Origin of the sequence: Vibrio sp. STUT-A11 (assembly GCF_026000435.1) — a bacterium.
Taxonomy (GTDB): Bacteria; Pseudomonadota; Gammaproteobacteria; order Enterobacterales; family Vibrionaceae; genus Vibrio.
The window spans coordinates 2,766,222-2,823,892 of the sequence record NZ_AP026763.1; the positions used below are offsets into that span (position 1 = coordinate 2,766,222).

The following is a 57,671-nucleotide window of genomic DNA, read 5'->3' on the forward strand; positions in this document are numbered from 1 at the left end:
TTCTCTGGAAGAAATCGAAGAAATTCGTGAGCACTGCCCTGAAACTGAACTCGAAGTATTCGTGCACGGCGCGCTATGTATGGCTTACTCTGGCCGTTGTCTACTGTCTGGTTACATCAACAAACGTGACCCGAACCAAGGCACTTGCACTAACGCATGTCGTTGGGAGTACAAAGTTGAAGAAGGCAAAGAAAACGACACTGGCGATATCGTTGAGAAATTTGATCCGTCTGAAGCACAGCCTGTCGAAGTTCAGGATGAACGCCCTGAAACCACAATCGGTCGTGGTAAACCAACTGACGAAGTGGTTCTACTATCTGAAGCTCACCGCCCGGAAGAAAAAATGGCCGCTTACGAAGATGAGCACGGCACGTACATTATGAACTCGAAAGACCTTCGTGCGATCCAGCATGTTGAGCGTCTGACTAAGATGGGTGTCCACTCACTTAAAATTGAAGGCCGTACTAAATCTTTCTACTACTGTGCTCGTACCGCTCAGGTTTACCGTAAAGCTATTGATGATGCTGTCGCAGGCAAACCATTCGATGAAAGCCTAATGAGCACGCTAGAAAGCCTGGCTCACCGCGGCTACACAGAAGGCTTCCTTCGCCGTCATACTCATGACACATACCAAAACTACGAATACGGCTACTCAGTGTCTGATGCTCAGCAGTTCGTTGGTGAGTTTACAGGTAAGCGTCGTGGCGACATGGCTGAAGTAGAAGTGAAGAACAAATTCCTGGTAGGTGACAGCCTTGAGCTCATGACGCCAAAAGGTAACGTTGTTTTCACTCTGGAAGCAATGGAAAACCGTAAGTCACAATCAATTGAAGACGCAAAAGGTAACGGCCACTTCGTATTTATCCCAGTACCAGAAGATATGGACTTAGAATACGGCCTGTTAATGCGTAACCTAAACTCTGGTCAGGATACCCGTAACCCAACTGGTAAGTAATCATGGCATTACTCATTACCGATAAATGCATTAACTGCGACATGTGTGATCCTGAATGCCCTAACGGCGCGATCAGCATGGGAGACAGTATTTTCGAAATCGACCCGGATCTGTGCACTGAGTGCAGGGGTCATTATGATAAGCCGACCTGTCAGTCAGTTTGTCCGATCACAAAGTGCATTATCACCGATCCAAATCATGTTGAAACGGAAGAGCAGTTACTAGAGAAGTTCGTGATTATCCAAGGATTGGCATAAATAGATAAGGTTCAACTTTGCACGTAAAGTTGAACCTTTATTTTAGCCTGATTTTTCGATGGGATAGATATTACAAAATAACTCTTTTTCAAAATGATACTCTAGCCTCTCTCGCCAGTTTTCCGCTTGAGATACAGGAACCAAATAGAAATTCTCCCGGCTTGTATCAGTAACGAAAGCCATTCCGTATTGCATCAGCTCGTAATGCACATCATTAACAAACCCCGGATCAAGACGCTGGCGTCCTGTCAGATGATTTAAATCTTCTCGAGTCAAGAAGACTCCCTTGGTCTCACTGCTAAATCTGTGTCTTAACCACTCTGCAAACTCTTTTGCACAAATCATAGTCATGGTTTTATCCTTGATTAACTCTATTGGCAAGTAACATCACTAAACCTGCCTCAATACAATTGTCCGCGTTGTATTTTTTTTTACCAATCAACGGACATATTGAACAGAAATCAGAGTATCGCGACAAAAGAACTTAAAAAAACAGAGGCACTAACCCAAAAAACCGTAACCCTTTGTTTATTTGAGATTCCTATAACATGTCATCCAAACTAATTAGGTTAATTTTTGTATTCGTATTATTCACTGTAGACAAAAGTATGATGTTTCTCCAGTTTCATAACGGAGATTCGGCAAACGCTATAAGAAGTTCAATAGTCTTTTAATTGATACGAATAAGTGGCTGACATTGCGATGGAATCACTTTCACCTTTTTTGGTTTCGCCTTCACCTTTTTAGCCGATTGTTTTGTAGGCACCGCCGCTTTAGGTTTCCAGCTCGCTAACTCATAGCCACAACCATCTCCAGCTGGTGGAGGCGCTTGATCAATGCAATTTCGACTGGAATCCGGGCAAGATAATCTGACGTGAAAATGATAGTGGTGTCCCCACCAAGGGCGAACTTTACGCAGCCAAGAGCGGTCTTTACCTTCTTCTTGCGAACATAACTGCTCTTTAATGACTGGGTGTACAAAGATACGAGCAACACCTTCACTCCGAGCAGCATAACGAATAAGTTCAAAGTGTCGCTCGTCCCAGCGATGATCGAGTATTGAATAGCCTTTAAGGTCCACCACACTCATCGGCTTAGGGAGTTGTAATTCATTGTAAGAAAGCGGTTGGTCAGCTAAACGAAGCCATATATCAATATCTAAACCAGTCTGATGGCTAGAGTGACCAGAAGAAAAGCGACCTCCTCGAGGTAACGATAAATCACCGATCAACAAATTGGTACTTAACTCTTTATTTGCTTTCAAGGCGAGGCTTTTAATAAATGAGATCGTGTTGGGATGACCGTAATAGCGGTTCGTTCTACTCCGCAGGACTTGGTACCCGGTTCCTTCGAGAGGTAACGGATAAGCCCCATCTAAACAGCCATTCGCATAGCTACCAATGGAAGAAGAGGAATTGTGAGTGGGAGTCGAAACTTGCTCCCACGGAGTTGCAAAAATAGAAGCTGAGAAAAGCAAACCAATGTGGAGAAAAATACTCAGCCTCATGATGATAGTCCTTAGTAGTGCTCACCATTATCATAGTAGGCTTTAGCGGAGAGTGAAGAAAATATCACTGCAACATCTATATCTTCTCCAACAATACCACGAACTTGCTGAGTAATGGTTTTAGCAACGTTATCTTGAACCTTCTGACCACGGTCAAACCAAATCACTTCCACAAAAGGGTATGCTGCACTCACCTCTCCCTCACTAAAAAAAGTCGTATAAATATACTCAAAAGTGAAGTCCTCACGCGGACATTCCATCAGAGGTTGTAGTTCATCAGTGAGAGGTTTTGATAGAGCCTGAACCGTTTGAGGCTCTACAGCACGAAATCGAAAATGAGGCATAAACGTACTTTCCATTATTAGAATTAAGCCGTGATCATAACAAGAAGTCCGTTTTTTATCACCCGGCACACACTATCGTCTCATTCAAGCTCCAAATAGAGCAAGGAATAGAATAAGTTTAGAACTATTTATTTAAAGGGGAAATGAAACCACCAAGTGGAATAGACAGAAGAGAAAAGTAAAAAAAGACCAAAGATAGAGAGTAAACAGCTCGTTTAGTCCCCTCTCCAACTTCACTGGATTTGGTATTGGCGAATCAGCTGCTCTGCCAATTGGAGCGACTCTACCCCCCCAAACTACAGACGTAAAAAAGCCCCGTTCTTTCGAACGAGGCTTCTTAATAATGGCAGGGGTGGACCGGGCTGGCGATCCAGAGACTCGATGGGACTTGCCTCCAAGCTCCCAACACGCGCTGATCTTTTGGTATTAGCGGAATACGCTGCTCTGCCAATTAGAGCGACTCTACAATCTCCAAACTACAGATGCAAAAAAGCCCCGTTCTTTCGAACGAGGCTTCTTAATAATGGCAGGGGTGGACCGGGCTGGCGATCCAGAGACTCGATGGGACTTGCCTCCAAGCTCCCAACACGCGCTGATCTTTTGGTAGTAGCGGAATCCGCTGCTTTGCCAATTAGAGCGACTCTACAATCTCCAAACTACAGATGCAAAAAAGCCCCGTTCTTTCGAACGAGGCTTCTTAATAATGGCAGGGGTGGAGAGATTCGAACTCCCAACACGCGGATTTGGAATCCGCTGCTCTGCCAATTGGAGCTACACCCCTGCAGTTCGTGTTTAATGAGACGACTCTCTAATAAGTGGCGGAATGGCCGGGCTTGCGTTCAAGCGGGACTCATTCGACCGAAGGTCGAAACCTTCAAATTAAGTGGCGGAGTGGACGGGACTCGAACCCGCGACCCCCGGCGTGACAGGCCGGTATTCTAACCAACTGAACTACCACTCCGCAGTAGTATCATCCGCATAAGCAGATGTCCGCTTTTGTCTTCACTTTTCAAAAAAGTGAAAATAAAACTAAAGCCTGGCGATGTCCTACTCTCACATGGGGAAACCCCACACTACCATCGGCGCTATTTCGTTTCACTTCTGAGTTCGGAATGGAAATCAGGTGGGTCCAAAACGCTATGGTCGCCAAGCAAATTCTTACTCTCTATTTCTAGAGAAAACTTGGAAAGCTGTTGTTAATTCTCGTTTTTACACATTCAATGTTCTTTCATTGAGTCCATCAAAACCCCTTGGGTGTTGTATGGTTAAGCCTCACGGGCAATTAGTACAGGTTAGCTCAACGCCTCACAACGCTTACACACCCTGCCTATCAACGTCGTAGTCTACGACAACCCTTTAGGATACTTAAAGTATCAGGGAGAACTCATCTCAAGGCTCGCTTCCCGCTTAGATGCTTTCAGCGGTTATCGATCCCGAACTTAGCTACCGGGCAATGCGTCTGGCGACACAACCCGAACACCAGAGGTTCGTCCACTCCGGTCCTCTCGTACTAGGAGCAGCCCCTTTCAATTCTCCAACGCCCACGGCAGATAGGGACCGAACTGTCTCACGACGTTCTAAACCCAGCTCGCGTACCACTTTAAATGGCGAACAGCCATACCCTTGGGACCGACTTCAGCCCCAGGATGTGATGAGCCGACATCGAGGTGCCAAACACCGCCGTCGATATGAACTCTTGGGCGGTATCAGCCTGTTATCCCCGGAGTACCTTTTATCCGTTGAGCGATGGCCCTTCCATTCAGAACCACCGGATCACTATGACCTGCTTTCGCACCTGCTCGAATTGTCATTCTCGCAGTCAAGCGGGCTTATGCCATTGCACTAACCTCACGATGTCCAACCGTGATTAGCCCACCTTCGTGCTCCTCCGTTACGCTTTGGGAGGAGACCGCCCCAGTCAAACTACCCACCAGGCACTGTCCTCATCCCCGATGAGGGGACCAAGTTAGAACATCAACACTACAAGGGTGGTATTTCAAGGTCGGCTCCACCAACACTGGCGTGCTGGTTTCAAAGCCTCCCACCTATCCTACACATGTAGGGTCAATGTTCAGTGCCAAGCTGTAGTAAAGGTTCACGGGGTCTTTCCGTCTAGCCGCGGGTACACTGCATCTTCACAGCGATTTCAATTTCACTGAGTCTCGGGTGGAGACAGCGTGGCCATCATTACGCCATTCGTGCAGGTCGGAACTTACCCGACAAGGAATTTCGCTACCTTAGGACCGTTATAGTTACGGCCGCCGTTTACCGGGGCTTCGATCAAGAGCTTCGACCGAAGTCTAACCCCATCAATTAACCTTCCGGCACCGGGCAGGCGTCACACCGTATACGTCATCTTACGATTTTGCACAGTGCTGTGTTTTTAATAAACAGTTGCAGCCACCTGGTATCTGCGACTCTCAATAGCTCCATCCGCAAGGGACTTCACCGTCGAGAGCGTACCTTCTCCCGAAGTTACGGTACCATTTTGCCTAGTTCCTTCACCCGAGTTCTCTCAAGCGCCTTGGTATTCTCTACCCGACCACCTGTGTCGGTTTGGGGTACGATTCCTTACAATCTGAAGCTTAGAGGCTTTTCCTGGAAGCATGGCATCAATGACTTCACATCCGTAGATGCTCGACGTCGTGTCTCAGCCTTAAAGAGAGCCGGATTTACCTAACTCTCAAGCCTACGCACTTGAACCTGGACAACCGTCGCCAGGCCCACCTAGCCTTCTCCGTCCCCCCATCGCAATTGTAAGAAGTACGGGAATATTAACCCGTTTCCCATCGACTACGCCTTTCGGCCTCGCCTTAGGGGTCGACTTACCCTGCCCCGATTAACGTTGGACAGGAACCCTTGGTCTTCCGGCGAGGAGGTTTTTCACCCCCTTTATCGTTACTCATGTCAGCATTCGCACTTCTGATACGTCCAGCATGCGTTACCACACACCTTCAACCGCTTACAGAACGCTCCCCTACCCAATATACAAAAGTATATTGCCGCAGCTTCGGTTTACTACTTAGCCCCGTTACATCTTCCGCGCAGGCCGACTCGACCAGTGAGCTATTACGCTTTCTTTAAATGATGGCTGCTTCTAAGCCAACATCCTGGCTGTCTGAGCCTTCCCACATCGTTTCCCACTTAGTAGTAATTTGGGACCTTAGCTGGCGGTCTGGGTTGTTTCCCTCTCCACGACGGACGTTAGCACCCGCCGTGTGTCTCCCGGATAGTACTTACTGGTATTCGGAGTTTGCAAAGGGTTGGTAAGTCGGGATGACCCCCTAGCCTTAACAGTGCTCTACCCCCAGTAGTATTCGTCCGAGGCGCTACCTAAATAGCTTTCGGGGAGAACCAGCTATCTCCAGGTTTGATTGGCCTTTCACCCCTAGCCACAAGTCATCCGCTAATTTTTCAACATTAGTCGGTTCGGTCCTCCAATTGATGTTACTCAATCTTCAACCTGCCCATGGCTAGATCACCTGGTTTCGGGTCTATATCCAGAGACTGAACGCCCAGTTAAGACTCGGTTTCCCTACGGCTCCCCTAGATGGTTAACCTTGCCACTGAATATAAGTCGCTGACCCATTATACAAAAGGTACGCAGTCACACCACGAAGGTGCTCCTACTGCTTGTACGTACACGGTTTCAGGTTCTATTTCACTCCCCTCACAGGGGTTCTTTTCGCCTTTCCCTCACGGTACTGGTTCACTATCGGTCAGTCAGTAGTATTTAGCCTTGGAGGATGGTCCCCCCATATTCAGACAGGATATCACGTGTCCCGCCCTACTCGATTTCACTGAACACACATCGTCAACTACGGGACTATCACCCTGTATCGTCGGCCTTTCCAGACCGTTCGTCTAACGTGTGTAAAGCTTAAGGGCTAGTCCAATTTCGCTCGCCGCTACTTTCGGAATCTCGGTTGATTTCTTTTCCTCGGGGTACTTAGATGTTTCAGTTCCCCCGGTTCGCCTCCTGCTGCTATGTATTCACAACAGGATACTTACTTATGTAAGTGGGTTTCCCCATTCGGAAATCCCAGACTCAAGTGGCTTTTACTGCCTAATCTGGGCTTATCGCAAGTTAATACGTCCTTCATCGCCTCTGACTGCCAAGGCATCCACCGTGTACGCTTAGTCACTTAACCATACAACCCGAAGGAGTTTCGAATTGCATTTTGTCTTCACTTTAAAAAGTGAAATCAAACGGTCAAACAACCAAAGTTGCTGTCTCATTATTTGAATGAGCGAGACAGCTTTCGATTTTGCCGGACTCAAATTCCAAGAACACTTGAATGTGTTTTTAGTTGTATTCATTAATGAATACTTTGAGAACTTTACAATCAAAACCTTATTCACAAAGGAATAAAGTTTGATTTGTCAGCTTTCCAAATTGTTAAAGAGCTAATCACTTCAAAAGAAGTAACCATTTTTAAAAGCACTCATCGAATGCGCTTAAAGATGGTATCCCGTAGGGGAGTCGAACCCCTGTTACCGCCGTGAAAGGGCGGTGTCCTAGGCCTCTAGACGAACGGGACACAGAAAGTCAGTGGTGGAGCTAATCGGGATCGAACCGATGACCTCTTCGCTGCCAGCGAAGCGCTCTCCCAGCTGAGCTATAGCCCCACATAAAATTGCTTTGCATTTTATGCAGAACCAATTTTTTGCTCTGAATTAAAACCATATCAATCTGTGTGGACACTCATCGTGACTCATTTGTTTCCGCTTTAAAAAGCAGAAGCAAACTATCCATTCGTATAAGGAGGTGATCCAGCGCCAGGTTCCCCTAGCGCTACCTTGTTACGACTTCACCCCAGTCATGAACCACAAAGTGGTAAGCGTCCCCCCGAAGGTTAAACTACCTACTTCTTTTGCAGCCCACTCCCATGGTGTGACGGGCGGTGTGTACAAGGCCCGGGAACGTATTCACCGTGGCATTCTGATCCACGATTACTAGCGATTCCGACTTCATGGAGTCGAGTTGCAGACTCCAATCCGGACTACGACGCACTTTTTGGGATTCGCTCACTTTCGCAAGTTGGCCGCCCTCTGTATGCGCCATTGTAGCACGTGTGTAGCCCTACTCGTAAGGGCCATGATGACTTGACGTCGTCCCCACCTTCCTCCGGTTTATCACCGGCAGTCTCCCTGGAGTTCCCGACATTACTCGCTGGCAAACAAGGATAAGGGTTGCGCTCGTTGCGGGACTTAACCCAACATTTCACAACACGAGCTGACGACAGCCATGCAGCACCTGTCTCAGAGTTCCCGAAGGCACCAATCCATCTCTGGAAAGTTCTCTGGATGTCAAGAGTAGGTAAGGTTCTTCGCGTTGCATCGAATTAAACCACATGCTCCACCGCTTGTGCGGGCCCCCGTCAATTCATTTGAGTTTTAATCTTGCGACCGTACTCCCCAGGCGGTCTACTTAACGCGTTAGCTCCGAAAGCCACGGCTCAAGGCCACAACCTCCAAGTAGACATCGTTTACGGCGTGGACTACCAGGGTATCTAATCCTGTTTGCTCCCCACGCTTTCGCATCTGAGTGTCAGTATCTGTCCAGGGGGCCGCCTTCGCCACCGGTATTCCTTCAGATCTCTACGCATTTCACCGCTACACCTGAAATTCTACCCCCCTCTACAGTACTCTAGTCTGCCAGTTTCAAATGCTATTCCGAGGTTGAGCCCCGGGCTTTCACATCTGACTTAACAAACCACCTGCATGCGCTTTACGCCCAGTAATTCCGATTAACGCTCGCACCCTCCGTATTACCGCGGCTGCTGGCACGGAGTTAGCCGGTGCTTCTTCTGTCGCTAACGTCAAATAATGCATCTATTAAACACACTACCTTCCTCACGACTGAAAGTGCTTTACAACCCGAAGGCCTTCTTCACACACGCGGCATGGCTGCATCAGGCTTGCGCCCATTGTGCAATATTCCCCACTGCTGCCTCCCGTAGGAGTCTGGACCGTGTCTCAGTTCCAGTGTGGCTGATCATCCTCTCAGACCAGCTAGGGATCGTCGCCTTGGTGAGCCCTTACCTCACCAACTAGCTAATCCCACCTAGGCATATCCTGACGCGAGAGGCCCGAAGGTCCCCCTCTTTGGCCCGTAGGCATCATGCGGTATTAGCCATCGTTTCCAATGGTTATCCCCCACATCAGGGCAATTTCCTAGGCATTACTCACCCGTCCGCCGCTCGACGCCGTTAACGTTCCCCGAAGGTTCAGTTAACTCGTTTCCGCTCGACTTGCATGTGTTAGGCCTGCCGCCAGCGTTCAATCTGAGCCATGATCAAACTCTTCAATTTAAAGTTTTGATTCCCTAAATAAATAGGGTGAGGCTCAATGAATACTGAACATTACATAACGTAATGTTTGAATTGACTGTGCTGAGTCTTTCGACTCAATGGTCACTTCGTATCATTGAAACCTAATTTGAAGCCTAAGCTTCTAATTGGATTATCATCAACGAGTGCCCACACAGATTGATAGGTTCTTATTTTTAAAGAGCGTTTCGACTGAGGCTTGCTCAAATCGGACGGCCATTTTAGCGAGATAACTTCTGGTGTCAAACACTTTTTTCAGTTATTTCTCTGTGAGTTACTTTTTAACTCAACCGTCTTGTTGTCCTGCATCGCTTTGCTAGACAACGGAGGCGAATTATAGGGAGAAAAATTGACTTGGCAAGGGGAATTCAGCCTAAAAAAGGCATTTTTAGACTGAACGTTTAAATAAACATCAATTTGAGGATTCTATAACCGAATAATGGGCTTATGACTCTAATTTCGCCACACGTTGATTGAGATCGGCAATGGATTTTCTTACTTCTTCGACTAAATAGCCGTATTGAGCATCATGCTCTTGCTGATAAACAATACGCCCATTTACAAAGCTGACTTTAACAGACGCAGGTTCACCACACATGATTGGTGCCATTAATGAAGAATGACACCCTGACAAGCGAGGCTGATTGAGGTCATAAAGAACGAGGTCAGCCGCGTAGCCTTCTTTTATTTCCCCCACATCTGTAAGACCTAAGATATCAGCCCCACCTTTAGTACCCCATTTAAGGACTTGTTCCAACGTTGTTGCATCAGGTCCATTTTGCGCTCTGTGGATTAGCCAAGTCAGGTTGAGCTCTTGCAGCATCGACCCCGACTCAGCAGACGCGGAGCCATCCACTCCCAGAGAAATAGGCATGCCCGCTTTGGCCATATCAATGACTGGTGCAATCCCACTCCCCAAACGACAGTTAGATGTTGGACAATGAGCGATACCCGTTTTCGTTTCTGCTAATAGCTGGATATCTTTCTCACTTGCTTGAACCAAATGGGCAAACCATACATCTTCCCCCAGCCAGTCACAGCTCTGCGCAAACTCGACCGCACTCATCCCGTACTTAGCGATTGTTTGCTCATTATCAAAGTCCACCTCTAAAAGGTGGGAGTGCATTCTTAGCTTTTGGCTTCTCGCATATTCTGCCGTCAGCTTGAGGTCACTCGGTGTTGCAGAATGCGCGATGGTGGTTGGCGCAACGACCAACTTGCGCATCGCAGCTCCGCCTTCCTGATGGTAACGACTACGAGTATGCTCTAAACGTGAGATCATCAGCTCTGCAGACTCAGGAATAACTCCCGCTTTGGCTAATCCTTTGTGTGTACCTTTAATGGTTGCCCCTCCCCGACATAAAACCAAACGAATACCCATTTCGTCGGCAGCCTGCCAAAGCACATCTTCCATCTCTTGGCTTGAGTTCGCATGATAGAGATAGTGATGGTCAGCACATGTCGTCGCGCCAGAACGAAGTAGTTCATAGAATCCTAACTTGGCGGCGGAATACATGATCTCCGGTGTAATTTGAGGCCAATAGCGATATGGAACGCTCGCTAGCCAATCACCTAAGCCATGATTCATGCCTGCTGGGATCCCCTTCAATATTGACTGCGCGATATGGTGATGCGTATTAACCATTCCCGGGTAAACAACACAATTTGTCGCATCGACCAGTTTTTCGCTTTCATTGGGAAGCAAGTTCTGTCCGAGCTCAGTAATGACACCGTTTTGAATTCGGATATCTCGTACATCCTGTTTAGGCGAAAAAACACTGTTGGCATTTTTAATTAAGTAGTTCACGTCAATTTCCTTTTTAATGAACGATCGGTATCTAATTCAGATGACCAGAGTGGATCTACCTTTGAGCAATGTCCCAGAGATACAACTCTTAACCGCTTCTACTCAATTAATAAAGAGGGCAGGAGTACTCACTCCCACCACACTCTGTATACAATGCAATAACTGCACCATACCTCAGATTATTTAACCTTCGGTACTCGGCCTCGATACAGTGCACCAAAATATTTTTTTTGAGGCTAAAATGCACATAAATGGTGCGTAAAGAGTTGTATTTCACCCTTTATTTGTCACTTATTGTATACAACGCTGAATCTGGCACTTATCTTCCAACCGCAAGGTTAACCGTTCGTTACTCATAGGTTGCATCTTATTATCCATCTCTTTATCACTGTATGGCACATTGTTTGCTAAATGTTAATTGAAAGCGTGAGTAGAAGCGGTTAGATACTTCAACATAAAGTATCGGGACATTGCTCATAGTTAGCCTAAAGTACCCTGCCAGCAATAAGGCGGTGCCTTTAGAAAAGTGAAAAGGAAGACACGGAGTAACTATGAAAACTATTTCTAAATTGAACAAACTTGCCCTTTCGTTATCTTTGCTATGCGCTTCAGGAAGTAGCCTGGCAGCAGATAAGGTCACTTTCCAGCTTGACTGGTTACCTGGTGGCGACAAAGCCCCTGTGTTTGTTGGAGTGCAACAAGGCTTCTTTGCAGAAGAAGATCTGGATGTCACCATTCTTGGTGGTAAAGGTTCTACCGACGCCATTACCAAAGTAGCGACTGGCACAGCAGATATTGGTTATGCTGACATTGTTGCTCTGATGGTCGCAAAAGCGAATGATAACGTGCCTGTAAAAGCGGTCTACTCACTCTTCAATAAAGCACCTTATGCATTCTATACACTTGATGATTCAGGTGTTGGATCAGTTAAAGACGTGGTAGGAAAAACCATCGTTACTTCTCCGTTTACCTCTGCGAACGTTTTCCTACCAATCATGCTTAAGAAAAATGGCATCGATGAAAACAGTGTAAAGGTCCTCAAAGCCGATCCTGGCGCATTAAATCCGATGCTGATCACTGGGCAGTCTGATGTGATGATTTCCTGGATGACAGACCGCGTTAAAAACTCAGAGCAAGCCGAACAAGCGGGTAAAAAACTGACTGTTCTGCCTTGGTATGATGCTGGTCTAGAGTTCTATTCAGCTTCGGTCATCGCCAGCGACAAGTTCATGTCAGAACATCCAGACGTGGTTAAACGATTTGTTAAAGCTTACGCAAAGGCAGTGGAATACACTTGGGCGAATCCAGAACAAAGCGGCGCTGACGTCAATAAAATGGTCCCCGATGTCGATCCCGTCCAAGCAGCCGATACGATAAAATCCATTCGTGGCCTGGTTATGAACGAGGTCTCCGATAAAGACGGATTGGGCGTTTTTACTCCGGCTCGTCTGAGTGAAACATGGAAGTGGACAGCGGAAGCTCAAGGCATCGATCTTGGTAAGTTAGACCCTGAAAACGCAGTTGCTCGTCAATTTTTTCAAGAGGTGAACTAATGCAACCATTTGTTTCGTTCAAGAACATAGGGCATACCTATCACTCTGACAAACATTCGGTTACGGTTCTCAACGATGTCAACTTCAATGTAAATAAACATGAATTTGTTGCCATCGTTGGTCCTTCAGGTTGCGGCAAGTCTACCTTGCTGCGCCTACTGTCAGGTCTGATACTGCCAACCCAGGGGGAGATTTCTGTTTTTGGTCAGCCGGTGACGGAACCAAGAGAAGATATCGGTATTGTGTTTCAAAAACCAACGCTATTGCCCTGGAAAAACATTCTCGACAACGTGCTGTTTCCACTTAAGCACAAGTTCAACTATGTCAGTCAAAAAGAAAAACAGCATGCCGAAGTACTTTTAGACATGGTTGGTCTGGCTGGCTTTGAAAACAGCATGCCAAACCAGCTTTCAGGGGGGATGCAGCAACGAGTCGGGATTGCCAGAGCTTTGCTACTTAATCCGGATATTTTGATCATGGATGAGCCGTTCTCCGCCCTTGATGCATTAACCCGCGAAGAGATGGGCTTTGAGTTGCAAAAAATTTGGATGGAGAAACCGAAAACCGTTTTATTCATTACTCACTCGATCTCCGAAGCGGTGTTACTCGCAGATAAAGTATTAGTCATGGGCCCACGACCAAGTACGGTGTTAGAGGAAATCAACATTGACTTACCTCGCCCACGCGACATTCACACACTGCAAGATCCAACGTTTGGCGCTTACACCAACAAAATCCGCGAATACTTTTATCGTTCAGAGAAAAAGAATGAGACGGACAGAAAGGATAAAGACAACGTTGCACCAATACGCAGAACGGTTGCTTAATCGAATTTATCTAAAGGAATAGATATGAAACGGTATTTGTCACAATGGTCACAAAACTGGCTTCCGCTCGTCGCGATATTAGCCCTCATTCCGATTTGGGAAGCGACTTGCCGAATCTTCTCGGTACCAACATTTATACTCCCTGCACCGTCAGATATTGCATTGGCTTTTAGCCAAGTACCGATGGAAAGGTGGCTAGAAAACTTATGGGCCACACTACGCATCGCCCTGCTTGGTTTTGGAATTTCATTTTTAGTGAGTATTCCTCTGGCCATCATGATGGTGAACTCTAAATTTCTCACTAAAGCGCTCTTTCCAATATTAGTTGTTATCCAGTCAACACCGGTTGTTGCGATTGCTCCACTGTTGATTGTTATTTTGGGAACCGGTGATGCGCCGCGTCTCACCATTACCTGCCTGATCACCTTCTTCCCGCTTGTGGTATCGGCGACAACCGGCATGCTGGCAACCCCGCCAGAGCTGATTGAGTTGTCTCGCTCATTAAGCGTAAAAAACAGCAAAACAATTTGGCAAATTCGCCTTCCTTACGCCATTCCTCATATCTTCAGTGGTGTAAAGGTCGCTATTACCTTAGCCGTGATCGGCTCTGTGATTGCTGAATTCGTCGCAGCAGAAAAAGGCTTGGGCTACTTGGTTCAATTCTCTACGTCGTATTTCAAAATCCCGCAAGCTTTTGCCGCACTGGTGTTCTTGTCTCTGGTGAGTATGTTGCTGTTTAAGACGGTTAGCTGGGTGCAACGAGCTTGCTTCTCATGGAGCCTGACCGAAGAAGAAAAGCAAAGATAGAAAACCATAATTAGCAACGCAACGGCTTTCACAATAACCGGGCGAGGAAGCAAATCAGCGTTTAATAAGAAATGGATCAAGGTGAACTTTTCCACTCCTTTGTGCGGAGGAGTTCATCGAGATTAACATGACTAGGAGTAGAAGCGGTCTGTAATAGCGAGCCATTGAGGCTCTCAAGCTATTGCTGGACATTGCTCCAATAACAAGCACGTATTTAATTGTTAATTGGAGAAAAATAATGACTCAATCATACCTATTGGATGAACTTAACTTTGAAACGACTATTGGCGGGCAAGGTTTAGAATCACATGACACCGCGATCCCGCTGATCAACTTACACGATTTTGAAAACCGTCGTGAAGCGATCACGGAACAGCTCTGGGAAGCAGCCACTCAAGTCGGCTTTTTCCAGCTTGTCGATCACGGCATCAGCTTAGCAGACATTGAAAAGTCCTTTAAGCTCAGTGAACAATTCTTTGCCTTGCCGATGGAAACAAAGCAACAGTTCCCTTTGAAAGAAGGCTTAAATGCTGGCTGGGAGTTCAAACAACAAGTTCGTCCATCCACTGGCACAGCGGATCAAAAAGAGTCATATCAAATTACGTTGCCTCATATGAATGATTTGTGGCCGAGCAATGCTCAAGTGGAAGAGTTTGAATCGCATCTGTTGTCATTCGAGCACCAGGCATGGCAACTCGGTATGAATATTCTTTCCTGCTTCGCCGATAAGTTGGGTTTTGAGCGGGACTTTTTTACTAAAGCACACCAAAAAGAGTCAGAAAACTATTTGAGCACCTTACGTATGTTGCATTACCTGCCGATGAAAGAAGTGCCAGAGACGGGCACATTCTGGCGTGCTGGCGCACATACGGATTTCGATTGTTTAACCATGGTGTTCCAGCAGGAGAATCAAGGCGGCTTGCAAGCTGCTGCCGGGAAAGACGCCAAAGATAATTTGGTGTGGAGTACGGTTGAACCAAAAGCAGGTGTCATCACTTGTAACATTGGAGACATGCTGATGCGCTGGAGTGATGACTTGTTGAAATCAACCCTACACCGCGTGCGTATGCCAACAGCAGAAGAGAACCAAGACTCTCGTTATAGTATGGCGTTTTTCTGCCAGGCGAACCGAGACCAAATCATCCAAGGCCCACGAAAGGTTTATGAACCGATTACGGCTGAGGACTACTTGAAGATGCGTATTAACGCGAACTTTGCTTAAAGAATTCGGCCATTGGAAAGATAGTTCGAGCCCTGTCACTCCAATACTCCGAAGACGAAAAAGCCATGCATCTGCATGGCTTTTATTTGGTTCTATTGGTGACGAGTCACTATTGGCTAGCGACGATATTGCCGTCGTCAACACCCAGTACAATCGGTTTTCCTGGTAAGAACTGACCAGAAAGAATCGACTTGGCTAATGGGTTTTCAACATTTTGTTGAATTGCACGTTTCAATGGACGCGCACCATATACAGGGTCAAAGCCAACTTGAGCAATCAACTCTAACGCCTCGTCGCCGACTTCTAGTTCATAGTCTTTCTCAGCCAGACGTTTATGCAGACGTTCCAACTGAATAGAAGCAATTGACTTAATGTGCTCTTTACCAAGTGGATGGAATACCACGGTTTCATCAACACGGTTCAAGAACTCAGGACGGAAGTGTTTGCTGACCACCTCCATGACTTCATTCTTAATGCCTTGATAATCCAGTATTGCGAAGTTTTCCTGAATTCTCGAAGAGCCTAAGTTTGAGGTCATGATCACCACCGTATTACGGAAATCAACCGTACGACCCTGGCCATCAGTCAGACGCCCGTCATCCAACACTTGAAGCAGAATGTTGAACACATCTGGGTGCGCTTTTTCTACCTCATCCAATAGAATTACCGAATAAGGTTTGCGACGAACCGCTTCAGTCAGATAACCACCCTCTTCATAGCCAACGTAACCCGGAGGCGCACCAACCAGTCTCGCTACAGAGTGTTTCTCCATAAACTCAGACATATCAATACGCACCATTGCGTCTTCGCTATCAAACATAAAGTTTGCCAGTGTCTTACACAACTCAGTTTTACCGACACCAGTCGGGCCTAAGAACAAGAATGAGCCAATTGGTCGGTTTGGATCCGACAACCCGGCACGGCTACGGCGAATCGCATTCGCAACCACTTCAACCGCTTCCACCTGGCCAATCACACGCTTGTGTAACACCTCTTCCATGCGAAGCAGTTTTTCTTTCTCTGCTTCGAGCATCTTCGAGACCGGAATGCCCGTTTGTTTGGACAGCACTTCCGCGATTTCGTTATCAGTAACTTTGTTACGCAACAACGTCATCTCTTGCATTTCTGCTTGCGCAGCCAAGTCCAGTTGTTTTTCCAGCTCAGGAATACGGCCATATTGCAACTCTGACATACGGTTTAGATCACCCGCACGGCGAGCAAACTCCATATCCATCCGTGCTTGCTCAAGCTCGGATTTAATGTGTTGCGTACCCGATAGTGCGGCTTTTTCTGTATTCCATACCTCTTCTAACTCAGCATATTCGCGCTCTTTCTCAGTCAACTCTTCATTTAAAGTCGTCAGGCGCTTTTCACTCGCTTCATCATGCTCATTACTTAACGCTTGCTGCTCAATCTTTAACTGAATGATTTTACGCTCAAGCTTATCCAACGATTCAGGTTTCGAGTCGATTTGCAGACGAATACTTGATGCCGCTTCGTCGATCAAGTCGATCGCTTTATCAGGTAATTGACGATCGGAAATATATCGATGTGACAAACTTGCTGCCGCAACGATAGCCGGATCAGTAATTTCTACATGGTGATGCAGCTCATAACGCTCTTTCAAACCACGTAAAATGGCGACCGTATCTTCAACGGTTGGCTCATCCACCAGCACTTTTTGGAAACGACGCTCTAATGCCGCGTCTTTCTCAATGTACTTTCGGTATTCGTCCAATGTTGTCGCACCAACACAGTGAAGTTCACCACGAGCCAATGCTGGTTTCAGCATGTTACCCGCATCCATAGAACCTTCACCTTTACCAGCGCCCACCATGGTATGTAGCTCATCAATAAACAGAATGATGTTGCCTTCTTCTTTAGCTAACTCATTCAATACTGATTTCAAGCGCTCTTCGAACTCACCTCGGTACTTAGCACCCGCAACCAACGCTCCCATATCCAAGGCAAGCACGCGACGACCACGCAAACCTTCTGGCACTTCATTATTAATAATACGCTGTGCCAAACCTTCAACGATCGCTGTTTTACCCACACCAGGTTCACCAATGATAACCGGGTTATTTTTAGTACGGCGTTGCAGAACTTGAATCGTACGGCGGATTTCATCATCGCGGCCAATCACTGGATCCAACTTACCCTGCTCTGCTCTTTCGGTAAGGTCTATGGTGAACTTTTCCAAAGCCTGACGAAGTTCTTCGGCATTCGGATCATCGACCTTTTGACCACCTCTGATCTTTTCGATCGCCTGGCTTACTTTCTGCTCGGTTAAACCGACTTCTTTCAATAATTGACCAAGCGGACCTTTGTCCTCAATGGCGGCTAGGAGGAAGATTTCAGACGAAATATAAGAGTCCTGGCGTTTTTGCGCGACTTTGTCACAAAGATTGAACAGAGTACCCATCGCACCCGAAAGCTGCACATCTCCACCAATACCGCTGACTTTTGGTAATCGATCAAGGATTTCGCTCAACTTAGAGCGCAAATGTGTCACGTCCACATCCAACATTGTCAGCAACGGACGAATTGGACTGCCATTTTGATCAAGCAAAGCCACCATCAGGTGAACTGGCTCTATATATTGATGATCGCGCCCCAACGCTAATGATTGAGCATCAGAGATAGCGATTTGAAACTTACTTGTGAATCTATCAAGACGCATATCGACCTTCCTAACCTCATATAAGAGAATACTAATAACAGTAGAAAGATGGATACTAGAAAGGGGAATTTCAAGGGAGGATGTAAATAAATATAAACAGTGATGCAAACTCAAGGAATGCATCACCCATTTCAATGACTGGTTAAAACCTAATCTTCCAGCCAGATAAATGTCGCTTGGCGCCCGGTCACCCCATCACGACGATAGGAATAAAAGTCCTGCTGGTTTTGGTAGGTACATAAACCCGAATCAAACACTTGCGTGACTCCAGCTTTGTTTAGACGCTGAGTGGCAAGCTTTGACATATCGGCAAACCACTTACCTTGAATGTCTCGCGGAATAAACGCTTGCTGGGCCTTAGGGTCGAAATCAACAAAAGCTTGCAGAACATCTTCACCGACTTCAAAGGCTTCTGGACCGATAGCAGGTCCAAGCCATGCCATCACATCACCAGAAAACATCTCTAAAGCATTCTCGACAATGCCATTGGCTAAACCTCGCCAACCAGCATGGACTGCCGCAACTTGTGTACCTTGGCTATTGGTTAAAATCACTGGCAAACAATCTGCGGTCATCGCAGAACATACGACATAGCCAGAATTGGTGAACACGCCATCCGCATCAAGCACTTTAGACGTCGGTTCTGAAACCTGAGTGACAACGGTAGAGTGAGTCTGATTCAACCAAACCGGCGCACTTGGCATTTCAGTCTGCTTCATCAACCAGTCACGGTTTTGTTCTACTAATGACAAATCGTCCCCAACGTGAGCACCTAGATTAAGCCCTTGATAGGCTCCCGTCGAAACGCCTCCCACTCGCGTGGAAGCAAACGCTTTGACATTTTTAGGTGCTGGCCAGTTAGGAACAATGATCTTCATATTAGAATTCGTCCGGTAAACCGTGCTCGATGGTATCTTTACGCAGTGCTTCGGTCATTGCCACCATGTCATCTGGCACTGGAGCATGGAACTCCAACTCTTCACCAGTGATAGGGTGTTCGAAACGCAGCATCACAGCATGAAGCGCTTGACGATCAAAACCACGGATCATATCGGTCAGCTCTTGCGATGCTCCAGTAGGAATACGTGCGCGACCACCGTAAGCCGTATCGCCCAACAATGGATGCTGCAGGTAAGACATATGCACACGAATCTGGTGAGTACGGCCCGTTTCCAGGCGCAGGCGAATACGCGTGTGCTCACGGAAGTGTTCCGCAACACGGTAGTGCGTAACCGCCGGTTTGCCCATTGGAGCTACTGCCATTAATGTACGCTTGGTCGAGTGACGGCCAATCGGTTGATCGACTTTGCCACCCGCGGTCATACGGCCAATAGCAATCGCCTCGTATTCACGAGTGATATTACGCTTTTGCAGTGCACGAACTAAACGCGTCTGCGCTGGTACCGTTTTCGCTACCACCATCAAACCCGTCGTGTCTTTATCAAGACGGTGAACAATACCTGCACGAGGTACCTCGGCAATATCCGGGTAATGATGTAGCAATGCATTGAGCACTGTACCATCTGGTGTACCCGCACCTGGGTGTACCACAAAATCACGAGGCTTATTGATTACGATGATGTCATCATCTTCGTAGACGATATCTAATGGGATATCTTGCGCTTCCCAGCGTTCTTCATCTTCCAGCTCGGCTTGCAATGTTATTTCCTCACCACCCATAACTCTGGTGCGAGGTTTGGTGACAACTTCACCATTCACTTGAACTTTCCCGTCTAGAAGCCACTCTTTCAGGCGAGAGCGAGAGAAGTCCGCGAATAATTCTGCGATAGCTTGGTCTAAACGCTGACCTAATTGGCTATCTTTTACGGTATTTGTTAATACTATCTGCTGAGCCATATCGAACTTTTTTAAAAACTGTGAGACTAATGCTCACGACTGTGAAAAAATAGACTATTACGTCATTGTATCTGTTACTGGAAAGAAAGTAACGGCAGCTTAAGAAATATTTAGATTCAAGGAACAGACTCCTGATATGAAACGTCAGACTTTAACAGGCCTTTTAGCGGTATCCCTTCTGTTTGGATGTGCAAGCAAAGAAGAAATCGTTCCTGATGTGCCACCTTCGGAACTGTATGCAGACGCGCAAACCTCGCTTCAAACCGGCAATTGGCTAACCGCCATTGAGAAGCTAGAAGCATTAGATTCACGTTACCCATTTGGTGCCTACTCAGAACAGGTACAACTTGATCTTATTTATGCGTACTACAAAAACGACGACCTAGCGCTTGGCTTGGCAACCATCTCTCGTTTTATGCGCCTAAATCCAACTCATGAAAAAATGGACTGGGTACTGTACATGCGCGGCCTAACTCACATGGCGCAAGATCGTAACTTCATGCACGATCTGTTTAATATTGATCGTAGCGACCGTGATCCAGAGCCCGTTAAACAAGCATTTGATGACTTCAAAAAGCTGCTGCAACGTTATCCAAACAGCCACTATGCTGAAGATTCGCAAAAACGTATGATCGCACTGAAAAACCGTTTGGCCAACTATGATCTGGCAACCGCTGATTTCTACCTACGCCGTGAAGCGTGGATTGCAGCGATCAACCGCAGCCAAGAACTGCAAAAGACCTTCCCAGATACAGAAGCAGCACGTAAATCGCTTGAAATACAGCTAGAAGCGTACAAGCAGCTTGGTCTTGAAGACTCTATCGCCAGAACGGAAGAGTTGATAAAACTTAACCCAATCAACTAAAGCCAACTTCCCTCCAATTACTCGCCACAGTTTCAACAACTGTGGCGTTTTTCTATCCTAAGCCACTCTGACACATCCGACGTCTCACTTGATGGTTTTTTGAGCACAATATATGCTTAAAGCTCCCCCACCATTAACCTGGACGTGAACGTGAGACTACTTAAGCTGTGGGTAATATCGCTGATTCTATTGTCAGCGTCCGTTTGCGCATTGCAAATTTCACCGTTAAAGCAACCGCCATATACTGGCGACTTAGACGTTATTAAAGAGAAAAACTTACTACGCGTACTTGTCTCTGCAGATTTGGGGTTTTACCACATAGAAGGTGGCACGCCTAAAGGAATTGGCGCAGAGCTTCTGGCTCATTTTGAGAAAGATTTACGCAGAATCAAGCCGAAAATAAACGTACAAATTATTCCTCTGGCTCGTGACCAACTGATTCCCGCGCTAAACAAGGGGTCTGGCGATTTAATCGTCGCAAACCTGACGATGACTGATAAGCGCAAAGAAAAAGTCGACTTTAGCTCTCCGATACTCTCGGGAATTCAAGAGTGGGTAGTGACAAACAAAAAAACACCCGCCATTACAAAACCGGAGCAACTGAGTGGAAAAGAGATATGGGTTCGAGCTAGCTCCAGTTATTTTGAAAGTATTCAATCTCTTAATAAAACTTTAAACAAGAAAGGATTACCCCCCGTCATTGTCCACTTCGTTGAAGAAACCCTCCAAGACTACGAACTGGTTGGCATGCTGAATAATGGCTATGTCAAAGCCATCGTGTTAGATAGCCACAAAGCAAGCCTGTGGCTCAAGGTAATGGATGACATTCGGGTACACAAAAAGGTTCCACTGCGTAAAAGTGGCAAAATCGGCTGGGCAATGCGTAAAGACAGCCCGCAACTCAAAGCAGTCGTTAATAAGTTCATCAAAAAATCACGCTCAGGCACCCTGCTTGGAAACGTCATCTACGGCAAGTACATTGACAATACCAATTGGCTGAATAAAGCACTCAACCCAAAAAAGATTGCTCAATTGGAAAAGCTATCAGCATTATTTTCGCGCTACGGAGAGAAATACGACTTTGACTATCTACTGATAGCAGCACTCGCTTATAAAGAATCGGGCTTTAATAATAATTTAGTTGGTAGCCAAGGCGCAGTCGGCATCATGCAGGTCCTGCCTAGCACGGCACGAGATCCGAATATCAACATCAAAAATGTGCGGCAACTGGAAAACAACATTCATGCGGGCGTGAAATACATGGCGTTTTTACGTCGGCAGTACTTTAACGATAAAGCCATTAGTGCTGAAAACAAAATCTACTTCACCTTGGCCGCCTATAACGCGGGGCCAGGAAATGTCGATAGAATTCGTAAGCTCGCCGCCAGACAAGGGTATAACCCAAATGTCTGGTTCAACAATGTTGAAGTCGTAATGAGAAAAAATATCAGAGCAACTGTTGGTTATGTGACCACGATTAATCGTTACTACGTCATATACAAACAATTAGAGAAGTTGGACCATGCAAAATCATTAGAGAATGTTTTGTTAGTTCCGGACGATCCGGTTTTCATGACTCCATTACTAAGGATTAGTCAAACACCAGAAAGCAAAAAGCCGCTTGTTAACTAAGCGGCTTTTCAAAACTCTCTTTGATTACATACTCTAGCGTGATTTTAATCACGTATTTTGTTCAGTTAATTTTTGACCAAACTAAATTATGGGCTGTACAACGCCCCTAAAAACGAAGTGGTTTTCAGCTGAGTACTCTATCCAATCTAATGATTTGCTAACCGATAACAAGCTATTTAACGATAAATATCGATACTTCTTGAGTGAGATCACATTCATTTTTCCTTTTAAAAAACTCAAATAAAATAGTGATATATATCACATTTATTTATCCATAAAGCAGTAATCTGAACTTAACCCATGAGGGATGCAACAGAGGAAAAACACTTATGACAATGAATATCACTGGCAAAAACATCGAAATCACCTCTGCAATCCGAGCTCATATTGAGAGCAAGTTTAAAAAGCTGGAGAAATGGCAAGTCGACCTAATTGGATGCCAAGCAACTTTCAGTGAGGAACCAAACAAACAGAAAAAATTCGAAGCGGTTATCAAGGTACCAAAAGGCCAACTTATCGCCTCAGCTACTCACGAAGATCTTTACGCAGCTATCAATGAAGTGGAGCAAAAACTAGAACGACAACTGAATAAGCTGACCCACAAACCTGAAGCTCGTCGTGCTAGCAAGCCAGAGCTTGTGGAAGAAGAAGAGTAAACAGACCAGATTGAGGAAGTAGCGCCGAAAGGCGCTATTTTTTTGCTTGACGCTCCACGCCTGCTTGCTTATTGTGTTTAAACACCCACATATTGCGCACTAATTATGCATTTAACCCCTCTGTTTATTTTTGACTTCTTTTTCCTCCCGTAGATGGAGGGGCGAACTCGTTTGTGAAAGAAAAGTCAAAAACAAACAGAAAGCCTCCCAAACCGGGAGGCTTTTTTATAAGGAAAGAATTGATGACTGACCAACCTATCTCTCTGGAAGATATTCGTGTACGTTTAAATGAACTTGATGACGAGCTACTGAGCTTGTTGTCAGAACGCCGCAGACTCAGCATTGAAGTAGCCAAGAGCAAAGTACAAACCTCAAAGCCTGTTCGCGATGCTGTCCGCGAACAACAATTGTTGGTGAAACTCATTTCCAATGGCCGCGAAAAATATGAATTAGACGCTCAGTACATCACAAAACTTTTCCACACTATTATTGAAGATTCCGTTCTTCTGCAACAAAGCTATCTGCAGAACCTTGTTAATCCACAACAAAGCCGTAAACCTCTCGCACGTGTTGCTTTCCTTGGTGCTAAAGGCTCATACTCACATCTGGCAAGTCGCGAATACTTCAGTCGTAAAAATACAGAGCTGATTGAACTGAACTGCGAGCACTTCAGAGAAGTAACTCAAACGGTAGAGTCAGGTCATGCCGACTACGGTGTACTGCCAATTGAAAACACCAGTTCAGGCTCGATTAACGAAGTGTATGACTTGCTGCAACACACCACTTTGTACATTGTCGGTGAATTGACACAGCCAATAGAGCACTGCTTAGTGGCGACAAAAGACATCCGCCTTGAAGAGATTAAGACACTGTACTCTCATCCTCAGCCTCATCAACAATGCAGTGAGTTCCTGAGCCGCATGAAAGGCGTAAAACTGGAATCTTGCGCTAGCACAGCCGATGCAATGCAAAAAGTCCAAGAGATGAATCGTGATGACGTAGCGGCTATCGGTAATGCATCAAGCGGTAAGCTATACGGCCTTCAAGCGATTCAGGGTAACATCGCCAATCAAACAGAAAACCATACTCGCTTTATCGTAGTCGCTCGTAAACCGGTTGAGGTTTCTACGCAAATACCAGCTAAGACGACTCTGATTATGTCCACGTCTCAACAAGCGGGTTCACTGGTTGAAACACTACTGGTACTGCAACGCTACGGCATCAATATGACCAAGCTTGAGTCGCGTCCTATTATGGGCAATCCATGGGAAGAAATGTTCTATGTTGACTTAGAATCTCATTTGGATTCGCAAGAGATGCAACAAGCGTTACAAGAGCTCACCAAAATCACTAAACACCTGAAAGTACTGGGTTGTTACCCTAGCGAAAACGTAAAACCAACTCAAGTTAAATTGAGTTAATAGACACCTGTGAGCAAAAAGATCATGGCAACCCAAAAAGTCGTTATTGCCTCTTTAAACCCGGCAAAAATCAATGCGGTTAAGAGTGCTTTTCAGAGTGCATTTCCAAATCTGGCTTTTGAGTTTGAGGGAGTGAGTGTACCCAGCGAAGTGGCAGATCAGCCAATGAGCAACGAAGAAACGTATAAGGGCGCATTGAATAGAGTAAAAAACGCCAAAGTCGAAGCTCTTGGCGGAGATTTTTATGTTGGACTAGAAGCTGGTATCGAAGGCAATGTCACCTTCGCCTGGATGGTGATTGAGTCGCAGACTCATCGTGGTGAATCCCGCTCAGCAAGTTTGATGTTACCGCCAGAAGTATTGACTCAACTTGAACATGCCAATGAACTTGGCGATGTCATGGACAGCGTGTTTGGCACAGAAAATATTAAACAGCAAGGTGGCGCAATTAGTCTATTGACCCAAAACCAATTGACGCGCAGCTCGGTATATCATCAAGCCTTAATTCTGGCTTTGATTCCTTTTACTAACACAGAGCACTTTCCAGCTAACCTTTAAAGCTCACGTCCCTATTCTAGTGGTATTAAAAAGGGCGGAAATTCCGCCCTTTTACTTAACATCTTATCTTATTGAGCCACTGGCTCTAATAATGCTTTGAGCTGGTCTTTCTCTTCATCCGATTTGGATTTCAACTCATTTGAGCCACGAGTGATGGTTGCAATGCCTACGCCCAGCATCTGGCTGATCTGACGTTGAGATAACTCGCCTTTGAGCAGTTCATTCAGAATGTTCACTCGGGCAATTAATGAATCTCGTTCATCAGGTGTCATCAGCATGGTTAAAAACATTTCATGCTGCTGATTATCGACGCTTGTTCGAATTAGCTCAAGAATCTGCTGCCAGTCTGTGTACTCGGGTTCTTGTGACATCAAGGTACCTCACTCAATACTTGGTATTGATCTCATGTTGATTCAAGAACGCGCCATCGATACCCAAAAGATCACGGTAGTAAGTTTCAAACATTAAGATGTTCTGAACATAACCACGTGTTTCTTTAAATGGAATCGCCTCAATAAAGGCATAAGCATCCACTTTTCCCTGGGTTCTCTCCCGCCACGTTTTCACTCTACTTGGACCAGCATTATAAGCCGCCAGAGCAAAAATACGATTATTATCGTAATCCTCTAATAAACCTTGCAGATAATGGCTACCAATTTCGATATTTTTACCGACGTTATACAGCTCTTGAGATCCTTGATACTTTAACTTGTACTTGCGTGCTGTGTATTTTGCCGTTTGAGGCATGATCTGCATAATACCGCGCGCACCAACGGGGGAACGAGCCTGTACATCCAACGCACTTTCTTGCCTTGCCAAAGACATCATTGTTACCGGGTCGATATCATGCTTTTTCGCATAAAAGTTAAACCACCAGCGATGGGCGACTGGGAACCTCAGTTCAATATTGTCCCACATCTGAGCCTGAATACTTGCGGTCACAGTCAGGTGATGCCAGTGTTTTGAAGACGCATAGGCCGCTAGCATGGCTTTTTCGTCTTGATTAACCCGACGGAGCAAATGGGCCCACTCACTTTTAGCGGCAGAGATCTTATCTGTCGCGATCATCTCTGAAATACGAGCCAGAGCATCGTGGTAGGGCTGTACGACCTTGCTGTCCAGTTTGATTCTGTGGGTTGGATATTTGATCGACTGCCCTATCGCATTCGCGGCCGCAACACTGTAGAAGTTACGCTCGCCAACTAAGGTCGCTAAGCGTTTTTTACCGGCCACGTCGTCTCCCAGTGCGATTTCACTGCGTCCTAGCCAATATTGCCAGCGCAGTGACGCTTGTTCTTCTTTATTAAGTACCGCTATCCACTCTTGAACCCCTTTCCAGTCTGCATTTTGCACCGCGAGACGAATACGGGTCTCGATAAGTGGCAAGTATTGGCTGCTTTTCGTCTTGTCATCTCGCCACTTAGCCAAACGTGAAGACTCGGTACGGGTTAAGCGAAACGCAATGTAATCAGCCAATGACTGTGCTTTTTCAGGTGAGAACTTCTGCCCTTTTACCACCGAATCGTAAGCTTGTTGTGCCTGCTCAATATTCATTCGAGCCAGCTTTTCCAGTGCATATTCACTCTGCGTGCGATAAAAATCGTTGGCTGGCTTTTTCTTAGCGAATTCTGCGACAGTAGCAGGCTTATCAAACAACGCTTTCATCTCTTTAGCTTGTTGCTTGGCTTTGGCTGATTTAGGTAACTTTTGCAAATAGCTCATCAGACTGCCATTGCGAGCATCAAAAGCCAGTAACATCCGCTGCAGTATCAAATCGTCGCTTCTTCCGCCCGCTTTATCCCATGCAGAAAATAGCGGGTCACATTCAGATGCAATACTTGAACCGCTTAACCACATATCTTCCGCGCCTTTAAACGCCGCGACTTGTCTACCCTGCTTCAAATTCGCCTGGTAAAAAATGCACTGGTAACGCTCACCACTGGGTATCACTTTTTGAAACTCAGTAATGGCCTTCCAATCTTTCTCTTTATAGAGATGATTCAGATAAGGTGCGCTAACACGGCGTGAAAAAGGAAAAGTCTCGTACTCGGAAATAAAGTCATTAACTTGTTTTGGGGACTTGCTCGGTAGCTGTCGAATGAAAGTACGGTAGTCCACATAAGGTGTCAGCGGATAGTCCGCGATTTTAGGACGGATCACTAAGTACCCGTTGATGTCATTTTTATCTAGTAGATTTTGGGCTTGTTCATAAACTTCGCGCTGCTTTTCTAAGCTAAGCGCGGCGTTCGCTGTCAGACTAACCGCACACAAAGCGGCAGCACAGCATACACTTTTAGCCAATTCCGTAACGTTGAATCTCATTTGTATAATTTTCCCCAGACATTTATTGCCTCAAAGCCTAGTTTTCTTAGAGTTTATGTTTCAAAGGCACTTCGGCATATGCGTGTATTTACACAAAAACAAGCAACCTATGTAAAGTAAATTGATGTATTAATATTTATACTCGTGAACTTTTGCAGCAATGAGAACGAGAAGTTCATAAATCGAAAGCGAATAACAAAAGTGTATACCGTAACCGTGTAAGTTTCCGGTCAGCTGAGAATAAGAAATCGTATAACAGGTGAAATTCTTGCAGCGCGGTAACAAATAGCCCCTGGTTAACTTTTTATACGTGTTGGTGACAAAGCTCTGAATCCAGCATCTTGAAGTCATTTGGGTATATCAGGCAGTTGGTATAAAATAGTGGGTTTGAATAACAGTTAATTTAGGAACGATCGGCAATGGCTGAATACGTATATACCATGTCGCGGGTGAGCAAAATTGTGCCACCTAAGCGTCAAATTCTTAAAGACATCTCTCTGAGCTTCTTTCCTGGTGCGAAAATCGGTGTTTTAGGTCTGAACGGTGCAGGTAAATCGACTCTGCTACGTATCATGGCGGGTATCGACACGGATATCGACGGTGAAGCACGTCCACAACCTGGGCTTAACGTTGGCTACCTTCCTCAGGAGCCGGTACTTGATGAATCCAAAACCGTTCGTGAGATCGTAGAAGAAGCGGTATCAGACGTTGCTGACGCTTTGAAACGTCTGGATGCGGTATATGCAGCGTACGCTGAACCAGATGCGGATTTTGATGCTCTGGCAAAAGAACAAGGTGAGCTAGAAGCTCTGATTCAAACGAAAGATGGCCATAATCTTGATAACGCCCTAGAACGCGCTGCTGATGCATTGCGTCTTCCTGAGTGGGATCAAAAGATTGCCCATCTATCGGGTGGTGAGCGTCGTCGTGTTGCTATTTGTCGTCTTCTACTAGAAAAGCCAGACATGCTTCTTCTCGACGAACCAACCAACCACTTGGATGCTGAGTCTGTTGCTTGGCTAGAGCGTTTCCTGGTTGACTACACGGGCACCGTTGTAGCGATTACCCACGACCGTTACTTCCTTGATAACGCAGCGGGTTGGATTTTAGAGCTTGACCGTGGTGAAGGTATTCCATGGGAAGGTAACTACACCTCTTGGCTAGAGCAGAAAGATGCGCGTCTACAGCAAGAAGCATCACAAGAAAGCGCTCGTCAAAAAACCATCGAGAAAGAACTTGAGTGGGTACGTAAGAACCCTAAAGGTCGTCAGGCGAAATCGAAAGCGCGTATGGCTCGTTTTGAAGAGCTTCAAAACACTGACCATCAAAAACGTAACGAGACCAACGAACTATTTATCCCGCCAGGTGAGCGCCTAGGTGACAAGGTTATCGAAGTGAATAACCTGACGAAATCATTCGACGGCCGTGTACTGATTGATGACTTGTCATTCAGCATCCCTAAAGGTGCCATCGTCGGTATTATCGGTGCCAACGGTGCAGGTAAGTCAACGCTATTCAAAATGCTAAGCGGCACAGAGCAACCAGATTCGGGCACTATCGAACTGGGTGATACCGTGAAACTGGCATCGGTTGAACAGTTCCGTGACTCAATGAACGACAAGAACACTGTATTCCAAGAGATTTCTGAAGGCGCTGATATCATTAAGATCAACAACTTTGAAATCCCTGCACGTGCATACTGTTCACGTTTCAACTTCAAAGGCTCTGATCAACAGAAAGTAATCGGTGAGCTATCTGGTGGTGAGCGCAACCGTGTACACCTTGCAAAACTGCTGAAAGCGGGCGGCAACGTACTACTACTCGATGAACCAACCAACGACCTTGACGTTGAAACGCTACGTGCACTAGAAGAAGCGCTACTTGAATTTCCGGGCTGTGCAATGGTTATCTCGCACGACCGTTGGTTCCTTGACCGTATCGCAACGCACATCATCGACTACCGTGACGAAGGCCAGGTTAACTTCTACGAAGGTAACTACACCGAGTACATGGACTGGTTGAAGAAGACGTTGGGCCCAGAAGCTGCAGAACCTCATCGCATCAAATACAAACGTATCGCGAAGTAATCTCGACAATTTCATGGTCGCTACCTGACTGAGTCAGTAGAGTCCGATTGTAATTTGAACAAAGGCCGCTATGATAGCGGCCTTTCGTTTTCTGAAGGCTAAACCAACATCACGTTTTAGTCATCCCGACACTTTCAGAGAATAATCGCACACTTTTTGTTCTTTTTGATATATGATTCAGTCCATTCGAGTCATTGGTAAGAAAAATAATAAAGTAGAGAGACGACTTTTTTCATCTATTGTCGACCAAACTCCTCTGCCAATCGAACCAACTAATTAGGCTGATGCTCATTGAAAGTACAGCCAACAAAAATAATTTTTCAGAATTGAATGTAGGCAAAAACGAATATCCACACGAAAGTTAACGCTGCTTTCGCTGTAGGAAATAAATAATCAATGCCTACTTAAGTAACTATCACTATGTCTAAAAAAATCATCATTCAGATCCCGACCAAAAACGGCGATCAGCAATTTTACTTTGGCCGCATTTCGGTCGTCACCGTGTTGGCTTCGGTCATCGCGTTACCTGCCGTTATTGGTGGTGCGTGGTATATGAACCAACAACAGCGCTATGATCAGGGTGTACTGGTTAAAGCCGTCGCTCAGTTGGAGAGTGAGAAAAACGAAATCACCGCACTTTACGAAGAACAGCTTGATACCAACCACTCGCTGTCTCAATCTTTGACTGACAGAAATAACCAAATTCAGCTGCTGGGTAAACGTGTATTCGATGTCGAGTCAGTACTTGGATTAGCCGATGAAGAGCTGATGCTTGATGAAAACAATTTGGCGCTTGAAGAGAGAATTGATGCCGCGGCAATAGACTCTGCGGTACGAGCCACTATGTTCCGCCTTATTCCTAACGACAGCCCAATCACCTACCAACGCATCTCTTCCTCTTACGGCAGTCGAATCAATCCGATAACAGGCAAACGACACGTTCATACAGGTATCGACTTAACCTGCAAGCGCGGTGAAGAGGTGCTGGCTCCGGCAGATGGGGTTGTAGAGACGGTTCGTCCGGGTAATCGAGGCTATGGCAACTACCTGACTTTGCGCCATTCGTTTGGTTTTATGAGCTCTTATGCGCACCTGCAACACTTCAAAGTGAAAAGCGGGGAATTTGTCAGTAAAGGGGATGTTATCGCTCAATGTGGTAACTCTGGTAATTCGACCGGACCTCATCTGCATTATGAAGTACGTTTCCTCGGGCGAGCATTGAACCCTCAATACCTCATGGACTGGACACCAGAGAATTTCAATTACGTATTTGAAAAAGAGAAAAAGGTAAAATGGGGACCATTAGTTCAGTTGATTGACGATGTCGTTCGCCTGCAGATCAACCTAACCAATTCACCTTATCGTGACACCAGTATAGAAACTGTAGAAACGATAGCCGGTGACGAAAGCAACAAGACAGTGATTAACTGATTGCCAGCAAATAAAAAAGAGCAGCCATCGCTGCTCTTTCCTTTCATATCAACCCAGCTCATTAGCCACGATGGATACTGTCATTGGCTTGCTTGAGCAAGTTCTGGCTCTCATTCATAAACTGTTGAGAGTAATTGCCAAACCAGTCACTCACCTGCTCAAAGCTTTCAACAAACTTGGCTTTATCTTTACTGTCCAGAATCGCCACAGCTTCACCTAAACGCTGATGGAATCGTTTGATCATATCGATGTTCTCTTGAGAAGAGAAAATGATATCGCCGTACAAATTCGGGTCCTGCCCGAACAGTCGTCCAACCATCGCCAGCTCAAGACGATAGATTGGCGAGCTTAGTTTCAGCAACTGTTCAATATTCGGGTTCTCTTTACTTAAGTGCATACCGTAAGCAAACGACGTAAAGTGGCGTAGTGCCTGAATCAGTGTCATGCCATGGTCGTGCTCTTCTGCTTCGATCTGACACAAACTTGCGCCCCAAATGCCAAACTGTTGTAACAGCCATTGATATTGTTCGCTGCCACGGCCATCACAGTAAACGACAACTTGCTTCGCAAGGCTTGGAACATCCGGGCCAAACATCGGATGCAAACCGACCACTGGTCCAGAGTGCACCTTAAGCATCGCTTGCAGTGGCTTCGACTTAATCGAGGTTAAATCACACAAAATGCAATCTTCTGGCAGGTTACCCAGCTTCTCGATAACCCCTTCCGTCAGATGAATCGGTACCGTGACCACGACTAAACCGGCGTTATCGAGGATTTCATCCGCACGATCCCAGTCTTTACTGCCCAGCACTTTGACCTGGTAGCCCGACAATTTGAACATACGGCCAAACAGACCGCCCAGTTGACCGTTACCACCGATAATCACAACTGAGCGTAATTCTGGGTTCAAACACTTAAAGCCGGAATCTTTCTCACTGGCATAAGACTCACGCATAGTACGACGAAGAATGTCTTCGATTAGCTGTGGGGGTACCCCAATTTTTTCAGCTTCAGCTCGACGAGACGCTAACATCGCGGCTTCTCGGTCGGGGGCATAAATTGGCAAACCGTGTTCGCTTTTTACTTCACCCACTTTTTCTACCAGCGATAAACGCTGGGCTAGAAGCTCAAGCATTTGCTTGTCGACTGCATCAATCTGATCGCGTAATGCGTTAAGTTCAACTGCCATTGATGTTCCTTTAAATACGTTCCGTTTTTTAGCCTTTTAGGCGATTCTCTAAGAAAGGCACCAGCTCTTCGTGTGCATGACGTAATAGTGCCTCAGTTGACTCCCAATTGATACATGCATCGGTGATAGATACACCGTATTCCATCTCTTCAAGTTTCAAGTCAGAAGATTGATTGCCTTCGTTGATGTGGCTTTCAATCATCAGGCCGATAATAGACTTGTTGCCTTCACGAATTTGATGGATCACGTCTTCAGCAACCAGTGGCTGACGGCGGTAGTCTTTACGTGAGTTAGCGTGACTACAGTCCACCATTAGTGATGCGTCAAGGCCTGACTTCGCCATTTCCTGTTCACACTCAGTTACGGATACTGAATCGTAGTTCGTCTGCTTACCACCGCGCAGGATGACGTGGCCATTAGGGTTACCTTTAGTAGTCAACAGTGCCACTTGCCCTTCACGGTTGATCCCCATGAAACGGTGGCTAGATGATGCGGCTTGCATCGCGTTAATAGCAGTGGCTAAGCTGCCATCAGTACCGTTTTTGAAGCCAATTGGCGTCGATAGACCACTCGCCATTTCACGGTGAGTTTGCGATTCGGTAGTACGCGCACCAATTGCTGCCCAGCTAAAGGTATCTGCGATGTACTGCGGGCTGATTGGGTCAAGCGCTTCTGTCGCTAGCGGAATTTCCATCTCTGCAAGGTCAACCAGCAGTTCACGGCCAACATGCAGACCATGTTCGATATCAAAACTGCCATCCAGATGCGGGTCGTTAACTAAACCTTTCCAGCCAACGGTAGTACGAGGCTTTTCAAAGTAAACACGCATTACAATATACAGTTGGTCACTTAGTTGTTCTGAAAGCGCTTTAAGACGTTTTGCGTAGTCTTTCGCCGCATCAATATCGTGGATAGAACAAGGTCCACACACAACAAGCAAACGGTGATCTTTCTTATGAATGATGTCAGCAATAGTTTGACGAGATTCTTGGATAAAGCGGCGTGCATTGTCACTCAGAGGCAGTTTCGCTTTTAACTCATCTGGAGTGATAAGAACCTGTTCTTCGACGATGTTAATGTCGCTCAATTCACTTTTTTTCATAACCTTGACCTGTATATTATTTTTTACACCCAACCAAATCCTTGGTGAGACAACTAAGCTTTAACGACAAGATAACAGGCTAAACGATAAAAACAAGCGTACATTTTGAAAAACATTACTGTAAACTTAAATTTACAGAAAATAAAAACCAAACCTCATCGAGATTTGGCTTAAGTAAGATGTTTTTAACAGTTTACGTTCGAGCAGGTACTGAGGTTTATGGAATTAAACGTTTCATTGCTTCGCTGGCGTCTTTCCACTCTTGTGACAACTTAAGCTCACTCAGTGAAACGCTCTGTTTTTTCAGTAATGCGCTGGCTTGTGGCACGGTCGATATCGGTAAATTATCCAGAGCTTCGACTTGAGCCTCTCGTTTATTGCACATCAGCAGCATGTCGCAACCTGCATTCAAAGCCTGAATGGAGCGTTCTGCAGGCCCGCCCATGATAACCGCACCTTCCATGGTCAAATCATCAGAGAAGATCAAACCTTTGAAACCAAGTTGCTGACGCAGAATTTTCTTCAGCCAATATTCGGAACCACTGGCCGGTTGAGAGTCGTAATTAGGGAAAATAACATGCGCTGGCATCATGGCGTCCAAAATACCAGCCTCGATTTGAGCTTTGAAAATCGCCATATCTTGTTCAAAGATATCACTGCGCTCGTCATAGGGCGTTTCCAGATGCGAGTCTGCAATCACGCCGCCATGTCCAGGAAAGTGTTTGCCTGTTGTCGCCATACCGATATCTTTCATACCTTGCATGTAAGCTGTGCTATGACGAAGGATAGTATCGGTATCTTCCCCAAAAGATCGGTTCCCAATCGCTTTACACTGATGACCTTTATCCAATACAGGAGCGAAGCTCAAATCAATGTCATGAGCAATCAGCTCGGCCGCCATAAGCCAGCCGCCCATTCGAGCAAGCTCTTCACTATTTCGATGTTTGGCATATTCATCAGCAGCAGGGATCAGAGAGAAGCCCTCACGAAATCGCTGTACGCGCCCACCTTCCTGATCAACACCAATCAGCAGCGGACGTTTCGCCGCTTTGCGGATAGACTGGGTAAGCGCCTGAAGTTGCTCACTATCATGATAATTACGCGTAAACAGAATCAAGCCACCAACCGTTGGATGCTCCAAAATTTCTTTGTCTTCAGCAGTCAGCTCATAGCCTGCAACGTCAACCCATAACGGACCCATGTTTTCTCCTCAAATATCTGGTACCAAATGAGGTTATTCGCTTCAGATTTGCTTTACAATAAGCGAATGAAGAATTGACGAGATCGGCTGTGAATTTTAACGAACTTTACATTGGCGTGATGTCTGGCACGAGTATGGATGGTGTCGATACGGCTTTGGTTAAGATTGAAGGACACCAAGTTCAGCTTATTGCCCACGATGATTATCCAATGCCTGCGCACCTTAAACAGGCTTTATTGTCCGTTTGTACTGGTCAGGAGACGAACCTGAAAACCATTGGCGAGCTCGACCACCAGCTGGGTCATCTGTTTGCCGATGCGGTTCTGCAGTTGTTGGATAAATCAGGCTATTCCGCTGAGCAAATCCGCGCTATTGGTAACCATGGTCAAACCGTTTTCCACCAGCCAACTGGCGAATACCCATTTACCACTCAGTTGGGGGATGCCAATATTATCGCGGTGAAAACCGGTATCGACACCGTAGCGGATTTTCGTCGTAAGGACATTGCTCTCGGCGGTCAAGGTGCGCCTCTTGTTCCTGCTTTCCACAAAAATATCTTCGCGATGCAAGACTCGACAACCGTGGTTTTAAACATCGGTGGTATTGCCAATGTTTCCGTTTTGCACCCTCAGCAACCAGTGAGCGGTTACGACACTGGACCGGGTAATATGTTGATGGATGCCTGGTGTGAAAAGCATACGACGCAAGGGTTCGATAAAGGCGCACAATTTGCACTGCAAGGCACAGTCAATCCGGCACTGCTCAATCAGTTACTGCAAGAGCCTTATTTAACGCGCTCAGCACCAAAAAGTACCGGCCGCGAACTGTTCAATATCGATTGGTTACAATCCCAACTAACTGCGCATTCACTCTCTGCAGAAGATGTTCAACGCACATTATGTGAGTACTCCGCCGTCACCATCGCCAGTGAAGTAGAGAAATTTACTTACGGCACATCTCCGCAACTGCTGGTTTGTGGTGGCGGAGCGAGAAATCCACTGTTGATGCAACGCTTAAGCGAATTAATGCCTCAATGGCAAGTGACCACAACAAATGAAAAAGGCGTTGATGGCGACTATATGGAAGCAATGGCGTTTGCGTGGTTAGCTCAGCGACGTATCCACGGTTTGCCAAGCAATTTACCGGAAGTCACCGGGGCAAGCCGACTGGCTTCACTCGGTGTACTGTATTCAAAAAATTAATAATGAAGGCTTAATTATGACAAACGACGCACTTATTGCTGCTTTATCTCAGCTCGTTTCTGAAGGTCGTAACCCAGAAACAATGGATATCGACTTGCTGCCTTCACTGGATATTGTTCAGCGCATTAATCAGCAAGACAAACAGGTTCCTCTTGCCGTAGAAAAGGTCCTTCCTGAGATAGCATTGGCGGTCGATAAGATAACTGCAGCATTTAAAGCGGGTGGCAGGCTGGTTTATATGGGTGCAGGTACCAGTGGTCGTTTAGGTGTTTTAGATGCATCAGAATGCCCGCCAACGTTTGGCGTTTCTGACAAGATGGTGATTGGTCTCATCGCCGGCGGACCAGAAGCAATCCTAAAAGCCAAAGAAGGTGCTGAAGATTCTCCTTTGCTCGGCGAGCAAGATTTAAAGAAACTCAACTTCAATAAAAGTGATGTAATTGTCGGTATCGCAGCAAGTGGCAGAACGCCTTATGTTATCGGCGGATTAGAGTACGCCAATGAGATTGGCGCAACAACTGTGGCTCTGTCATGTAACCCAGACTCTCCTATAGCCGACATCGCTGATATCGCGATCAGCCCGGTTGTCGGTCCCGAAGCATTAACAGGCTCTACCCGTCTGAAATCGGGAACAGCACAAAAACTGGTGCTGAACATGCTGACAACAGCAAGCATGATCCGCATTGGTAAGAGCTACCAAAACTTGATGGTGGATGTTAAAGCCACCAATGACAAACTGGTCGCGCGCGCCGCTCGTATCGTGATGCAAGCGACGGACTGCAGTAAAGATCAGGCAACAGCCGTGCTTAAACAAACCGACTACGAGGTAAAACTGGCGATCTTAATGATCCTCACAGATCTGGATATCGATTCAGCTCGCCAGCAACTGGCGCATCAGGATGGTTTCCTGCGTAAAGCTGTAGAAAAGCACCAACCCAAATAGTCACAAACAGGTAAGCATAAAAAAGGTGACTTCGTGTCTAATGCCAGTCACTAAACAACTATTATCGGGTCATTCCAGCGAGCCTTAGCGAGACTAGGAATCTAATATCCGCAAGCTGAGAACCGTTAGAAATACCTTTGATAACAAAGTACTCGGATAGAAGATCCTGAATCACGCTCCTTCGTCGCTGTCCAGGATGACGGCAAGCTGTAATACGATGTTCGCTGTTAAGTGAACCTCATTGCTGATGTCACCTTTTATTACTGATTAATCCTCATAGAGCCATTCATCAAACTGGCGATTGAGCTCACTGTTCGCTTTACGTTTAATATGTTCGGGGTCGGTGGCATTTTTGACGTTTTCCACTTTATTGGTGTACTTACTGGTCGCTTTCTTAGCCTCACGTTTGGCCTGATTCTGTACGTAGGTGCCACTGGTGATCTCTTCGATATCGCGCTTAGTGTTATCAAGCGTATTAGTAATATGGCTTTTGCTATGCTCGTATTTACGTTTAGCTTTAATGGTATCCTTTAGCGCATTAGATGCACTGGCGGTCAGCGGCAATAAAACTAAGGTGAGCAGGAGGTACTTTTTCATCGTGGGAATCACTCTGAATTAAAATTCAATGGCAAAAGTAAACCAAACAAACCCTCCCCATTTGTCAGAAGATTAACAAGTCAGACAGTCGTCTTGATTATGAAACTGCGTTAGTTACTGTATTCGTTCCAGCCACGCTGCCATTCCATTCGGAATTTTTGGGCTTGTTTCGTCCCCTCGCACACCCCTTCGTAATACTGACCAGATAGTCCAATCTGATACGCAAAATCAGGGTTACAGTATTCGGACAAACCTTCGAGATAGCCTTGGTCGTAATCTCCTTGTTTTACATTTCCCATTGCGCTGAGCTCTTTCACTGTGCGTGATGTATGACCCGCGATGCCATCCTGATAACCGATTTGATACCAGTCGCCTGACTGAGCAAGATCTTCTGTAGTTGCGGAACACCCTGCCAGTAAAGCCAGCGCTAACCCTAACGTTACCTTGTTCATATTTTCCCTTAACTCTTTGTTTTAAAAATTTGTTTTCAAAATAAGCTTACCACTAAATTCTCACTTTGACCGTTTATCTGCGTATTTAACCACTGACGGAGGCAAGCAACCGCTAACCGTTAAATCAGAACCACTCATCCCAGACAAATACCATTTACTGCTAAGAGCAACCACTGAACGGTACTTAAAACCACTCAAAGGCCATATCGACCACTCGTAGTCCTATTCGACCACTTACCGACTAAGCGAATGCAATTAACAAAAGCAGCCCTTAACATGCATCCTGAAATTAAAACAATTACCCTATCCTACTAACCAAGGACAATAGTTATGATGTGGTTTCTAACCTGTGTCGCAGCCCTAATCGGCGGATACTTCATCTACGGCGCTTTCGTCGAGAAAATTTTCGGCATCAATGAAAAACGCCAAACGCCTGCTCACACTAAAGCAGATGGTGTTGACTATGTTCCAATGTCAACCAAGAAAGTTTACCTGGTTCAGCTACTGAACATCGCTGGCGTAGGTCCTATCTTTGGCCCAATTATGGGTGCGCTATACGGCCCTGCAGCAATGCTATGGATCGTTATCGGCTGTATCTTTGCAGGCGCGGTACACGATTACTTCTCAGGTATGCTATCTGTTCGTAACGGCGGTGCTTCTGTACCAACCATTACTGGACGTTACCTAGGTAATGGCGCAAAACACTTTATGAACATTTTTGCCATTGTCTTATTGCTTCTTGTTGGTGTGGTATTCGTATCAGCACCGGCTGGCATGATCACAAACCTAATCAACGATCAAACAAGCCTTAACGTAAGCATGACTACAATGGTTATCGCAATCTTTGCTTACTACATCATTGCGACTATCGTTCCTGTTGATAAGATCATCGGTCGCTTCTACCCACTGTTTGGTGCACTACTGATTTTCATGTCTGTTGGCCTGATGACTGCTGTCGCATTCTCTAGCGAGCACACGGTAATGGGTGACTTCCAAGTATCGGACATGTTCAGCAATCTAAACCCGAATGACATGCCTCTATGGCCAGCACTGTTCATCACTATCGCATGTGGTGCAATCTCAGGCTTCCACGCAACTCAGTCTCCACTGATGGCGCGTTGTATGGAAAATGAGAAAAACGGTCGCTTCGTATTCTACGGTGCAATGATCGGTGAAGGTGTTATCGCGCTAATCTGGTGTGCTATCGCTCTGTCTTTCTTCGGCTCTCTAGACGCACTATCAGAAGCAGTGAAGAACGGCGGCCCGGGTAACGTAGTTTACAGTGCATCATTTGGTCTACTAGGTGTGTTCGGCGGTATCATCGCGTTCCTAGGTGTGGTTATCCTACCTATCACTTCAGGTGACACAGCGTTCCGTTCAAGCCGTCTGATCCTTGCTGAATACTTCAACATGGAACAAAAAACACTGCGCAACCGTCTACTAATGGCGCTTCCACTGTTCGTTATCGGTGGTATCCTGACTCAAGTTGACTTCGGTATCATCTGGCGTTACTTCGGTTTCGCAAACCAAACCACTGCAGTAATGATGCTTTGGACTGCATCGGCTTACCTACTACGCCACAACAAACTGCACTGGATTACCACTATCCCTGCAATGTTCATGACAACAGTGTGTGCAACGTTCATTCTGAACAACAGCTCACTAGGTTTTGGTCTGCCAATGCAAGTGTCAACTATTGCAGGTATCATCTTCTCACTAGTTGTGACTGGTTACGTTATCAAAACCTCTAAAGGTAAAGGCGAAACAGAACTGGCTGACGAAGAGAAACCACAAGCGGTATCTGAAACTGTTTAATATCAGCGCATTTTCATCGACTGATTAAGATAGAGAGCCTGCCCGATGCAGGCTCTTTTTGTTTTATACCCAAGTGACTTCAACATACTAGCTTAGAGCATTGTCGCTGCACCAAGCATCTTGAGGTTACTTAGGTATACAATAACAACATTGATTTCAGGTTAGGTTCGCTATGGAACTGGTTATTTCTCTCTTACAGCAAATGTGTGTTTACTTGGTACTGGCGTACATGCTGAGTAAAACACCGATAATTTTACCTTTGCTGAGCATTTCTTCACGTTTAAGTCACCGCTTAATTTGCTATGTACTCTTTTCAGGCTTTTGTATTCTCGGCACCTACTTTGGCCTGCATATCAATGATGCGATAGCCAATACTCGAGCTATCGGTGCGGTGATGGGAGGCCTGTTTGGCGGACCTGTGGTTGGCTTTGCCGTGGGGCTTACTGGCGGTATTCATCGTTACACTCTGGGCGGTTTTACCGATTTAGCCTGTGCGATCTCGACCACAGCAGAAGGGGTTATCGGTGGTCTGCTCCATGTGTATCTGATCAAGCGTAACAAAGGTGCCCTGCTGTTCAATCCAAGCGTGGTATTCAGCATTACATTTGTAGCAGAAGTCGTGCAGATGATCTTGCTGCTCGCGGTCGCAAAACCGTTCGACCAGGCTTATGAATTGGTATCAGCGATTGCTGCTCCGATGATCATTGCCAACTCGTTTGGTGCGGCTCTGTTCATGAGCATTCTTCAAGACCGAAAAACCATTTTTGAAAAATACTCGGCAACCTTTTCACGTCGAGCGTTAACCATTGCAGACCGTTCAGTGGGCATTTTAAGTAACGGTTTTAACACTGAAAACGCAGAAAAAATCGCCCGTATTATTTATGAAGAGACAAAAGTAGGCGCGGTCGCGATTACCGATCAGGAAAAAATCCTCGCCTTTGTCGGCATCGGCGATGATCACCACAAGCCAAACACCCCGATTTCATCGCAAAGTACCTTAGACTCGATGGAAAAGAACGACATCATTTATCTTGATGGCACCGAGCGCCCTTACCAGTGCTCCATAGCCAAAGACTGTAAACTAGGCTCAGCACTTATCATCCCGTTACGTGCGGGTAAGGAAGTAATTGGTACGATCAAACTTTATGAGCCAAAGCGAAAGCTGTTTTCAACCGTCAATATGTCAATGGCAGAAGGGATTGCACAGCTGTTATCCAGCCAGATTTTATATGGCGATTATCAGCAACAACAAACCTTATTAGCTCAGGCAGAAATCAAATTGCTCCACGCTCAGGTTAACCCGCATTTCTTGTTTAATGCACTCAATACCATCAGTGCGATTACACGACGTGATCCAGATAAAGCTCGTGAATTGATCCAAAACTTATCGCACTTCTTCCGCAGCAACTTAAAACAGAACATCAATACCGTGACGCTAAAAGAAGAGCTTGCCCATGTAAATTCTTACCTGAGTATTGAAAAGGCTCGTTTTACTGATCGTCTGGAAGTCGAAATCGATATTGAACCAGAATTACTGGACATCAAGTTACCAAGCTTTACACTCCAGCCTTTGGTAGAAAATGCCATTAAACACGGCGTCTCTAACATGCTGGAAGGTGGCAAGGTGAGAATATACAGTCAAGCGCATCCACAAGGCCATTTGATTACCGTGGAAGATAACGCAGGAAGTTTTAAACCACCTAGTGATAACCACTCTGGTTTAGGCATGGAAATTGTCGACAAACGTCTCACAAATCAATTTGGACGTGATTCAGCGCTAAAAATTACGTGTGAGGAGCATCAATTTACTAAAATGAGTTTTATTATTCCCACAAATTCGTGAAGGTCAGTCGCAATACAACAAGGTGAGAATGGATGTTAACCGCGCTCGTCATTGATGACGAACAATTTGCTCGAGAAGAATTATCTGAGTTATTGTCAGAAACAGGCCAGGTAGACGTAATAGGCGATGCCTCAAACGCCATTCTCGGCCTGAAGAAAATCAATGAGCTCAAACCTGACGTGGTGTTTTTAGATATTCAGATGCCACAAGTGACCGGTATTGAGCTTCTTGGCATGCTTGATCCAGAAACCATGCCCTATGTGGTCTTTGTGACAGCATATGATCAATATGCGATTCAGGCGTTTGAAGATAATGCGTTTGACTATTTGTTGAAACCTGTCGATCCAAACCGCTTAAACAAAACCGTTAAGCGTCTACACAAAACCATTGGTCAATCGACACTGACGCAACAACTCTCAGCAATTACACCGGATACGTTAGACCAAATTCCTTGTATTGGTCATAACCGAATTGTGATCATGGCAACCGACACAGTGGAATGCGCCTACAGTGATATCAGCGGCGTACACGTTCGCTCAATTAACCAAACCGCCAGTACGCAGTTAACACTGAAAACAATTGAAGAAAAAACCCCACTGGTGCGCTGCCACCGGCAATATCTCGTAAGCATTAAAGCAATTAGCGAAATAAAATTACTAGAGAATGGCTTAGCGGAAATCATCACTAAAACTGGCTTTGAGATCCCAGTGAGTCGTCGCTATCTGAAAGTACTCAAAGAGATGCTCGGTATCAGCCATTAAGCACCAAGCTATTTAATCAAAAAAGGCGACCATGAGGTCACCTTTTGAGTATTCAATAAATGGAGTTTGATATTAGTCTACTTGCTTGATTTGCAGCTCTTTTGGCACTTCAAAGAACATGTTCTCTTCCCGGCCTAAGACCTCGTCCACAGCGCGCGCACCAACCATCTCCTTAATGCGATCAAGAATTTGGTTAACCAGCTCCTCTGGTGCTGATGCGCCAGCGGTTACGCCAACTTTCGTTTTGCCTTCAAACCATTCTGGTTTAATGTCTTCAGGACAATCCGTTAAATAGCCGGGTGTGCCCAGTTTCTCAGCAAGCTCTTTTAGACGGGTCGAATTTGATGAGTTCTTCGAACCAACAACGACCATCACATCCACTTCACTTGCCATTTCACGAACGGCATCCTGACGGTTTTGAGTCGCGTAGCAGATGTCGTCTTTTCGCGGGCCCTGGATATCGGGGAATACTCGGCGTAATTCTTCAATCACGTCGGCTGTCTCATCAACAGACAGCGTGGTTTGGCTTACGTAATGCAGATCGGAAGGATCTTTAACGATCGCTTTTAGCTTCTCTACATCAGCAGGTGTTTCCACTAAGTACATACCGCCAGTTTCACTCGCGTACTGACCCATCGTGCCTTCCACTTCTGGGTGACCGGCGTGGCCGATCAGTACCACTTCCATATTACGACGGCTGGCGCGAGCCACTTCCATATGAACTTTAGTCACCAACGGACACGTTGCATCAAACACGGTAAGGTCACGTTGTTTGGCTTCTTGGCGAACCGCTTGCGATACACCATGAGCAGAAAAAATCACAATGTTGTTATCAGGCACTTCATGTAACTCTTCTACGAAGATCGCACCACGCTGTTTTAGCCCTTCAACGACAAAACGGTTGTGCACCACTTCATGACGGACATAAATCGGTGGCTGATACATCTCAAGCGCACGCTCTACGATGCTAATCGCACGGTCAACGCCAGCACAGAAACCGCGTGGGTTAGCTAATAGGATTTTCATTTCATTGCTCATGGAAGTTATCTTTACTTGGGTTCGCTATTCTACTGACAAAATCTCGACTTCGAAAGTCACGTCTTGCCCTGCCAGAGGGTGGTTGAAGTCAACCGTTACTGAATCACCAGCAATTTCAGTGATGATGCCAGGGATTTCCATACCATCAGGACCACTAAATGCCATGATGGTACCCACTTCCACTTCTGCATCACCGACAAATTTGGTGCGATCCATATGATGAATATGATCTGGGTTTGGCATACCAAACGCATCTTCCGCTTTTAGTTCAATGGCTTTTTGTTCACCAGACTGTAGGCCAACCAGACATTGTTCAAAGTTTTCGCTCAGGCTACCATCACCCATCACAAATTTAGCAGGCTTACCCATGTTATGGGTGCTGTCTGCAACTGAACCATCTTTCATTTTAATGGTGAAGTGCAAAGTTACTACAGATTCTTTAGTAATTGTTGTCACGTTACTGCTTCCTTATTCTTGGGCAATACCAACCTAAATTGTATTGAACATCGATTTATCCAGATTGGTACAACGCGTTCATGCGCTTTTTTGTCTTATATACTCAGATACACTGAGTTGCGCTCCAACATAATAAAAAGCGCCGCACGAATCAACGGGCGGCGCTTAGGGTTATTTTAATATTGTCGGCAAACGTTACTTCTCAGCATCTTTTTTACGAAAACCATCAAGAATGATCATCGCAGCACCCATACAGATCGCCATATCTGCAAGGTTGAATGCTGGCCAATGGTAATTACCCCAGTAGAAATCAAGGTAATCAACCACAAAGCCATGAATCACGCGGTCGAAGACATTGCCTACCGCGCCGCCAATAATCATGGCATACGCAATATTATTCCACTTTTCATTCGCTGGTAACTTGCTCATCCAGTAGGTCAGCAGACCTGACACGATGAAGGCAATGCCAGTAAAGAACCAACGTTGCCAGCCAGCTTGATCACTCAAGAAGCTAAATGCTGCACCATAGTTGTGGACATATAGAAGGTTAAAGAAAGGCAAAATTTCAATGCGGTTTGCCCAACCGAACCCCATATTGTTCATCACAACGTACTTGATGCCAATATCAGCTAAAAAAATCACAATCGCCAGCCATAGCCAACGTACACCAGATTGCTTTAATGGAATATGACTCATTTCTATCCCTATCTCAATCAACTAACCCATTGTACTCAGACCATTTACAAGAGTAAGGGACGAGCACGATAAGGAACTTAATCCGTCATTAATACCAAAGAGTTTCAACTCGCTGGTTATCTCCTTGCAAAGATAATGCGAAAGGAACTCACAGATAAGACATTGTGCTGAATAATAAAAATAACCCCAGTAGATACTGGGGCTATAGCATGGCTAAAAAGTTCAGTCGCTACTTTGCGAATTATGCAAATTTACGTACTTCACCTTCACCTTCAACGTTCGACACACAACGGCCACAGATTTTCTCGTGACCCGCGATGGTGCCTACATCTGGAGTGTGGTGCCAACAACGGTCACACTTCTCAGCTTCTGTTGCTTTCACTTCAACAAACAGGCCTTCGATATCCGTTGCTTGTGCAGCGTCTGACTTCTCGCTTAGTGGTTTCACCGTTGCAGCAGAAGTTATCAGAACAAAACGCAGTTCATCTTCCAACTTGTTGATTTTCGCCGCCAGCGCGTCATCAGCAAACAATGTCACCTCTGCTTGCAGTGCACCACCGATGGTTTTCTCTGCACGTGCTGCTTCCAGCAGTTTGTTCACCGCACCACGAACTTTCTGGATTTCAGTCCAGAAATCGTTGTTTAGCTCTTCGCCTTCCGCCAGGCCAAACAAGCCTTCATACCATTCATCGCAAAGGACAAACTTCTCACGCTTACCTGGCATTTCGTTCCAGATTTCGTCAGCCGTGAACGACATGATAGGTGCCATCCAGCGAACCAACGCTTCTACGATGTAGTAAAGTGCTGTTTGACAACTGCGTTGAGCGTGACCGCCACGTTTTGCTGTGTATTGACGGTCTTTAATTACGTCTAGGTAGAAAGAACCCATTTCGATTGAACAGAAGTGCATTAGGCGTTGCATAACAGCATGCGTATTGTACTCGCCGTACGCTTTTACAATCTCTTCTTGAGCAGCAAGTGCACGACCTACGGCCCAACGATCAAGCGCTACCATTTCGTCCGCAGGAACCAGATCCGTTTCTGGGTTAAAGCCGTTTAGGTTAGCAAGGAAGAAACGTGACGTGTTACGGATACGACGGTACGCATCTGCACTACGTTTTAGGATTTCATCAGAAACCGCAACTTCACCAGTGTAGTCTGTAGAAGCAACCCATAGACGAAGGATATCTGCACCTAGCTTGTTAGTTACGTCTTTTGGCGCAACAACGTTACCGATAGATTTCGACATCTTACGGCCGTGGCCATCAACAACGAAACCGTGAGTCAGTACTTGTTTGTATGGTGCTTCGTCTTTCATCGCGATAGATGAAATCAGAGAAGACTGGAACCAACCACGGTGTTGGTCTGAACCTTCCAGGTATAGGTCAGCACTGTGGCCGTTGTACTCTTCACGAGCATCAACAACAGAGAAGTGCGTAACACCAGAATCGAACCAAACGTCCAGCGTATCCAGCACTTTCTCGTACTGGTTCGCTTCTTCACCTAGAAGCTCAGCTGCGTCCACATCCCACCATGCCTGGATGCCTTTTTCTTCAACCAACTTCGCTACTTTTTCGATCAGTTCAAGCGTATTTGGATGAAGTTCTGCTGTCTCTTTATGTACAAACAGAGCGATTGGCACACCCCAGGTACGTTGACGAGAGATACACCACTCAGGGCGACCTTCGATCATACCTTCAATACGGCTTTGACCCCATTCAGGCATCCACTGAACACCTTTGATAGCTTCTAGTGCTTTTGCACGCAGACCAGCCTGGTCCATAGACACGAACCACTGAGGTGTTGCACGGAAGATGATTGGAGTCTTGTGACGCCAACAGTGTGGGTAGCTGTGCTCGTAAGCGTGGTGATGCAGTAGCGCGCCTTTTTCTTTTAGCGTTTCAACCACAGCATCGTTCGCTTTAAATACGTGCTGGCCAGCAAATAGCTCAGTGTCTGGCAGGTAAACGCCGTTTGAGCCCACTGGGTTTGCTACTTCCAGGTTGTATTTTTGACCAACCGCGAAGTCTTCCTGACCGTGGCCAGGTGCAGTGTGAACGACACCAGTACCTGAGTCAGTCGTAACGTGATCGCCAAGGATCGCCGGTACAGTGAAATCGTAGAATGGGTGTTGGAACTGAGTAAGTTCTAGATCTGCACCTTTAGCAAAGCCAAGGTTGTGGAAATGCTCGATACCAGCGCGATCCATGACGTCTTTCGCAAGTTCAGCGGCAACGATGATACGCTCAGGGCTGTCGCCCTCAACTTGGATAAGTACGTACTCAAGATCATCACGTAGACATACTGCGCGGTTTGCAGGCAGAGTCCAAGGCGTTGTTGTCCAGATAACAATAGAAATGTCACCTTTACCTTCATGACCTTGTGTCAGCTCGAACTTAGACAAAAGCGCCGCTTCGTCCGCTGTTTTAAAGCGTACGTCGATAGACGGAGAAACTTTATCTTTGTATTCCACTTCTGCTTCAGCCAGAGCAGAACCACAATCTGTACACCAGTGAACAGGTTTGAAACCTTTTAACAGGTGACCTTTGCTGGCGATTTTACCAAGCGCACGAATGATGTTCGCTTCAGTATCGAAATCCATTGTGCGGTATGGTTTATCCCACTCACCCAAGATACCAAGACGCTTGAAGCTCTCTTTCTGACCTTCAACCTGCCCTGCTGCGTATTCACGACATTTTTCGCGGAATTCAGCTGCCGTTACTTTTTGGCCTGGTTTGCCTACTTTCTTCTCTACCATCAATTCGATAGGTAGACCGTGGCAGTCCCAACCTGGGATGTAAGGTGCGTCAAAACCTGAAAGTGTTTTGGATTTAATAATAATGTCTTTAAGAATCTTGTTTAGTGCGTGACCAATATGAATGTCACCATTGGCGTAAGGAGGGCCATCGTGCAATACGAATGACTTTTTGCCTTTCTTAGCTTTACGGATTTCACCGTAAAGATCTTCTTTGTACCAACGCTTAAGCATTTCTGGCTCACGATTGGCCAGGTTGCCGCGCATTGGAAACCCTGTTTCAGGTAAGTTCAGGGTATCTTTATACTCACTCATCGATTCTTAATTCCGTTATATTGGGCGAAAATTAGACATTATGTTGAACGGTGGAATAAACCGCTCAACCCTTAAGCTGACGCAGCCACACCCTTGCTGCTTCAGCATCCAATTCGATTTGTTGTTTAAGTGCTTCAAACGACTCAAACTTTTGCTCATCTCGAAGTTTGTGCAAAAGTTCCACTTCTAATTGCTTGCCATACAAATTGGCATGAAAGTCAAATAAGTGTACTTCTAACTGTTGGCGAACGCCATTTACCGTCGGTCTTTGGCCAATGTTAGCCACGCCACCAATTGGCTTATCACCAATGCCTAGCGCTTGAACAACATAGACTCCGGATACCGGAGATACACAGCGTTTCAAAGGAATATTCGCAGTAGGAAAACCTATCGTCCTACCCAGCTTCCTTCCATGAGAAACACGACCGCTGATGCTGTAATTTCTTCCCAGCATCTCATGTGCGGAATGCAAATCATCACGAGCCAGGGCTTCCCGAATAGCGGTACTGCTCACTCGTAATTGTTGTAAACAAAAGCTTTGGGTACTGACGACTTCAAAGCCGTATTTTTCCCCAGCTTCCTGCAGCATGGCAAAGTTCCCGCTGCGGCCTTTACCGAAGCAGAAGTCATCACCAACGACAAGAAACTTAACACCCAAACGCTCTACCAACAAGTCACGGATAAACTCTTCCGCCGTCAAGCTGGCAAAATGTCGGTTAAAATTGACGCACAGCAAACGATCAATGTTGAGTTTGCTTAACTGAACGAACTTATCGCGCAGTCGTGTCAACCTTGCCGGTGCCTTGTCTTTAGCAAACAGCTCCATTGGCTGAGGTTCAAAGGTCATCACAACCGAAGGTAACGAAAGTTCCTCTGCTTGTTCAGACACTTGTTGCAATACTTGTTGATGGCCTTTATGTACGCCATCGAAATTGCCAATAGTCAGAACACACCCATAGTGACGTGATGTGATATTGTGAATGCCTCGGATCAGTTCCATTGGATACTGCTTTTTGCCTCTGTTATTACTTAACACTGTGTGAAACTGACGGATTATATACTAATCACCCTTACTCTGTCCCAGCTTTTAGGTCTTTTAAGCGCACGCCTGTTAAAAATAGAACGACAAGGTAAACTGCCGCCCCCAGAGCGATCAACATTCCTAACACCCCGCAGCGGTAAGCAAAGCTCCAGTCTAGCCACACCGACATCTCTTCCAATTGCCACAAAATCGCTGCAACCATCGCCGCTCCGGCAATCACCAAACGTATAATAAAGAAGACGGTACGCTTAGTGATTTGATAAACCTCAGCTAAGTGCAAACCTCGGTATAGCAACACCATATTAACCAATGCCGATAATGCGGTTGCAATGGCCAAACCAACATAGCCATAGAAATAAGCGAAAATCGCGTTGAACACCATATTGGTTACCATGGCGATGATGCCGTACTTCACTGGCGTTTTAGTATCCTGACGCGAGTAATAGCCCGGTGCGAGTACTTTGATCAACATAAAGTTCAATAAGCCAGATGCATAGGCAAACAGAGAAAGTGACGCCTGATGGACATCCTGCGGCGAGAACTCACCACGCATAAATAGCACCATCAGCATTGGCTTAGCCAACACCATTAAGCCCAACATGGCTGGAATACCGAGTAGCGTGACCATGCGTACGCCCCAGTCCATAGTATGAGCAAACCCTTCACTGTGAGCATCAACGTGCTTGCGAGAAAGTGCCGGTAGAATGACGGTAGCAATGGCAATACCAAACAGTCCAAGAGGAAACTCCAGCAAGCGGTCTGAGTAATACAACCAACTAATTGACCCTGTCTGTAGAAAACTGGCAATAAAGGTATCAAACAACAAGTTTATCTGACTGACGGAAACACCAAACAAAGCCGGGATCATCAAGGTACGTATCTTTACTACCCCCGGATCGCGCCAACCCCATTTAGGTTTGACCATCACGCCTGCTTTAATAAGGAAAGGAATTTGAAACAGGAACTGAACTAAGCCACCTAAGAAAACACCAATCGCAAGGCCAATCTCAGGCTGTGACATCTGCGGCGAAATAAACCAGGCCGACAGTATGATCATCACGTTCAAAAATACCGGGGTAAATGACGAAACGGCAAACTTACCGAGTGTATTAAGGATCGCGCCAGACAGTGCGACGAAAGTAATGAACCATAAATACGGGAAAGTAATTTTGAGCATCATACTGGCGAGCTCAAACTTGTCTGCGGATGGTCCACCATTCATCCAATCTAAAAACCAGCCGAACCCGAACAGTGCCGTGACAACACCAGAACCAAACACACCAAACAAAGTCACCACCGACACAATAACCCCAAGCGTCCCGGCGGCCCGGGCGATAAGCTCCCGTGTTTTGTCCATATCGCCTTGAGCATGGCTTTCTGTTAACACTGGTACAAACGCTTGTGAAAATGCACCTTCTGCAAACAAACGACGTAAGAAGTTTGGAATTTTATTCGCAAAGAAAAAGACGTCTGCGCTTGCTCCTGCCCCCATTAAATTCGCCACTACCACATCACGGACTAAGCCTAAAACGCGCGAAATAAGAGTCATAGCACTGACGATCATGCCTGACTTGAGTAGTCGTTTACTCACTGTAACCTCGGAATATCACTATAAGACAGCCAACCCTATACTGTTAAGCTCGTGGAGGCTCTAAATAGACGTCAAAAATTTATCCAGCTATTGTTAGTTCTAAGTGGATAATTATTAGCATTGGTATAAAAATGCTGTTAGAATCCCCGCCATCTTAACCGCGATGACCTCTCTTACCAAAACTTGTTTTGGTTTAGAACGGTTTTTGCACAAATCATTTGACATTTAAGCGCAAATGAGGGATATTCCTCGCCCTTAAATTGTCACAGAACTAAGTTTTTGGGAGTTAGACCCTTGGCAAATAGTAAATCTGCTAAGAAGCGCGCTATCCAAGCTGAGAAACGTCGTCAGCACAATGCTAGCCGTCGCTCAATGATGCGTACTTACATGAAGAAAACTGTTGCTGCTATCGAAGCAGGCGACAAAGAAGCTGCAACTGCTGCATTCGCTGTAGTTACACCTATCCTAGACCGCATGGCAACTAAAGGCCTTATTCACAAGAATAAAGCAGCTCGCCATAAGTCTCGTTTCACTGCACAAATCAAAGCTCTTTAATAGAGCCCTGATTTTAAAGTGAAGAAAAAACCGACGTTATGTCGGTTTTTTTATATCTGAAATTGGTCAAACTCAATATCGAGATATAAAAAAAGCTGGCACTGCCAGCTTTTCTTTTGCTCATTTCCGAGCTACCTATAGCTTAACGCTTGCAGCTCGCAATCATCGTATCCACATTATTTAATCAAAGTGATTAACTGGCACAGTAAAGGCCGTGAAGCGTTTTGATCAGTGTTTTCACTTCATCACTCTTTAATGTGTAATACACCGTTTGCGCTTCTTTTCTTGTTGCCACTAATTCATCACGGCGCAACCAGGCAAGGTGCTGTGACAGTGCTGACTGGCTTAACTCCAATTTTGCACACAGCTCTCCAACGGACAGCTCTTGGTTATGTAGCATACAAAGAATTTGTAAGCGTCTTTCGTTCGCCATCGCTTTAAGCAGTACGACAGCTTTAGCGGAGTTTTTCTCCATGTCTTGTAAATTCATGTGTTGGACCTCTAGCTACAACTTACTTATTCCAACTCGGGCTAGCTAGTTGCGATACAAAAATTTTCTCGTGACATCCAGATAAATAAAGAGAGTCTCAATATTGATAACTTTGCTGTAGGTTGTCGATTGAAGGTCAAAGCCAACGCGTCTTAACCACGAGCATTAACTCATCCAGTAGCGACACGCAAATTTGTACGTTCAAACCTCAGCGCCGAAGTTACTTAAATCTCATTTACATTTATGGTTATATTTTTATCGATAGTAATCTATTTGTTTGCGCAACGATACGTATTTATTCAAACATTTGACTAAAATCAGCGTCACAAACGTTCTTAACTGCGGGATGTTGGATCATACGTTCAGCAAAAATAACATAATACTCTTCTTTTAAATCATCCACATCGCCAATTAGTTGCAACTTGCGGTCGTCTTCAATTTCCGACATGTACATGGTCGGTGCGAGAAATATCACATCATCATGGTATCGTGCAAAGGCCTTCATCAAGGCAACGTCATCAAACTCACCTAAAATATCAGGCTGTAAACCTTGTCGGTCAAACCACTGAATGACTTTGCGTCCCATTGCAGTGCGGCTTGCTGGAATCAACAGCTTCTTCTGTTCCAGAATTTCAGGAAACCTCACCTTATCAATTTCAAATGAGGCAAAAAAGCTCATGCCACTTTCTCCAAGCTTCTTACTATAGAGGCCAGGGCTTTGAGTAGAGTCAACCGGACAATCGGATAAGATCATATCCAGCTTGTGTTGAGATAACCTTTCTAATAACAGCTCGTGGGTCGATTCATAGCAGCGTAAATGGATACTGTTATCCTCAGGAACGGTTGTCATAAGTACTTTACTGACCAGACGCTTGGACAATGCATCAGCAACACCGACCTCAAACAAAATATTGGAATGCTGGCTGTAATTGACGATATCCAGCATCTCATAGCTCAAACCGAACATTCGATCTGCGTATTTGAACACTAGCTGCCCTAGCTCTGTCGGTTCAACAGTTCGCCCATTTCGCTTGGTCAGTTTTCCCTTCATGCGCTCTTCAAACGCTTTAATTTGTCCGGTCACGGTTTGCGGCGTGAGGAAAAGTGCATCGGCAGCCTTAGTGACAGAGCCTTGTTTGCAGACCATCCAGAAGTAGTAGAGATGATTATAATTTAGATGTGACATACCCATTTCCCGAAATGATGGTGATGTTTTTATATCAAATGTGACAGGGATAGACAATTAACTCGGCAAAACCAACAAAATCATCATATAAACTTAGGTTTTACCGAATATTTAAGATTCACATTGTCATAAAACATGAGATAAAACGCACTTTCACAAAATCCTTTCCAAGTAATCACCTCAGAAGTAAAGATAAAAAATCAATAAATAACAACAGGTTACTCAGATTAAAATAAATATAAATTTACAACTGTCAAAACTGACAATAAAAAACACCAACCGCCATTAATCTGTAATATTACTGAAATATTTATTCTCTAACATCGCTCGCAGTTTCAACTAAAGACCCCAAAAGAACTGAAAGGTCACGGAGAAAATTATGATGAACCAAGCTACTTCAACAGCGATGCCGATCTCGAGTACAACTCGCTGGTTACGCTGGGCTAACTTGGCATTCATGCTATACCTGCTTCTTCTAGCAGTATCTATGGTTGGTAGCGGCTTTAAATGGGCCACTGGCGATCAAGCCAAAGTACTGTTTGAATTTGCATCGCACCCTGTAGCTGGTCTTATGATCGGTCTGGTAGCAACAGCCCTAATCCAATCTTCTAGTACTGTAACTTCTATTATTGTGGGCTTAGTTGCAGGTGGTCTACCTGTAGAGACCGCTATTCCAATGGTAATGGGTGCCAACATTGGTACCACGGTAACCAATACACTGGTTTCACTAGGACACGTACGTTGTAAAGAAGAGTTCAAACGCGCTTTCGCTAGTGCGACAATCCACGATTTCTTCAACCTACTTGCTGTCGTTATTTTCCTGCCTTTAGAAATGATGTTCGGCATCCTAGAAAAGATTTCTCATTGGCTTGTTTCACCATTGCTCGCAACTGGTGACATGAGCATCAAAGGCTTAAACTTCATTAAGCCGATGACAAAGCCTGTTGTGAGTGCAATCAAAGAGCCTCTATCAACATTCGGTGACACGGTTGGTGGCGTGATGCTTATCATCCTTGGTATTGCGACCATCTTCGTTGCTATCACTGTGATGGGTAAACTGATGAAGAGCCTGATGGTTGGCCGTGCACGTGATATTCTTAAGAACGCGATTGGTCGTGGTCCTATCCACGGAATCGTATCTGGTTCTATCGTTACTGTGCTTGTACAGTCTTCTTCAACAACGACAAGCTTAATGGTGCCACTTGTGGGGACTGGCGTATTAAAAGTTCGTGATATCTACCCATTCACGCTAGGTGCTAATATTGGTACGTGTATCACAGCTCTGCTAGCAGCAACGGCAGTTTCTGGTGAGTTCGCGGTATTCGCTCTACAAATTGCCCTAGTACACTTGGTGTTCAACATCGCAGCGACACTACTTATCTTTGGTATCCCGTTCTTACGTGAGCTTCCACTGAAAGGCGCTGACATGATTTCAGATATGGCAATTAAGAATAAAGCGGTTGTAGGTGGCTATCTGATGTCTGTATTCATTATTTTGCCAGGTGCTATTCTCGCTCTGACAGCATAATCAAAACGAAATATCATCGCATTACTTTAGGCTCCACATTGTGGAGCCTTTTTTGTTCTCGCTAACTAATCTTCCCTTTTATCAAACAGACTTCGAATAGAAATTTTTGTTGTTCAATATGCGTTCACGATGATAATTTGAGCCTTACCCTCTCGAATCAATAACGATTCTGGTTGGTGTTGCCTTTACACGGAGTTAAACAGTATGGCTCAAGCTCACGAACCGATTTCCAGCCAGCTATTAGCAATAGACGAACAACTAACCCAGTTGGTTAGCGATATAGATATCCTCAGCAGCGTAAACCCTCTCAATTACACCAGTGAAAGAGAGCGCTTCATCAATAACAAGTATTCTCAAGAACCCAACTTTGAGTACCAAAAGACGCCTCTTATCACCCACCAATCCAAGCGTCGTTTGTATGAATTACCTTTAGAAAATATCAAAGATACGCAGCTGCAAAAGCTCTATGCGGATGTCATCCAGTCGTATGCCGATAAGCTGGACCAGGTTGATACCATCGGTAGCCAAGATTTTCTGTATAACTCTTTACGTTACTACGGAGAGCCGAGTGCAAAAGATATCGCCAATGCACACTTCATCTTGCACTTACCAACGGAAGAAGAGAGCCAACCAGCACATGATAGCCACTCTATCGCGCAGTTCATGGGGAGTTTTGCAGATAAACATGGCTATGAGTGTGAAATACAAGTCCTTGATGGCATGCTGGCGAATGCACTTGTATCTGGCCTGCGAGTAAAAATAAACAGCGCTGCCTACATCACGACAGACGAACTGGAAGCACTGGCTCACCATGAGATGGGCGTGCATTTACTGACAACCTTAAACGGCCGTAGTCAACCGCTTAACGTGCTAAGCTTAGGTTGCCCTGCTAATACTAATACTCAGGAAGGTTTAGCCATTTTGTGCGAATACCTCTCTGGGCATTTCAGCATTAAGCGATTGCGTACACTGGCTCTGCGGGTACTGGCGGTTGAATCAATGATTAAAGAACGAGATTTCCGCCAGACCTTCAGGCTGCTGAAAGAGCAATATCATACTTCCGATACACTAGCATTCACCGTTACCGCTCGAGTTTATCGAGGTGGTGGCCTGACAAAAGATTACTTATACCTACGTGGGTTCCGAGAAATACTCAACGCGTACGATAACTTTGGGGACGATTTTTCATTACTCTTGTGTGGTAAAACAGAGTTGAAATACTTCGACATGATCCGCTCACTGGTGGATAAAGGGATCTTTGCTCGACCAAAATTCATCAGCCCAGCCCTCTCGCGCCCAAAGCAAACCGACCCGATCCACCGATACATTGTCAGTGCTTTAAAATAGCCCCTGTAGAATGAAAAAAGCTCCATTTAGGAGCTTTTTTCATGTTATGTGGGGCAAACTACACTACACAGAAAACGGGTAGCGAATTGGGTCATGGTGTTCGTAACCTTCTACCCAGAAGTCATCTAACGTCACCCAGGTCTCCAGATCTTCTAGCGATTTGATCTCTGGGTTAATATGGAAAGTCGGTGCCTTTAACGGCTCACGTTTTAATTGCACGTCACGCATCAATTCTAGCTGGTCTTCATAAATGTGTGCATTGACAATCTTATGATAAGCCTGACCCGGCTTCTTACCGGTAATTTGCGCCATAATCGCCAGAAAAACATACACTTGAACCATATTAAAGTTCAGACCGAGCGGTACATCGCATGAGCGTTGTGTGCTGTTGAGGTACAGCGTTTCACCCAATAGTGAAAAGTGATGGCTGTACATACACGGACGTAAACAACCCATATGGAATTCACCGGGATTGTAGAAGTTTAGGATCTCACCACGGTCGTCTATGCCACGCGTTAAGTCATCAACAATCTTGCGCAATTGATCGATGTGGCCGCCATCTGGCTTAGCCCATGCACGACCTTGAACACCATATACACGGCCCATATCGTCTTCACCTTTACGGTAAGGGTTATTCAGCCATGCGTCATTCTGGTTAGCGTTTGCGTCCCAGGTTTTCGTACCCAGTTTACGAAAGTCTTCTGCGTTGTCATATCCACGAATGTAGCCCAGAAGCTCCGCCACTGCAGCTTTCCAGAAGCTTTTCCGTGTTGTCACTAAAGGAAATTGGTTGTTCGCAACATCGTAGGTCAAATCCGCGTTGATCACCGTCAGACAACGCTTGCCTGTACGTTCATTCTCAACCCAAACACCTTGGTCAACAATGCGTTGACACAAATCTAAATACTGTTTCACACCAATACCTTACTTCGTTTTAACTGGGGCTTTGTCTTGGTAAAGACCACGTTTGTACGCCCAAACCATCATCAGAACTCCCAGCACGATCATTGGTGTAGATAGGATCTGTCCCATCGAAATAAAGTCACCAAACAGACCAAGCTGAGCATCCGGTTCGCGCAAGAACTCTACTAGGAAGCGGAATGTACCATATCCAGCTAAAAATAGCCCCGAAACAGAACCCAATGGTCGAGGCTTTTTGATGAACCAATTCAAAATAAAGAATAGAACAATACCTTCTAATGCCATTTCATATAGCTGAGATGGGTGACGCGGTAGAGGCCCGCCATTCGGGAAGATGATCGCCCAAGGCACGTCGGTTACACGCCCCCACAGCTCACTATTCATGAAGTTACCCAAACGCCCCATCCCTAAGCCAAATGGAACAAGTGGGGCAATAAAGTCAGCCACGCCAAAGAAGGTACGGCCGTTTTTACGTGCGTACCAGAACATGGCCGTAATCACACCCAGCAAACCACCATGGAATGACATACCTCCTGTCCAGACTTTAAACAGGTATAAAGGATCGTCCAGGAACAACTCAAAATTGTAGAAAATTACGTAACCGACTCGACCACCAATCACCACACCAAGGAAACCAGCAAACAAGAGATCGGAGACTTGCTCTCGGGTCCAGCCACTGTTTGGTTTATCTGCACGGCGGTTCGCCAGCCATAACGCAAAGATAAAACCAACCAGGTACATCAAGCCGTACCAACGAATAGAGACAGGTCCAATAGAGATTAAAACCGGATCAATATTGGGAAATTCAATGAATCCCTGAGACATAAAACATTCTCTTCTTAAGATAAAAATAACGGATGAAATTTACAGTAACATGGTCGCCGCAATGATAATCAAAAATACGGCAAAAACTCTTTTTAGTACGGCAGTAGGGAGACGGGTCGCCAACTTAGCGCCGACTTTGGTGGTGAGCATAGACGTCATGGCTATTGCTAACAAGGCTGGAAGGTAAACATAACCAATACTGTACGCAGGCAAATTCTCAGCTTTGTAGCCGTGCAAGATAAAACCGATCATACCTGAAATAGCGATCACGCAGCCACACACTGAAGAGGAGCCCACCGCTTTGCGCATTTCAACGCCATGCTTGTTCAGGAAAGGAACGGATAACGAACCGCCACCAATTCCAGCCAAACTGGACACAACGCCAATGCCAGCGCCATACATCACAGTAACCGGGCTGCTAGGCATGGGTTTGGATTTCAGTACTTTTATAGAACGGAACATTTGTACAGCAAGAAGCAACACAATCACACCAAACAGTTTTGGCAAGTAATGAGTCGGGATGATTTCAGCCAGGCTAGCACCAACAAAACCGCCGAGCACGACCCCGGGCATTAACCACTTGACCACAAACATATCGACATTACCAAGCTTCAGGTGGTGCATAGCCGATGATCCCGAGGTAATAATGATGCTCGCCAGCGAGGTGGCCAGAGCAATATGCATGCTCAGTTCAGGCG

46 protein-coding genes, 4 tRNA genes, 3 rRNA genes and 1 other annotated feature (2 of these 54 cut by a window edge) are annotated in these 57,671 nt (G+C 45.7%); of the genes, 21 read left to right on the plus strand and 32 right to left on the minus strand.

The window, feature by feature from the left end; translation table 11 throughout:
• Positions 1-955, plus strand: the 3' portion of a protein-coding gene (yegQ, locus tag OO774_RS12960) for a tRNA 5-hydroxyuridine modification protein YegQ (protein WP_264903061.1). It extends 446 nt beyond the left edge of the window; only the last 955 of its 1,401 coding nucleotides appear in the window; its start codon lies off the left edge, out of view; the stop codon is at positions 953-955.
• A gap of 2 nt (positions 956-957) precedes the next feature.
• Positions 958-1,212, plus strand: a complete 255-nt coding sequence (locus OO774_RS12965; protein ID WP_264903062.1) for a YfhL family 4Fe-4S dicluster ferredoxin — start codon at positions 958-960, stop codon at positions 1,210-1,212.
• A gap of 42 nt (positions 1,213-1,254) precedes the next feature.
• Here the strand turns inward: OO774_RS12965 and OO774_RS12970 are convergent, their stop codons facing one another.
• The 11 genes from OO774_RS12970 to OO774_RS13020 all read right to left on the minus strand — a co-directional run bounded on the left by OO774_RS12970 (position 1,255) and on the right by OO774_RS13020 (position 11,202).
• Positions 1,255-1,563, minus strand: a complete 309-nt coding sequence (locus OO774_RS12970) for a hypothetical protein (protein WP_014230900.1) — start codon at positions 1,561-1,563, stop codon at positions 1,255-1,257.
• A 319-nt stretch (positions 1,564-1,882) separates the two neighbouring features.
• A complete protein-coding gene (gene mepA, locus OO774_RS12975) occupies positions 1,883-2,719 on the minus strand; it encodes a penicillin-insensitive murein endopeptidase (protein ID WP_264903063.1) in 837 nt (278 codons plus the stop codon).
• An 11-nt stretch (positions 2,720-2,730) separates the two neighbouring features.
• Positions 2,731-3,063, minus strand: a complete 333-nt coding sequence (locus tag OO774_RS12980) for a DUF1904 domain-containing protein (RefSeq protein WP_264903064.1) — start codon at positions 3,061-3,063, stop codon at positions 2,731-2,733.
• A 704-nt stretch (positions 3,064-3,767) separates the two neighbouring features.
• A tRNA-Trp gene (locus tag OO774_RS12985) sits at positions 3,768-3,844 on the minus strand.
• A gap of 103 nt (positions 3,845-3,947) precedes the next feature.
• Positions 3,948-4,024, minus strand: a tRNA-Asp gene (locus OO774_RS12990).
• Between the two features lie 73 nt (positions 4,025-4,097).
• A 5S ribosomal RNA gene (gene rrf / locus OO774_RS12995) occupies positions 4,098-4,214 on the minus strand.
• Positions 4,215-4,324: 110 nt separating this feature from the next.
• Positions 4,325-7,214 (minus strand): 23S ribosomal RNA (locus tag OO774_RS13000).
• Between the two features lie 314 nt (positions 7,215-7,528).
• A tRNA-Glu gene (locus OO774_RS13005) sits at positions 7,529-7,604 on the minus strand.
• 12 nt (positions 7,605-7,616) lie between these two features.
• Positions 7,617-7,692: transfer RNA gene (locus OO774_RS13010), tRNA-Ala, on the minus strand.
• Positions 7,693-7,824: 132 nt separating this feature from the next.
• Positions 7,825-9,377: ribosomal RNA gene (locus OO774_RS13015) — 16S ribosomal RNA — on the minus strand.
• The 16S, 23S and 5S rRNA genes sit together here with 4 tRNA genes alongside, the layout of an rRNA operon.
• A gap of 463 nt (positions 9,378-9,840) precedes the next feature.
• Positions 9,841-11,202, minus strand: coding sequence for an amidohydrolase family protein (locus tag OO774_RS13020; RefSeq protein WP_264903065.1), 1,362 nt, complete (start codon positions 11,200-11,202; stop codon positions 9,841-9,843).
• Positions 11,203-11,753: 551 nt separating this feature from the next.
• On the opposite strand from OO774_RS13020, the gene OO774_RS13025 reads away from it, so the two are divergent.
• The 4 genes from OO774_RS13025 to OO774_RS13040 all read left to right on the plus strand — a co-directional run bounded on the left by OO774_RS13025 (position 11,754) and on the right by OO774_RS13040 (position 15,611).
• Positions 11,754-12,755: an ABC transporter substrate-binding protein gene (locus tag OO774_RS13025; protein ID WP_264903066.1), complete on the plus strand. Its 1,002-nt coding sequence runs from the start codon at positions 11,754-11,756 to the stop codon at positions 12,753-12,755.
• Positions 12,755-13,582, plus strand: coding sequence for an ABC transporter ATP-binding protein (locus tag OO774_RS13030; protein WP_264903067.1), 828 nt, complete (start codon positions 12,755-12,757; stop codon positions 13,580-13,582). Before OO774_RS13025 ends, OO774_RS13030 begins: the two co-directional genes overlap by 1 nt.
• Positions 13,583-13,606: 24 nt before the next feature.
• Complete coding sequence (locus OO774_RS13035) at positions 13,607-14,389, plus strand: ABC transporter permease (protein ID WP_264903068.1); 783 nt, start codon at positions 13,607-13,609, stop codon at positions 14,387-14,389.
• Between the two features lie 238 nt (positions 14,390-14,627).
• Entirely contained in the window at positions 14,628-15,611 is a 984-nt protein-coding gene (locus tag OO774_RS13040) for a 2-oxoglutarate and iron-dependent oxygenase domain-containing protein (RefSeq protein ID WP_264903069.1), read from the plus strand.
• Positions 15,612-15,720: 109 nt separating this feature from the next.
• Here the strand turns inward: OO774_RS13040 and clpB are convergent, their stop codons facing one another.
• The 3 genes from clpB to rluD form a co-directional block, all read right to left on the minus strand.
• Positions 15,721-18,294, minus strand: coding sequence for an ATP-dependent chaperone ClpB (gene clpB / locus OO774_RS13045; RefSeq protein ID WP_264903070.1), 2,574 nt, complete (start codon positions 18,292-18,294; stop codon positions 15,721-15,723).
• A gap of 149 nt (positions 18,295-18,443) precedes the next feature.
• Positions 18,444-19,172 carry a peptidoglycan editing factor PgeF gene (pgeF, locus tag OO774_RS13050; RefSeq protein WP_264903071.1) on the minus strand — a complete coding sequence of 243 codons (729 nt, stop codon included), beginning with the start codon at positions 19,170-19,172 and terminating at the stop codon, positions 18,444-18,446.
• 1 nt (position 19,173) lies between these two features.
• A complete protein-coding gene (gene rluD / locus OO774_RS13055) occupies positions 19,174-20,151 on the minus strand; it encodes a 23S rRNA pseudouridine(1911/1915/1917) synthase RluD (RefSeq protein WP_264903072.1) in 978 nt (325 codons plus the stop codon).
• Positions 20,152-20,287: 136 nt separating this feature from the next.
• Here rluD and OO774_RS13060 point away from each other — a divergent pair, with 136 nt between their 5' ends.
• The 5 genes from OO774_RS13060 (at position 20,288) to yjjX (ending at position 25,283) form a co-directional block, all read left to right on the plus strand.
• The gene (locus OO774_RS13060; protein ID WP_264903073.1) at positions 20,288-21,016 is read left to right on the plus strand and encodes an outer membrane protein assembly factor BamD; all 729 of its coding nucleotides are present in this window, start codon (positions 20,288-20,290) and stop codon (positions 21,014-21,016) included.
• A 150-nt stretch (positions 21,017-21,166) separates the two neighbouring features.
• Entirely contained in the window at positions 21,167-22,648 is a 1,482-nt protein-coding gene (locus OO774_RS13065) for a lytic transglycosylase F (protein ID WP_264903074.1), read from the plus strand.
• A 329-nt stretch (positions 22,649-22,977) separates the two neighbouring features.
• Complete coding sequence (raiA, locus tag OO774_RS13070) at positions 22,978-23,304, plus strand: ribosome-associated translation inhibitor RaiA (RefSeq protein ID WP_005381889.1); 327 nt, start codon at positions 22,978-22,980, stop codon at positions 23,302-23,304.
• Positions 23,305-23,412: 108 nt separating this feature from the next.
• Positions 23,413-23,534: a sequence feature (Phe leader region), on the plus strand.
• 12 nt (positions 23,535-23,546) lie between these two features.
• The gene (gene pheA / locus OO774_RS13075) at positions 23,547-24,725 is read left to right on the plus strand and encodes a prephenate dehydratase (protein WP_264903076.1); all 1,179 of its coding nucleotides are present in this window, start codon (positions 23,547-23,549) and stop codon (positions 24,723-24,725) included.
• Between the two features lie 24 nt (positions 24,726-24,749).
• Positions 24,750-25,283, plus strand: a complete 534-nt coding sequence (gene yjjX / locus OO774_RS13080) for an inosine/xanthosine triphosphatase (protein WP_264903077.1) — start codon at positions 24,750-24,752, stop codon at positions 25,281-25,283.
• Positions 25,284-25,351: 68 nt separating this feature from the next.
• Here yjjX and trpR read toward each other — a convergent pair whose 3' ends face one another.
• Positions 25,352-25,654, minus strand: a complete 303-nt coding sequence (gene trpR / locus OO774_RS13085; protein ID WP_264903078.1) for a trp operon repressor — start codon at positions 25,652-25,654, stop codon at positions 25,352-25,354.
• A gap of 13 nt (positions 25,655-25,667) precedes the next feature.
• On the minus strand, positions 25,668-27,605 hold the full coding sequence (gene sltY / locus OO774_RS13090; protein ID WP_264903079.1) for a murein transglycosylase: 1,938 nt from the start codon (positions 27,603-27,605) through the stop codon (positions 25,668-25,670).
• A 419-nt stretch (positions 27,606-28,024) separates the two neighbouring features.
• Here sltY and ettA point away from each other — a divergent pair, with 419 nt between their 5' ends.
• Together ettA and OO774_RS13100 are read left to right on the plus strand one after the other, a co-directional pair.
• Complete coding sequence (gene ettA, locus OO774_RS13095) at positions 28,025-29,692, plus strand: energy-dependent translational throttle protein EttA (protein ID WP_264903080.1); 1,668 nt, start codon at positions 28,025-28,027, stop codon at positions 29,690-29,692.
• Positions 29,693-30,112: 420 nt separating this feature from the next.
• Positions 30,113-31,123 carry a M23 family metallopeptidase gene (locus OO774_RS13100; RefSeq protein ID WP_264903081.1) on the plus strand — a complete coding sequence of 337 codons (1,011 nt, stop codon included), beginning with the start codon at positions 30,113-30,115 and terminating at the stop codon, positions 31,121-31,123.
• Between the two features lie 61 nt (positions 31,124-31,184).
• Here OO774_RS13100 and tyrA read toward each other — a convergent pair whose 3' ends face one another.
• From tyrA to nagZ, 3 genes are all read right to left on the minus strand, one after another.
• Complete coding sequence (tyrA, locus tag OO774_RS13105) at positions 31,185-32,312, minus strand: bifunctional chorismate mutase/prephenate dehydrogenase (RefSeq protein WP_264903082.1); 1,128 nt, start codon at positions 32,310-32,312, stop codon at positions 31,185-31,187.
• Between the two features lie 28 nt (positions 32,313-32,340).
• Complete coding sequence (locus OO774_RS13110; RefSeq protein ID WP_264903083.1) at positions 32,341-33,414, minus strand: 3-deoxy-7-phosphoheptulonate synthase; 1,074 nt, start codon at positions 33,412-33,414, stop codon at positions 32,341-32,343.
• A gap of 217 nt (positions 33,415-33,631) precedes the next feature.
• Complete coding sequence (gene nagZ, locus OO774_RS13115) at positions 33,632-34,615, minus strand: beta-N-acetylhexosaminidase (RefSeq protein ID WP_264903084.1); 984 nt, start codon at positions 34,613-34,615, stop codon at positions 33,632-33,634.
• 89 nt (positions 34,616-34,704) lie between these two features.
• Here nagZ and OO774_RS13120 point away from each other — a divergent pair, with 89 nt between their 5' ends.
• Both OO774_RS13120 and murQ read left to right on the plus strand, forming a co-directional pair.
• Positions 34,705-35,817 carry an anhydro-N-acetylmuramic acid kinase gene (locus OO774_RS13120; RefSeq protein WP_264903085.1) on the plus strand — a complete coding sequence of 371 codons (1,113 nt, stop codon included), beginning with the start codon at positions 34,705-34,707 and terminating at the stop codon, positions 35,815-35,817.
• A 16-nt stretch (positions 35,818-35,833) separates the two neighbouring features.
• Positions 35,834-36,760 carry an N-acetylmuramic acid 6-phosphate etherase gene (gene murQ, locus OO774_RS13125; protein WP_264903086.1) on the plus strand — a complete coding sequence of 309 codons (927 nt, stop codon included), beginning with the start codon at positions 35,834-35,836 and terminating at the stop codon, positions 36,758-36,760.
• 267 nt (positions 36,761-37,027) lie between these two features.
• Here the strand turns inward: murQ and OO774_RS13130 are convergent, their stop codons facing one another.
• Positions 37,028-37,357, minus strand: a complete 330-nt coding sequence (locus OO774_RS13130; protein ID WP_243976018.1) for a hypothetical protein — start codon at positions 37,355-37,357, stop codon at positions 37,028-37,030.
• Between the two features lie 110 nt (positions 37,358-37,467).
• Positions 37,468-37,809, minus strand: a complete 342-nt coding sequence (locus OO774_RS13135) for a DUF2799 domain-containing protein (protein ID WP_264903087.1) — start codon at positions 37,807-37,809, stop codon at positions 37,468-37,470.
• Between the two features lie 330 nt (positions 37,810-38,139).
• Here OO774_RS13135 and OO774_RS13140 point away from each other — a divergent pair, with 330 nt between their 5' ends.
• The 3 genes from OO774_RS13140 to btsR all read left to right on the plus strand — a co-directional run bounded on the left by OO774_RS13140 (position 38,140) and on the right by btsR (position 42,228).
• Entirely contained in the window at positions 38,140-39,624 is a 1,485-nt protein-coding gene (locus OO774_RS13140) for a carbon starvation protein A (protein WP_264903088.1), read from the plus strand.
• A 172-nt stretch (positions 39,625-39,796) separates the two neighbouring features.
• Positions 39,797-41,467, plus strand: a complete 1,671-nt coding sequence (locus OO774_RS13145; RefSeq protein WP_264903089.1) for a sensor histidine kinase — start codon at positions 39,797-39,799, stop codon at positions 41,465-41,467.
• Between the two features lie 32 nt (positions 41,468-41,499).
• The gene (gene btsR / locus OO774_RS13150; RefSeq protein WP_264903090.1) at positions 41,500-42,228 is read left to right on the plus strand and encodes a two-component system response regulator BtsR; all 729 of its coding nucleotides are present in this window, start codon (positions 41,500-41,502) and stop codon (positions 42,226-42,228) included.
• Positions 42,229-42,300: 72 nt separating this feature from the next.
• Here btsR and ispH read toward each other — a convergent pair whose 3' ends face one another.
• The 6 genes from ispH to murJ form a co-directional block, all read right to left on the minus strand.
• Complete coding sequence (gene ispH, locus OO774_RS13155) at positions 42,301-43,266, minus strand: 4-hydroxy-3-methylbut-2-enyl diphosphate reductase (protein WP_176290915.1); 966 nt, start codon at positions 43,264-43,266, stop codon at positions 42,301-42,303.
• 24 nt (positions 43,267-43,290) lie between these two features.
• Positions 43,291-43,722, minus strand: coding sequence for an FKBP-type peptidyl-prolyl cis-trans isomerase (gene fkpB, locus OO774_RS13160; RefSeq protein WP_014230869.1), 432 nt, complete (start codon positions 43,720-43,722; stop codon positions 43,291-43,293).
• Between the two features lie 195 nt (positions 43,723-43,917).
• Positions 43,918-44,418, minus strand: a complete 501-nt coding sequence (lspA, locus tag OO774_RS13165; protein ID WP_014230868.1) for a signal peptidase II — start codon at positions 44,416-44,418, stop codon at positions 43,918-43,920.
• A gap of 241 nt (positions 44,419-44,659) precedes the next feature.
• Positions 44,660-47,488, minus strand: a complete 2,829-nt coding sequence (gene ileS, locus OO774_RS13170; protein ID WP_264903091.1) for an isoleucine--tRNA ligase — start codon at positions 47,486-47,488, stop codon at positions 44,660-44,662.
• A 64-nt stretch (positions 47,489-47,552) separates the two neighbouring features.
• Entirely contained in the window at positions 47,553-48,488 is a 936-nt protein-coding gene (gene ribF / locus OO774_RS13175) for a bifunctional riboflavin kinase/FAD synthetase (RefSeq protein ID WP_264903092.1), read from the minus strand.
• A 70-nt stretch (positions 48,489-48,558) separates the two neighbouring features.
• Complete coding sequence (murJ, locus tag OO774_RS13180) at positions 48,559-50,121, minus strand: murein biosynthesis integral membrane protein MurJ (RefSeq protein WP_264903093.1); 1,563 nt, start codon at positions 50,119-50,121, stop codon at positions 48,559-48,561.
• 294 nt (positions 50,122-50,415) lie between these two features.
• Between murJ and rpsT the strand changes: the two genes are divergently transcribed.
• The gene (gene rpsT / locus OO774_RS13185; RefSeq protein WP_014230864.1) at positions 50,416-50,676 is read left to right on the plus strand and encodes a 30S ribosomal protein S20; all 261 of its coding nucleotides are present in this window, start codon (positions 50,416-50,418) and stop codon (positions 50,674-50,676) included.
• A 193-nt stretch (positions 50,677-50,869) separates the two neighbouring features.
• Here the strand turns inward: rpsT and OO774_RS13190 are convergent, their stop codons facing one another.
• Entirely contained in the window at positions 50,870-51,166 is a 297-nt protein-coding gene (locus tag OO774_RS13190; protein ID WP_237317474.1) for a metalloregulator ArsR/SmtB family transcription factor, read from the minus strand.
• Between the two features lie 295 nt (positions 51,167-51,461).
• Positions 51,462-52,352: a transcriptional activator NhaR gene (nhaR, locus tag OO774_RS13195; RefSeq protein WP_264903094.1), complete on the minus strand. Its 891-nt coding sequence runs from the start codon at positions 52,350-52,352 to the stop codon at positions 51,462-51,464.
• Between the two features lie 379 nt (positions 52,353-52,731).
• Here nhaR and OO774_RS13200 point away from each other — a divergent pair, with 379 nt between their 5' ends.
• Together OO774_RS13200 and OO774_RS13205 are read left to right on the plus strand one after the other, a co-directional pair.
• On the plus strand, positions 52,732-53,880 hold the full coding sequence (locus tag OO774_RS13200; RefSeq protein WP_346015256.1) for a Na/Pi symporter: 1,149 nt from the start codon (positions 52,732-52,734) through the stop codon (positions 53,878-53,880).
• Between the two features lie 204 nt (positions 53,881-54,084).
• A complete protein-coding gene (locus OO774_RS13205; protein WP_264903095.1) occupies positions 54,085-55,227 on the plus strand; it encodes a flavohemoglobin expression-modulating QEGLA motif protein in 1,143 nt (380 codons plus the stop codon).
• A gap of 63 nt (positions 55,228-55,290) precedes the next feature.
• Here the strand turns inward: OO774_RS13205 and OO774_RS13210 are convergent, their stop codons facing one another.
• The 3 genes in view from OO774_RS13210 to OO774_RS13220 are tightly spaced (at most 39 nt apart) and all read right to left on the minus strand, a layout consistent with a single transcriptional unit that may run on beyond the window.
• Entirely contained in the window at positions 55,291-56,142 is an 852-nt protein-coding gene (locus tag OO774_RS13210; RefSeq protein ID WP_264903096.1) for a thymidylate synthase, read from the minus strand.
• A gap of 9 nt (positions 56,143-56,151) precedes the next feature.
• On the minus strand, positions 56,152-56,973 hold the full coding sequence (gene lgt, locus OO774_RS13215; RefSeq protein ID WP_264903097.1) for a prolipoprotein diacylglyceryl transferase: 822 nt from the start codon (positions 56,971-56,973) through the stop codon (positions 56,152-56,154).
• 39 nt (positions 56,974-57,012) lie between these two features.
• Positions 57,013-57,671, minus strand: the 3' portion of a protein-coding gene (locus tag OO774_RS13220; RefSeq protein WP_264903098.1) for a sulfite exporter TauE/SafE family protein. Its footprint extends 133 nt past the window's final position; 659 of the gene's 792 nt are visible here — the last part of the coding sequence; the start codon falls outside the window, past its right edge; its stop codon occupies positions 57,013-57,015.

Excerpts from the sequence above, each read along its gene's own strand:
- OO774_RS12970 (WP_014230900.1), bottom strand. The coding sequence starts at position 1,563 with ATGACTATGATTTGTGCAAAAGAGTTTGCAGAGTGGTTAAGACACAGA.
- OO774_RS13035 (WP_264903068.1), top strand. The coding sequence starts at position 13,607 with ATGAAACGGTATTTGTCACAATGGTCACAAAACTGGCTTCCGCTCGTC.
- OO774_RS13205 (WP_264903095.1), top strand. The coding sequence starts at position 54,085 with ATGGCTCAAGCTCACGAACCGATTTCCAGCCAGCTATTAGCAATAGAC.
- OO774_RS12980 (WP_264903064.1), bottom strand. The coding sequence starts at position 3,063 with ATGCCTCATTTTCGATTTCGTGCTGTAGAGCCTCAAACGGTTCAGGCT.
- tyrA (WP_264903082.1), bottom strand. The coding sequence starts at position 32,312 with ATGGCAGTTGAACTTAACGCATTACGCGATCAGATTGATGCAGTCGAC.
- OO774_RS13135 (WP_264903087.1), bottom strand. The coding sequence starts at position 37,809 with ATGAACAAGGTAACGTTAGGGTTAGCGCTGGCTTTACTGGCAGGGTGT.
- OO774_RS12965 (WP_264903062.1), top strand. The coding sequence starts at position 958 with ATGGCATTACTCATTACCGATAAATGCATTAACTGCGACATGTGTGAT.
- OO774_RS13130 (WP_243976018.1), bottom strand. The coding sequence starts at position 37,357 with ATGAAAAAGTACCTCCTGCTCACCTTAGTTTTATTGCCGCTGACCGCC.
- nagZ (WP_264903084.1), bottom strand. The coding sequence starts at position 34,615 with ATGGGTCCGTTATGGGTTGACGTTGCAGGCTATGAGCTGACTGCTGAA.
- nhaR (WP_264903094.1), bottom strand. The coding sequence starts at position 52,352 with ATGTCACATCTAAATTATAATCATCTCTACTACTTCTGGATGGTCTGC.
- OO774_RS13040 (WP_264903069.1), top strand. The coding sequence starts at position 14,628 with ATGACTCAATCATACCTATTGGATGAACTTAACTTTGAAACGACTATT.
- OO774_RS13200 (WP_346015256.1), top strand. The coding sequence starts at position 52,732 with ATGATGAACCAAGCTACTTCAACAGCGATGCCGATCTCGAGTACAACT.
- murQ (WP_264903086.1), top strand. The coding sequence starts at position 35,834 with ATGACAAACGACGCACTTATTGCTGCTTTATCTCAGCTCGTTTCTGAA.
- OO774_RS13060 (WP_264903073.1), top strand. The coding sequence starts at position 20,288 with ATGAAACGTCAGACTTTAACAGGCCTTTTAGCGGTATCCCTTCTGTTT.
- OO774_RS13100 (WP_264903081.1), top strand. The coding sequence starts at position 30,113 with ATGTCTAAAAAAATCATCATTCAGATCCCGACCAAAAACGGCGATCAG.
- yjjX (WP_264903077.1), top strand. The coding sequence starts at position 24,750 with ATGGCAACCCAAAAAGTCGTTATTGCCTCTTTAAACCCGGCAAAAATC.
- btsR (WP_264903090.1), top strand. The coding sequence starts at position 41,500 with ATGTTAACCGCGCTCGTCATTGATGACGAACAATTTGCTCGAGAAGAA.
- OO774_RS13190 (WP_237317474.1), bottom strand. The coding sequence starts at position 51,166 with ATGAATTTACAAGACATGGAGAAAAACTCCGCTAAAGCTGTCGTACTG.
- OO774_RS13030 (WP_264903067.1), top strand. The coding sequence starts at position 12,755 with ATGCAACCATTTGTTTCGTTCAAGAACATAGGGCATACCTATCACTCT.
- OO774_RS13025 (WP_264903066.1), top strand. The coding sequence starts at position 11,754 with ATGAAAACTATTTCTAAATTGAACAAACTTGCCCTTTCGTTATCTTTG.
- pgeF (WP_264903071.1), bottom strand. The coding sequence starts at position 19,172 with ATGAAGATCATTGTTCCTAACTGGCCAGCACCTAAAAATGTCAAAGCG.
- trpR (WP_264903078.1), bottom strand. The coding sequence starts at position 25,654 with ATGTCACAAGAACCCGAGTACACAGACTGGCAGCAGATTCTTGAGCTA.
- ileS (WP_264903091.1), bottom strand. The coding sequence starts at position 47,488 with ATGAGTGAGTATAAAGATACCCTGAACTTACCTGAAACAGGGTTTCCA.
- sltY (WP_264903079.1), bottom strand. The coding sequence starts at position 27,605 with ATGAGATTCAACGTTACGGAATTGGCTAAAAGTGTATGCTGTGCTGCC.
- raiA (WP_005381889.1), top strand. The coding sequence starts at position 22,978 with ATGACAATGAATATCACTGGCAAAAACATCGAAATCACCTCTGCAATC.
- OO774_RS13145 (WP_264903089.1), top strand. The coding sequence starts at position 39,797 with ATGGAACTGGTTATTTCTCTCTTACAGCAAATGTGTGTTTACTTGGTA.
- ettA (WP_264903080.1), top strand. The coding sequence starts at position 28,025 with ATGGCTGAATACGTATATACCATGTCGCGGGTGAGCAAAATTGTGCCA.
- ispH (WP_176290915.1), bottom strand. The coding sequence starts at position 43,266 with ATGAGCAATGAAATGAAAATCCTATTAGCTAACCCACGCGGTTTCTGT.
- rluD (WP_264903072.1), bottom strand. The coding sequence starts at position 20,151 with ATGGCTCAGCAGATAGTATTAACAAATACCGTAAAAGATAGCCAATTA.
- OO774_RS13110 (WP_264903083.1), bottom strand. The coding sequence starts at position 33,414 with ATGAAAAAAAGTGAATTGAGCGACATTAACATCGTCGAAGAACAGGTT.
- clpB (WP_264903070.1), bottom strand. The coding sequence starts at position 18,294 with ATGCGTCTTGATAGATTCACAAGTAAGTTTCAAATCGCTATCTCTGAT.
- lspA (WP_014230868.1), bottom strand. The coding sequence starts at position 44,418 with ATGAGTCATATTCCATTAAAGCAATCTGGTGTACGTTGGCTATGGCTG.
- lgt (WP_264903097.1), bottom strand. The coding sequence starts at position 56,973 with ATGTCTCAGGGATTCATTGAATTTCCCAATATTGATCCGGTTTTAATC.
- mepA (WP_264903063.1), bottom strand. The coding sequence starts at position 2,719 with ATGAGGCTGAGTATTTTTCTCCACATTGGTTTGCTTTTCTCAGCTTCT.
- OO774_RS13140 (WP_264903088.1), top strand. The coding sequence starts at position 38,140 with ATGATGTGGTTTCTAACCTGTGTCGCAGCCCTAATCGGCGGATACTTC.
- pheA (WP_264903076.1), top strand. The coding sequence starts at position 23,547 with ATGACTGACCAACCTATCTCTCTGGAAGATATTCGTGTACGTTTAAAT.
- ribF (WP_264903092.1), bottom strand. The coding sequence starts at position 48,488 with ATGGAACTGATCCGAGGCATTCACAATATCACATCACGTCACTATGGG.